Source organism: Rathayibacter sp. AY1B7, from assembly GCF_002932735.1.
Lineage (GTDB): Bacteria > Actinomycetota > Actinomycetes > Actinomycetales > Microbacteriaceae > Rathayibacter.
Window position 1 is genome coordinate 1 of record NZ_PSWK01000024.1, and the last position, 54,982, is coordinate 54,982.

Consider the following 54,982-nt stretch of genomic DNA (forward strand, 5'->3'; position numbering starts at 1 on the left):
TTCCGAACCCGGAAGCTAAGACTCTCAGCGCCGATGGTACTGCAGGGGGGACCCTGTGGGAGAGTAGGACACCGCCGGACACCATTCACGATGGCCACCTAGAAATGGGTGGCCATCGCTGTTTAACCGGTCGGTCTCTGTTCGAGGAGGAACAGGGCCGGCCGGAGCGACGATGACCGTCGTCGCCCGACTCCGGAACGAGGAGCAGCGATGACTCAGCACGACCCGACGCCCTACCCGGAATCGAGGCCGCTCCAGAACGGCTTCGACGCCGTGGAGGAACACGTCCTGTCAGACGAGCTCCTCCGGATCGAGCGGACTCCGCTCAGCGAGAGGGCGGCCGGATACGTCCAGCTGCAGGAGCAGCTGCGCATCCGACTCGAGAACGCGGACCGCGACCGATGACCGACGACTCGCGACTCGACTCGGCTCTCGCCGAACGGGGCATCGCCCGGTCCCGCACCCATGCCGCTCGGATGATCGCCGACGGTCTGGTGACGGTGGACGGCGTCCCTGGACTGAAGCCCTCGATCCGCGTCCGCGACGATCAGGACGTCGCGGTCGCCGGCCTCGACCACTACGTCAGCCGGGCCGCCCACAAGCTGCTCGCCGCCCTGGACACCTTCGCGACGGTGCGAGTCGCCGGCCGGAACGCTCTCGACGTCGGGGCGTCGACGGGCGGGTTCTCGCAGGTCCTGCTCGAGCGCGGCGCCGCCTCGGTGATCGCCCTCGACGTCGGGCACGCGCAGCTCGCTCCCCGGATCCGGTCCGACGATCGCGTCCACGTGGTGGAGGGGTTCAATGCGCGGGATCTCACCGCCGCCCGGCTCGCCGAAGCCGCCAGGACCGCGATCGTGCCGGACCTGGTCGTGTCCGACGTGTCCTTCATCTCCCTGCGGATGGTTCTGCCTCCCGTCGCCGCCTCCGTGGATCCGCTCGCCGACTTCGTGGTGCTGGTGAAGCCGCAGTTCGAGGTCGGCCGCTTGGGATTGCGGGAGGGGATCGTCCGGGATCCGGAGCTGCGTCGCGAGGCCCTCTCGGACGTCCTGTGGTCGGCGTGGGACCTGGGGCTCGGCGTCGTCGGGCTGGCCGAGTCGCCACTCCCGGGGGGCGCTGGGAATCGCGAGTATCTGGCGCACCTCCACCGCGACCGCGGAACGATTCCGACAGAATGGAGGGACGCGGTCACCGCGCTCACCACCGGATGACGCGATCGTGTCCGCCGCTGTCGACCGACCAGAAGGACACACCCTCGATGCAGTCCCCTCGTGGCGAGCGCAACATCCTCGTCGTCGCCCACACCGGACGGACGGACTCCCTCGATGCGGCGGTCCTCGTCGTCGAGCGCCTCCGGAACTCCGGCGCCCACCCCGTCCTCTGCGCCGACGACAAGGGCGACATCGTCGCGGTCGCTCCGGATCTGAGCGACGTCGCCGTGCTCGGGTCCGACGTGCCGCTCGAGTCCATCGAGCTCGTGTTCGTGCTCGGCGGGGACGGGACCATCCTCCGCGCAGCGGAGATCGTCCGGTCCGGGACGGCCCCTCTGCTCGGCGTGAACCTCGGCCACGTCGGGTTCCTCGCGGAGAGCGAGCGGGACGATCTCGACGACGCCGTCGCCCGTGCGCTCGACGGCGACTACGCGGTCGAGGAGCGGATGACCCTGCAGGTGCGCGTCAAGATCGACGAGGCCGTCGTCTACGAGACCTGGGCGCTCAACGAGGCGACCGTCGAGAAGGGCAGCCGCGAGCGGATGCTCGAGGTCATGGTGGGCGTCGACGGACGTCCGCTGTCGAGCTTCGGCTGCGACGGCATCGTCGTGTCCACTCCGACCGGTTCCACCGCTTACGCCTTCTCCGGGGGCGGCCCCGTCGTGTGGCCGACCGTCGAGGCGATGCTCCTCGTTCCGCTCAGTGCCCATGCCCTCTTCGCGCGGCCCCTCGTCGTGGGCCCGTCGTCGAGCCTCGCCGTCGAGGTCAAGGAGAGGACCGACGGCGTCGGCGTCCTCTGGGCCGACGGCCGGCGCGCCTACGAGCTGCCGCCGGGAGCGCGCGTCGTCTACCGGCGCTCGCCCGTGCCCGTGCGCTTCGCACGCCTGCACGACGCCCCCTTCACCGATCGACTCGTGCACAAGTTCGGTCTCCCCATCCGCGGATGGCGGGGGTCGGCGGAGACGGAGTAAGGCCCGATGCTCGAAGAGCTGCAGATCCGCGACCTCGGAGTGATCGCCGAGGCGACGCTCCCGCTCGGACCGGGCTTCACCGCGGTCACCGGCGAGACCGGCGCCGGCAAGACGATGGTGGTCACGGCGCTCGGCCTCGTGCTGGGCGCGCGCTCGGACGCGTCCGCGGTGCGCTCGGGAGCGAAGCAGGCCTGGGTGTCGGGGCGCTGGCTGGTCCCCGAGGAGGGCCCGGTCGCCGAGCGCGTCCACGACGCCGGCGGCGATCTCGACGGCCCGGAGCTGCTCCTCGCGCGGTCCGTCTCGGCGGAGGGACGCGGGCGAGCCGTCGTCGGCGGCCGGAGCGCACCGGTCAGCGTGCTGAGCGAGCTCGCCGATCAGCTGGTCGTCGTGCACGGGCAGTCGGACCAGATCCGCCTCCGCTCCGCCGCGGCGCAGCGCGAGGCGCTCGACCGGTTCGGCGGACCCGGTCTCGCCGACGCCCTCCGCGACTACGCGAGCGCCTTCGAGCGTTGGCGGGCCAACCGGGAGGAGCTCGACTCGCTCACCGAGGCCCGGGAGACGCGCGCCCGCGAAGCCGAACGGCTCCGCTCCGCCCTCGCCGAGATCGAGGTGGTCGCCCCCCAGCGCGGGGAGGACGTCGAGCTCGCGGCGCAGTCCGCCCGGCTCGGGAGCATCGAGCAGCTCCGGCTCGCCGCCGGCGAGGCCCGCGAGGCGATCTCGTCCGAGGAGCTGGACGGGCGGGACGCGCTCGGGCTCCTCGAGACGGCGCGGCGCGTGCTGGAGCGGGCGGCCGAGCACGACGCCGCGCTGCAGCCGACGGTCCAGACGCTCGGCGAGGCGGCGGTGCTCCTCGTCGACGCCGCCGGAGGGCTCTCCTCGTACCTGGCGGAGCTCGACCTCGACGGCGCGCACGACCTGGAGCTGATCGAGAACCGTCGGGCGGAGCTGTCCCTGCTCGCCCGCACCTACGGACCGACGCTGGACGACGTGCTCGACCTGGTGGACTCCTCCGGACTCCGCCTGCTCGAGCTCGACGGCGACGACGAGAGGATCGCGGCTCTCGAGGCCGACACCGCGGCCGACGCGGACCTCGTCGACCGCCTCGCGACCCGGCTGACCGAGCTGCGGACCGCGGCGGCCGCCGAGCTGGGGGAGCGGGTCAGCGACGAGCTCACCGCGCTGGCCATGGCGGATGCGCGCCTGCACGTGAAGGTGACGGCCGCGGGGGAGCCGAGCATCCACGGGCGCGACTCCGTCGAGATGCTGCTCCAGCCGCACACCGGGGCCGCACCCCGGCCCCTCGCCCGCGGAGCCTCGGGAGGCGAGCTCTCGCGGGTGATGCTCGCGATCGAGGTCGTGGTCGCCGCCAACGACCCCGTGCCGACGTTCGTCTTCGACGAGGTCGACGCAGGGGTCGGCGGAGCGGCGGCGATCGAGATCGGCCGACGGCTCGCGCGGCTCGCCGAGACGTCGCAGGTCATCGTGGTGACCCACCTCGCGCAGGTCGCCGCATTCGCCACGAACCACCTCCGCGTCGAGAAGGGCTCGGACGGCGCGGTGACCTCGAGCGCCGTGACGCAGCTCGACTCCGAGGAGCGGGTGTCCGAGATGGCGCGCCTGCTCTCGGGGCTCACCGACTCCGCCAACGCTCTCGCTCATGCGCGGGAGCTCCTCGAATCGAGTCGGCGGGGCTGATCGCGAGCGGCCCTGGACGACATCGATCCGTCCCGGACGGTCCGCCGCCGCCGTTCTGCTGTTACGGTGGAACCCCGTGGTGGACTTTACGAACGCGGGCCTTTCCTCTTCTTCTCCCTCGGATCCCGAGGGCTCCTCCGGGTCCTCGACCCGGAACGCTTCGACGGCCGGGCAGGACGCCCCCTCGAAGATCACGAAGCACATCTTCGTCACCGGCGGTGTCGTCTCCTCGCTCGGCAAGGGACTCACGGCCGCGAGCCTGGGCAACCTGCTGACCGCGCGCGGGCTGCGCGTCGTCATGCAGAAGCTCGACCCGTACCTCAACGTGGACCCGGGGACGATGAACCCGTTCCAGCACGGCGAGGTCTTCGTGACCGACGACGGCGCCGAGACCGATCTCGACATCGGCCACTACGAGCGCTTCCTCGACATCAACCTGAACCAGGCCGCGAACGTCACGACCGGCCAGATCTACTCGCGGGTCATCGCGCGGGAGCGCGCCGGCGAGTACCTCGGCGACACGGTCCAGGTCATCCCGCACATCACGGACGAGATCAAGCGGCGCATGCGCCTCCAGTCGGAGGACGACCCGCAGCCGGACGTCATCATCACCGAGATCGGCGGCACCGTCGGCGACATCGAGAGCCAGCCGTTCATCGAGTCGGCCCGCCAGGTCCGCCACGAGCTCGGCCGCCGCAACGTCTTCTTCGTGCACGTCTCGCTGGTGCCCTTCATGGGCGCCTCCGGCGAGCAGAAGACCAAGCCCACCCAGCACTCCGTCGCGGCGCTGCGCTCGATCGGCATCCAGCCGGACGCGCTGGTGCTGCGGAGCGACCGGCCCGTGTCGGAGTCGAACAAGCGCAAGATCGCGCTGATGTGCGACGTCGACGAGCAGGCCGTGGTCAACGCCAAGGACGTCGCGTCGATCTACGAGATCCCGCAGATGCTCAACGAGCAGGGCCTCGACGCCTACATCATCGACCAGCTGGGCCTCCCGGCCGGCGAGGTCGTCTGGGACGGCTGGTCGCGACTGCTCGAGGCCGTGCACGAGCCCAAGCACGAGGTCACCATCGGCCTGGTCGGGAAGTACATCGACCTGCCCGACGCCTACCTCTCCGTGACGGAGGCTCTGCGGGCCGGCGGCTTCGCGCAGCAGACGAAGGTCGCCATCCGCTGGATCGCCTCCGACGGGCTCGAGGACCCCGAGGCTGCGGCCAAGGCGCTCTCCGAGCTCGACGGCATCTGCGTGCCCGGCGGCTTCGGCATCCGCGGCATCGAGGGCAAGCTCGGCGCGCTGCGCTTCGCGCGGGAGAACGGGATACCGACCCTCGGGCTCTGCCTCGGCCTGCAGTGCATGGTCATCGAGTACGCCCGCAACGAGGCCGGCCTCGAGGGGGCCTCGTCGTCGGAGTTCGACCCGGAGACGGAGTTCCCCGTCATCGCGACGATGGCCGAGCAGGTCGAGATCCTCGCGTCCGGGGACATGGGCGGCACGATGCGCCTGGGCCTCTACACGGCCGAGCTCGCCGAGGGCTCGATCGTCGCCGAGGTGTACGGCGCACCTGAGGCTGCCGAGCGCCACCGTCACCGCTACGAGGTCAACAACCGCTACCGCGACCGGATCGCCGAGGCGGGGCTCTGGTTCTCGGGCCTCTCGCCCGACGGCCACCTCGTGGAGTACGTCGAGCTGCCCCGCGAGAATCACCCCTACTACGTGGGCACGCAGGCGCACCCGGAGCTCCGCTCGCGCCCGAACGCCGCGCACCCGCTCTTCCGCGGCCTCGTGACCGCCGCCCTCGAGCGCCAGGAGGCCTCGCGCCTCTTCCCGGCATCGGAGGCGGGCGCCGATGAGTGAGCCGCTGTCGGACGAGCTCGTCGAGCCGGAGGTCCTGACCAGTGAGCGCGTCTTCGACGGGATGGTCTGGGGCGTCCGCGCCGAGACGTTCCGCTACGGCGGCGGCGAGCTGCGCCGGGAGTTCCTCGATCACACGGGAGCCGTCGCCGTGCTGGCCCTCGACGACGAGGACCGCGTCGCCCTGATCAAGCAGTACCGGCACCCTGTCCGCACCCGCGAGTGGGAGATCCCGGCCGGCCTGCTCGACGTCGAGGGCGAGGATCCCCTGGTCGCCGCTCAGCGGGAGCTGGGCGAGGAGACGGACCTGCAGGCCGAGCGCTGGGACCTGCTCTCGGAGTTCGCCACCTCGCCGGGCGGCAGCGACGAGGTCATCCGGATCTACCTGGCCCGCGGGCTCTCGTCCACCGGCTCCGCCTTCGACCGCGAGGCGGAGGAGGCGGACATGGAGCTGCGGTGGGTGCCGCTGGACGAGGCGGTCGAGGCGGTCCTCGCCCGCCGGGTGCAGAACCCCTCGCTGACGATCGCGGTGCTCGCGGCGCACGCGTTCCGCTCGCGCGACTGGGACGGGCTGGGCGACGCGTCCTCGCCGTGGACGCGCCACCCGCGGGTCCGCCACCCCCGGGGGTGAGCCCCCGCGCCTGCGCCGAGGCGTACCTCCGGCAGGCGAGCGTGGAGCGCGGGCTCTCGGCGCACACGCTCGCGGCCTACCGGCGCGACCTGGAGCTCTACCTCGGCTGGCTCGAGGAGCGCGGGACCGTCGATCTGGCGCAGCTCGGACGGGTCGACGTGGGGGAGTTCTCCTCCTGGCTGGCCGCACGCCCGGAGCGGCCGCTCGCGGCGAGCTCGCGCGCACGGATCCTCTCGAGCGTCCGAGGGCTGCACCGTTTCGCCCTCGAGGAGGGGGTCGTCTCGGACGACGTTGCCCGGGACGTGGTGCCGCCGAAGATCCCGATGACCCTGCCGAAGGCGGTCACGGTCGAGCAGATGGCGGCACTGCTCGACGCGGCGCGCGGCGAGGAGCTCGCGGACCTGCGGGACCGGGCCCTGCTGGAGCTGCTCTACGCGACGGGCGCGCGCATCTCGGAGGCGGTGGACCTGAACGTCGACGACGTGGTCGCCGCGGAGGTGGTGCGGCTGACGGGCAAGGGGTCCAAGCAGCGGATGGTGCCGCTCGGCCGCTTCGCCCGCGAGGCGGTCGACGAGTACCTTGTGCGTGCGCGGCCCGAGCTCTCGCGGAGGGGACGCGCGACGCCGGCGCTCTTCCTGGGGGTCCGCGGGAGCCGCCTGTCGCGGCAGAGCGCCTGGCTGGTCATCCGCGCCGTCGCCGAGAAGGCCGGGCTGGACCGGGAGATCTCGCCGCACACCTTCCGGCACTCGTTCGCGACCCACCTGCTCGCGGGCGGTGCCGACGTCCGCGTGGTGCAGGAGCTCCTCGGGCACGCCTCGGTGGCGACGACGCAGATCTACACGCTGGTGACGGCGGACACGCTCCGGGACGTCTACACGTCCGCGCACCCGCGAGCGCGGCGCTAGAGCCGCGGCCCCGCGCGGCGGGGCGCGGCGGCCGGGGAGCGGGGCGCCGGTACACTCGTCGGAGGCCGCGCGGGAGCGCACGCCGCCACGGAAGCGAGGACGACGCAGGTGACACGCAAGACGGACGACAAGGCCGAGCTCACCGGTCTCGAAGCCCCGACGCTCGGCCCGACCGGCCGCCCCCTGCGCGACTTCCCGCTGCCGGTGGAGCTCACCGGTCACGGCCCCGCTCGGATCATCTCCCTCTGCAACCAGAAGGGCGGCGTCGGCAAGACGACGACGACCATCAACCTGGGCGCGACCCTCGCCGAGTACGGCCGACGCGTACTGGCCATCGACTTCGACCCGCAGGGCGCCCTCTCGGCCGGCCTCGGGGTCACGACCTACGACGCCATCACGATCTACGACCTGCTCCTCGGCACCGTGAAGGACCCGGCCGAGGCGATCCGGAGGACCCGCGTGCCGGGCCTGGACGTCATCCCGGCCAACATCGACCTCTCCGCCGCCGAGGTCCACCTCGTCAACGAGGTCGCGCGCGAGCAGATCCTCGCCCGGGTGCTCCGCAAGGTGAGCGCGGACTACGACGTCATCCTGATCGACTGCCAGCCCTCGCTGGGTCTGCTCACGGTCAACGCGCTCACCGCGAGCCACGGCGTCCTCATCCCGCTCGAGTGCGAGTTCTTCGCGCTGCGCGGCGTCGCCCTGCTGATCGAGACGATCGACAAGGTCCGCGACCGGCTCAACCCGGTGATCGAGCTCGACGGCATCCTGCCCACGATGTACGACTCCCGCACCCTGCACTCGCGGGAGGTGCTCGACCGGGTGGTCGACGCCTTCGGCGACAGCGTGCTCGAGACGGTGATCGGCCGCACGGTGAAGTTCCCGGACGCCAGCGTGTCCGGCGTCCCGATCACCCAGTTCGCGCCCGAGCACAACGCCGCGAAGGCGTACCGCAAGCTCGCCAGGGAGCTGATCTCGCGTGGCGCGGTCGCCTGAGGTCCTCCTCGAGGAGCGCGCCGCTCCCATCGGGTTCCACCTCGCGCTGACCAACTTCGAGGGTCCGTTCGACCTCCTGCTGAGCCTCATCGCGAAGCAGCAGGTCGACATCACCGAGATCGCGCTGAGCGCCGTGACGGACGAGTTCCTCTCGTACCTGCACGGGATCGACTCGCTCGAGGGGCTGGACCGCGCGTCGGAGTTCCTCGTCGTCGCCGCGACGCTCCTCGACCTGAAGATCGCCGGACTCCTGCCCCAGGGCGAGCTCGTGGACGCGGAGGACGCGGCGCTGCTGGAGGCGCGAGACCTGCTGTTCGCCCGGCTCCTGCAGTACCGGGCCTTCAAGCAGGTGTCGTCGTGGTTCGCCGAGCGGATCGCGATCGAGACCGCCCGCCACGTGCGCGACGTGCCTCTGGAGGAGGAGTACCGGTCCGCGAAGCCGGAGCTCGTCTGGACCCTGTCGCCCGCCGACTTCGCCGCCCTCGCGACCGTCGCCCTCGCTCCGCGCGAGCTGCCGACGGTGGGCCTGGACCACCTGCACGCCCCGCAGATCAGCATCCGGGAGCAGGCCGCCCACGTCGTGGCCATGCTGCGCGCCCGCGGGAGGGCCACCTTCGGCGAGCTGATCGCGGACGCCGACGAGAAGGGCGTGATCGTCGCGCGCTTCCTGGCCGTGCTCGAGCTCTACCGGCACGCCGCGATCTCGTTCGACCAGCCGGAGCCGCTCGGCGAGCTCACGCTGCGCTGGGTCGCCGAGCAGTGGAGCGATGCGAGCCTCGCCGCGCTCGGAGCCGACTATGACTCCTGACGCCGGCCCCGGGACCGTCGCGTTCGAGATCGACCGGGCGATCGAGGCGATCCTGATGGTCGCGGACGAGCCGCAGCCGCTCGCCTCCCTCGCGACCGCGCTGTCGAGGCCGATCGCCGTGGTCCGCCAGTCGATCGAGCGCCTGGTCGCCGACTACGACGGCGCCGACGGGGCGATCCGCCGGGGCTTCGAGCTGCGCGAGGTCGGTGCCGGCTGGCGGATCTACGTGCGCCGCGAGTACGACCCGGTGGTCAAGGACTTCGTCCTGACGCAGAACCCGACGCGGCTCTCGCAGGCGGCGCTCGAGACGCTCGCCGTGATCGCCTACAAGCAGCCGGTCTCGCGCGGTCAGGTCGCGCAGATCCGCGCGGTCAACGTCGACTCCGTCGCGCGCACCCTCCTCGGCCGCGGCCTCATCGCGGAGGTCGGCCACGACCCCGAGACGGGCGCGGTCCTCTACGGCACCACCGAGCAGCTGCTCGTGCACCTCGGCCTCACCTCGCTCGACGAGCTGCCGAAGATCTCCCCCCTACTGAGCGACGGAAGAGACGGATTCGATGAGCGCGCCTGACAGCGGCCCCGACGGCGAACGACTGCAGAAGGTCCTCGCGGCAGCGGGGGTCGCCTCCCGACGAGTGGTCGAGGAGATGATCGTGGCGCGGCGGATCCGCGTCAACGGCGAGGTGGCGGACGAGCTCGGCCGCCGCATCGATCCGGCGACCGACCGGATCGAGGTGGACGGGGTCGCGGTGCAGCTGGACACCTCGCGTCGCTACGTGATGCTCAACAAGCCGATCGGCGTCGTCAGCTCGCTGGCGGACGAGAACGGACGCACCGACCTCAGGCTCTACACGAAGAACTTCGAGGAGCGGCTGTTCAACGTCGGGCGCCTCGACGCCGAGACCTCAGGACTGCTGGTGCTGACCAACGACGGCGAGCTCGCCCACGTCCTCGCGCACCCGTCGTTCGGAGTGACGAAGACCTACATCGCGAAGGTGCACGGGCAGGTCCTCCCGCAGACGATCGCGACGCTGACCTCTGGGATCGAGCTCGACGACGGACCGGTGGCCGCCGACAAGGCGCGTCTCCTCGGCCGGCCGGAGGGCCGCTCGAACGCCTCGCTCGTCGAGATCACCCTGCACTCCGGTCGCAACCGGGTCGTCCGCCGGATGATGGCGGCGGTCGGCCACCCGGTGATCGAGCTCGTCCGGCGCCAGTTCGGGCCGCTGCACCTGGGCACCCTGCGCTCGGGCGATCTGCGCGACCTGACCCGGGAGGAGCTGGGCGCGCTGCTCACGATCGCGCGGCAGGGCGGCGAGGCGGTGGCGGCCGCTCCCGCGGTCCCCTCGAAGAAGGCGAGCGCGGGTGCGCGGCGGCCCCGGCCTGACAGCGGCGAGCGCGTCGCCCCGGCGGAGCGCGGCTCGGCCGGGCGATCCTCGGATCGCGGCGGATCGTCCGGACGGTCGTCCGACCGCGGCGGCTCGGCGGGACGGTCGTCCGACCGCGGCGGCTCGGCGGGACGGTCGTCCGACCGCGGCGGCTCCTCCGCTGGCGGCGGGCGGAGCGACGGTCCTCCGCGCCGGTCCGGCGCCGACAAGCAGCGCCGCGCCGATCGCTAGGCTGTCGGGGTGAACGAGCTCCTGCACCCCGTGCCGCCCGCGATGCGGACGACCGGGACGGTGCGGGTGGTCGGCTCCGGACTGCTCGGCGCCTCCATCGGCCTCGGCCTCGCCTCCCGCGGGATCGACGTCGTCCTCGACGACGCCTCGCCCGCGAGCCTCTCCCTCGCCATCGACTACGGGGCCGGCCGCGCCGCCTCCGCCGACGACCGGCCCTCCGTCGTCGTCGTCTGCGTCCCCCCTGACGTCACCGCGAGCGTCGTCGAGCGCGAGCTCGCGGCGCACCCCGGAGCCGTCGTCACCGACGTGGCGAGCGTCAAGACCCAGCCGCTGCGCGAGCTGCGCTCCCGCGGCGTCGACCTCGCCCGCTACATCGGCTCGCACCCGATGGCCGGCCGCGAGCGCGGCGGACCGGTCGCCGCGCGGGGAGACCTCTTCGTCGGCAGACCCTGGGTGATCTGCCGCGACGGCGAGACCGCGCCCGACGCGCTCGCAAGGGTGGAGGGCCTCGCTCTCGACCTCGGCGGCACCATCGTCGAGATGGACCCGGAGGAGCACGACCTCTCGGTCGGCCTCGTCTCGCACGCCCCGCAGGTGATCTCGTCACTGCTCGGCCAGCGCCTCCTCGACGCCCCGAACGCGGCGCTCCGCCTCGCCGGGCAGGGCGTCCGCGACGTCTCGCGCCTGGCGGCCTCGGCCCCCGAGCTCTGGATGCAGATCCTGGCCGCGAACCGCGAGCACGTCGTCGCGGTGCTCGACGCCTTCCGCGACGACGTCGCCGCGGTCGCCGACGCGCTCCGCGACCTCGAGGCGCCCGGCTCGCGCCGCGTGCTCGCCGAGCACCTCGCCGCGGGCAACGCCGGAGTGGCGCGCCTGCCCGGCAAGCACGGCCAGGACCAGCGCTTCTCGACCCTGATCGTCCTCGTCGACGACTCTCCCGGAACCCTCGCGCGGCTCCTGGTGGAGATCGGCGAGGCGGGCGTCAACCTCGAGGACGTGCGCCTCGAGCACGCGCAGGGGCGCCGAGTGGGTCTCGCCGAGATCTCGGTGGTGCCCGAAGCGGTCGCGCCGCTGACCGAAGAACTGACCATACGCGGCTGGAGGATCGCCGGATGAGCACCGAGCAGAACAGGCAGGAGGGCGGCCTGAACAGGATGACGCCCGCCCGCCGGGCACAGCAGAGCATCCCGGAGGACGGGGGCGCGGCTCCCGAGCGCGAGGCGCGCTCCGAGGCCGCCGAGCAGGGCGACTTCGGCGAGGCCGTCGTGGTCGCCATCGACGGCCCGGCCGGCAGCGGCAAGTCCAGCGTGTCGAGGGCTGCCGCCCGCCGCCTCGACTTCGAGTTCCTCGACACGGGAGCGGCCTACCGCGCGCTCGCCTGGCACGGGCTCGACCGCGGCCTCGACTTCGAGGACCAGGACGCGATCGTCGACGCGCTCGACGGCTTCGACTACTCCATCGGCACCGACCCCGAGTCGTACTCGGTGTGGGTCGGTCCGACCGAGGTGACCACCGCCATCCGCGAGCCCCGGGTGACCGCGCGGGTCTCGGCCGTGGCGAAGGTCCCCGAGGTCCGTCGGAGGATCACCCTGCTGTTCCGGAGGATCATCGGCGAGACGCGTCGGGAGGGCATCATCGTCGAGGGCCGCGACATCACGACGGTCGTCGCACCGACCGCTCCGGTCCGGATCCTGCTGACGGCGAGCGAAGAGGCTAGAATGGTCAGGCGTTCGCGCGAGGTCACCACGGAATCCGCCGAGGCGACGGGTCAGGCGCTGCGGTCGAGGGACCGCGCCGACTCGCAGGTGGTCGACTTCATGAACGCCGCAGAAGGAGTCACTCTTCTCGACTCCACTCATCTCGACTTCGAGCAGACCGTCGACGCGGTCGTCGCCGAGGTCCGAACTTCGAGAGCAAGGGCCGGTCATGGCACAGGACACGCACGTCGGTGACGACGAGCTGAACTTCGGAGACGACGACCTCGTCGAGCGCCTCGGCGACCTCGACGAGCAGCTCGCCTCCTCACGCGCGCAGGCGCTCCGGAGCGGACTCGAGGACTACGACCTCGACGAGGAGGACCTCGACCTCCTCGAGTTCGCCGGGGAGGACTCGGACGAGGTCCGCTACCTCCCCGCCCTCCCGGTCGTGGCGATCGTGGGCCGCCCCAACGTCGGCAAGTCCGCGCTGGTGAACCGCATCCTCGGCCGCCGCGAGGCCGTCGTCGAGGACACCCCGGGCGTCACGCGCGACCGCGTGTCCTACAAGGCGGAGTGGATCGACCGGACGTTCACCATCGTCGACACCGGCGGCTGGGAGCCCGACGCCCGCGGCATCGACGCCTCCGTCGCCATGCAGGCCGAGATCGCCATCGACCTCGCCGACGCCGTCATCTTCGTCGTCGACGCGAACGTCGGCGCGACCGCGACCGACGAGCACGTCGTGAAGCTGCTGCGCAAGACGAAGAAGCCGGTCTTCCTCGCCGCCAACAAGGTGGACGACGCCCGCCAGGAGCCGAACGCCGCATCGCTGTGGTCGCTCGGCCTGGGCGAGCCCCGCCCCGTCTCGGCCGTCCACGGCCGCGGCGTCGCCGACCTTCTCGACGCGGTGCTCGAGAAGCTCCCTCTGGAGTCGGCCGTCGCCAAGCGCGAGGTCGGCGGACCGCGCCGCGTCGCGATCCTCGGCCGCCCGAACGTCGGCAAGTCCAGCCTGCTCAACAAGGCGGCGGGGGAGGAGCGGGTCGTCGTCAACGAGCTCGCCGGCACCACGCGCGACCCGGTCGACGAGCAGGTCGAGATCGCCGGCAAGGTCTGGCGCTTCGTCGACACCGCGGGCATCCGCCGCCGCGTGCACCTCCAGCAGGGCGCCGACTTCTACGCGTCGCTGCGCACCTCGACGGCGCTCGAGAAGGCCGAGGTCGCCGTCGTCGTCCTCGACGTCTCGCAGCCGATCTCGGAGCAGGACGTCCGCATCATCGACCTGGTGCTGGAGTCGGGCCGGGCGCTCGTGCTCGCCTTCAACAAGTGGGACCTCCTCGACGACGAGCGCCGCCGCTACCTCGAGCGCGAGATCGAGACCGACCTCGCCCACGTGGCGTGGGCGCCCCGCGTCAACATCTCGGCCCGCACCGGCCGCCACCTCGAGAAGCTCGTGCCGGCGCTCGAGCTCGCCCTCGAGTCGTGGGACACGCGCATCCCGACGGGCAAGTTCAACGCGTTCCTCGCCGAGCTCACCGCGGCGCACCCGCACCCCCTCCGCGGAGGCAAGCAGCCCCGCGTGCTCTTCGGCACGCAGGCTTCGTCGCGCCCGCCGACATTCGTCCTCTTCACGACCGGGTTCCTCGACCCGGGCTACCGCCGCTACATCGCGCGCCGCCTGCGCGAGATCTACGGCTTCCAGGGGTCGCCGGTGAACGTCAACATGCGCGTCCGCGAGAAGCGCGCGCGCTGAGCGCAGCCGCACCGTGTCCGGCCCGTGGGAGCTCCTCCCGCGGGCCGTCCGCGTCTCCGGGAGGAGCAGCGATCGAGTCGCGCGGGCGGATGCTGCTGCCGAGGCGTCACGGCCGAGCGGGACAGCTCTCTCGAGAGGGAGCGAGGAGCCGCGCGGTCCGGCTTGCGGAGTTGCGGCCGCCCTCGAGCCGAGCGGTCGACTCTCTCGGCGAGCGTCTGCGCAGCGGCGCCCGACGAGGCCGGTCAGTCGCCGGTGGCGAAGGGCCACCACGGCGGCAGGAGCCGTCGGTAGGCGGCGAGGTAGCTGCCGGGATCGCGGGGCGCGGGCAGACGGAGCCACTGCTCCATCAGGCCGACGGAGCCCGCCGCGAGGAACGAGGCCGTCGCGTCCTCGAGGAAGCCGAGCGGTGCGTCCGCGGCCGGGACGTCGAGGATCCCCGTGTCGAGCGTCGCGGAGACGGCGGTGCGGAAGTGCCCTGCCAGCATCGCGCGGAGGCCCGAGTCCCCGCCGGGGGCGTCGAAGGCGCGGAGGTAGAGGTCGCGGTGGCCGTCCAGGTGGCCGAGGACGCGGGAGGTGCCCTCGCGGATGCTCGCGTCGGTCGCGGCACCGCTCCGGAGCTGCTGGAGGTAGCCCTCCCGGATCGCGTCGAGCTCGTCCTGCAGGGCGGCGCAGAGCAGCTCCGCGGCGGACGAGGCGTGGGCGTAGAAGGTGGAGCGGTTCACGCCGGCGAGATCGGTGATCTCGGAGACGGTGAGGGTGGCGACGTCGCGGCCGGTCGCGAGTTCGACGATCGCCCGGTGCAGGGCCACCTGTGATCGCTTCTGCCGCGCATCCACTGCTGACGCCTCCCGAGCTGCCGACGGCGCGTCGACCCGTGCCGACGCGTTCCGCCCAGCGAGTCTACGGGGCCCGCTCGTTTTCACTTCCGGCGTCGGCATCCGCTAAGGTAGTCGAGTTGCCCGGGCCTCGGCCCGGTCTGCCACGGGCTGTGGCGCAGCTTGGTAGCGCACTTGACTGGGGGTCAAGGGGTCGCAGGTTCAAATCCTGTCAGCCCGACGGAAAGCCCTGATGAGACCACTGGTCGTCGTCAGGGCTTCCGTCGTTTCCGGGCCTCGTCGTGACGCTGCGGACCGCTCACCGGAGCGCTGCGGCGACCTCGGCGAAAGCCACGCGACGTCGAGCGGAGCGCGCCTCCCGCTCGGCGGGATCCCGTGCCCAGAGCGCCTGTCGCGACGGATGGAAGGTGCGGATCACCGTGAGGCCGCGCTCGCGCTCGATCGCCGGGTGCCGCCTGAGGAGGCGCCGCCAGCCGTGATCGGCGTCGCCGCCCTGCAGGAGGACCACCTCGACGTCGGGGGCGAGCGCGAGCAGATGCAGGACGGTCTCGACGCCGGCGTCGAGCTGCTCGGCGTTCGGGGCCCGGTTGATGTACCAGGGGTAGGCGTTCCACGGCAGCAGGTCGGCGGGGGCGAGGCCCACCTCGTCCATCAGCCCGGCCATGAGCTCCGCCGTCGGGTCGTCGTTCTCGGTGCAGAGGAAGCCGCTTCCGATGCCGTCCTGAGTGGCGGGGCCGGGATCGCGGAGGACGCTGAGGACGCGCGCCTCCACTCCGCCGTGCAGGGGCGCGACGTAGGGCAGCCAGCCGCGTCCGTAGGGGTTCCGCAGCTCGTCGACCCAGCGGTTCACGGGAGCCACGTGCGGTGCGTAGCGCTGCTCCCACTGGGCGCGGCGGAAGGAGAGGTCGGCCATGGAGCGGGGCATGTCCGCACCCTAGAGGGTGACCGGGGCGGCGCGGCACCCTTCCTGGTCGTCGGCCGTGCCGGCGGCGTCCGGACTGAGAGGCCGGAGCGGCATGCACGGCGTCTCCCCGACCGCCCGCAAGGGCGGCGGCAGGCCGGCTCCCTAGCGTCGGTGGACGTGACCCACTCCGCTCCGCTCGCCCGCTGGTGGCGCGAACGCTGGTGGGCGCGGCTCACCCTCCTCGCGATCCTGTGCGGTTCGACGGCCCTCACCGGCTGGAATCTCGCCCGGGGCGGAGACGCCGTCTTCTACGAGGCGGCGGCACGGTCGATGTCGGAGTCGTGGCACGCGCTGGCGTTCGGAGCCTTCGATCCCGCCGCCACGGTGACGCTGGACAAGCTGACGGGATTCGCGGTGCCGCAGGCGCTGAGCATCCGCCTGTTCGGGATGTCGACGTCGTCGATCGCGCTGCCGCAGCTGCTCGAGGGGCTGATCACCGTCGCGGCGTGCTCGGTCGTCGGGCTCCGATGGGGCGGCCGGGGGCTCGGGCTGGTCGCGGCGGCCGCGGCGGCGAGCACGCCGATCTTCGTGTCGATGTTCGGGCACCCGATGGAGGACGGGCTGCTCACGGCGGCACTCGCCGTGGCGCTGGTGTGGTGGCAGCGCGCGGTGCTGACCGGGCGGTGGTGGCCGCTCCTGATGACCGGGCTGTCCATCGGGATCGGCTTCCAGGCGAAGATGATGCAGGCCTGGTTCGTCCTGCCGGCGCTCGTGGCGGCGACTCTCGTCGGGGTGCACGGGTGGCGCCGAGCCCTCGCCTGGGCGGGCGGGCTCCTGGCCGTCGCGGTGGGCGCCTCGGTGGCGTGGATGGTCGCGATGCAGGCGGTGCCGGCAGGGGACCGGCCCTACATCGACGGGTCGACGGGGAACGACGTCTTCGCGATGGTGTTCGGGTTCAACGGGCTCGACCGGCTGATCCCGGGAGCGGTGCCCGGCGCCGTCGTCGCTTCCGCCCACGTGGCGACGATGGGCGGAGCAGCGGGGTCTTCGCCGGCCAAGCTGCTGCTGGCGCAGTACGCGACGCAGGTCGGCTGGCTGTATCCCGCGGCGCTCGCCGGGCTGGTGCTCGGCGCCGTGCGCTGGTGGCCGCGGCGGGGGAGGCGGGGAGGTGCCCGCGGTGCCTTCGCCCTCCTGGTCTGCCTCGCGGTGTGGCTGGTGACAGCGGCGGGCGTGCTCTCGGTGGCGACGGTGCCGCACATGGCGTACGTCGCGGCGATCGGCGTGCAGCTGGCGCTCCTCGCCGCGCTGGGCTGGGCGGAGGGGGTGCGGCTGCTCGCGTCGCCCCGGGTCGGCGCGCGGCTGGTGCTGCCGCTCCTCCTGGTCGGGCAGACGGCGTGGAGCGCGGCGCTCGCCGTGGGCGGGCAGCTGCCGTCGGTGCTGGGCCTGCCGCTCGCGGCGCTCGCCGGAGCAGGGCTCGTCGTGGTCGCGGTGGCGGCCCGGTGGAGTAGGGGCGGTGCGGCGGCGAGCAGAGGCGCGGCCCGGCATCGTTCGATCGCGCTCGCAGCGGCCGTCGTGATCCTGGCAGGGCCGATCGCGTTCAGCCTCCAGGTGCTCGACGCGTCCCTCGACGGGTCGGGCGGGGACGCGCTCGTCGGCCTGCGCTTCCCGCAGAGGGCCGAGACCTCGGCTCCGTTCGCGGTCTCGTCGCCGGACGCGGTCGGCGGGCACGACTCGATGACCGCCGACGAGACCGGCCTGGTCGCCGCCGCTCGTGCCGCCGGCGGCGGGGTGGACGGCGCGCCCCTGTTCCTCACCGACTCCTGGGCGATCTCGGCGCCGATCATCACGGCGACCGGCGCGAGCGTGCTCACCGACGGCGGCTACTCCGGCCAGGCGCGGGTCTTCACCGAGCAGGACGTCACCCGGATGATCGCGGCAGGACGCACGCCTCTGCTGGTGCTGAAGAACTCCGCTCCGCCGACCGAGTCGGTGCGGAAGGCCGCAGTTGCGGACGGGTGCACCGAGCTGCAGGAGTGGGGGCCGGCGGCGACGGAGTCGGGAGAGCACGCCTCCGCGGTCACCGGGTTCTCGTTGTGGCGGTGCGTGGCGATGCCGCACGAATCGGCGGGCGGGGTGTCGGGTGCCGGCCAGTGACGCCGTAGGGCAGTTCTCGCCTGGACGAGATCGGCTCCCGCCGGAACGATCGCCCTCGTCCTTGCGCTCGACGGGTCAGGCCAGGCCGAGGAGGTCGAGCGTCCAGGCGTGAGCGAGGACGTTCTCCTGGTGGGACTCCTCGGGCGTCAGTCCGCTGAGGTGACCGCCCGAGGTCGCACGGAGGACGACGTGCGCGGGATCGTCGCGCTCAGCCACTGCCCGGTAGGCGCTTGCGAATTCCGCGATCGCCGACGCGTCGACTCGGGCATCGCGGAGACCGGCTCGAATCCACGCGCGCGGAAGCGGTCGGCTCCGCCCCACCATTGTGGCGATCGTCGCGAGTGGAGAGAGCCCGCTCGCGAGGATCCAGTCAGGGTCACCGAACTCCTCACGGTCGGACGCCGCCGCGGCTGCGGAGCGATCATCGAGCGCGCCGACGGGATCGAGGAAGGGATGCACGAGGTGGAGGCCACGGAGTTCTGCGGGGCGACGGAGGCAGACCGTCGCAGCGACCAGCGCGCCCGCGCTCGCCGCGGTGAGAAGGAGCCGGTGCGAGTCGATCCCTGGAAGCTCACGAAGCAACGCCAGGCAGGCGAGGAGGTCCTCGATCGGGCGCTCGCGGCCGAGGCCGGTCGCCTGCCGATGCCACTCCGGGCCGTTCTCTCCGCCCCCGCGGACATGGCAGTAGGCGATCGCGGCTCCGCGCGCGAGGAGGTCGTCCGTGAAGGGATCGAACGGCCCCTCGAGGCTGATGCCGTAGGCGCCGTAGACGTGGACGACGACGGGACAGCTGTCGGCGCCGTCAGGAGTCATCAGGGTGAGCGGGACGAGGGTGCCGTCCCGGCTCGGCGCAGTGAGTGACGTGACCTTCATCCGTTCTGTGACCTCGGTGGCGAGTGCCTTACCCGGTACAGGGGTGACGCAGTGGGCGCGGTGAGCAGGGGAGGAGACGAGCATGATCGGGTGGCGGGTGATCGGATCGACGGCGGGAACAAGGGTCCCGGCCGCCGGCGCGAGCCAGAGCGCGTCTGCCCCGCCGCCGGGCAGCCACACCGCTCTCCTGCCGGACGACCGTCCGAGTACGAAGAGCTCACCCTGGGCCTCCTGCAGGTGCTCCGCCTGAAGGGCCTTCGGAACGGGAACCTCGAGAGGACGCGTCGAGCCGGTCATCCGGACGACTCCGTGCCGTCGATACAGGACCGCGAGGCCGCCCCTGCAGGCGGAGACATCCGCGTTCTCCGTGCCGAGGTCGAGGCGACGGCACGTCGGGGGACTGCTCTCCTCTCCGGTCAGCACCCATTACCGGGAGTCGCGCGCCCCTCTCGATGCGAGTACGGCGATCGCCCCGGCGACGCTGCGCAGATCGAGCCTCCGAGCCTGATCGGGCTCTTCGAGCAGCACGTGGGGAGTCGTCAGGCTGCGATGCCACCAGACCGCCTGCCAGGGCCGACCCGCGTCGTTCCGCCTTATCCAGAGGAATCCGTCCGAGAACGATCGGATGCGCGGGGAGACGGGGCGCTCGTCCTGAACGATCTCGACGGCTCCGCTCCTGGTCGCGACGGCGACGCGGATGCGGTGATGCTCATCACCGTCCTGATCGCTCACAAGTGCGAAAGCGGCGGCGCCCGGCGAGAGCACCAGAGACTCCTGCGGTGCGATGACGAGGGTGTGCTGCACGGGGCGCCCGTCGGGATCCCGGAGGAGCACCTGCCGGGGGCCTGTCGGCTCCGCGGCTGCGCTCGACGGCTGCAGAGCTGCGAGATGTCGCAGCCGTCCGGCGATCGCAGAAACCCGAGGCGGCAGTGCGTCGCGACCCGTGATCACGTCAGACACCCTGCTCACGCAACCTCGGTCCAGGGGGACGGCGAAGCCGAGCCTGCGCGGGAATCAGGAGGATCAGCGAGAGCACGATCCACGAGCCGATGAGGCCGAGAACGACGCTCGGGACCGGCCAGATCACTACCCCTTCGCCCAGTGCTGCGCGACTGACGAGCCAGCAGACCGCGCCGGTGGCGGCGACGGGTGCGGCTGCTGTTGTGGAAGCGGCGAGGGACATCGCGAGGCTCTCGGAGACGACGAGCCCGATGATCTGTCGGCGCTGCAGGCCCGCTGCCTGGAGCAGGGCGATCTCGCGCTCGCGGTTCTGCGCAGAGAGAGCGACGACAGTGGCGCTGGTGGCGAGCATCGACACGGCTACGACTGCGACGATCGTCAGAACATCGGTGAGATCGGCGCGGGTCCCGGGCCGGACCGCCGTCGTCATGGCGACGACGGACTCCACCGCGCACAGGAGCACGGCGATCGCCCCCAGCCCTGCCGTGAGCGGCGCGATCGTGGCGGTGCTGACCTGCACCCGGGCTGCTGCCGCGCGGATTCCGAGAGCCGCGACGACGAGACCCGATCGGGCGGAGAGCGCGTGCAGAGCCCGGAAGACGAGCGCGATCACCTCCGGGCAGAGGAGGTAGACGGCCACGAGGACGCTGCCTCCTACGTCGACGGCCAGGTTGAACATCGGCGCCGGTCCGGTCGCTCCGAGTTCTCGAGCAGAGGCGGATGCCGTGACAAGGCCGGAGGCGATGAGGAGGAGGGCGATGCCGCAGCCGATCCGCACCGCGCGCATCGCCGTACCCGGTCGACCGCTCCCGACTTCACGCAGCGCGGCGCTCGGCGGCGTGCGGGCGGCGCGGCGCGCGGGCAGGACTCCGCCCGCCAGAGCGGTGAGCGTGCCGAGCGCCAGCGTGACCACCGGAGCCCAGGGCGCGAGCGAGAAGCTCGGAAGATCGACCTCGGACGAGACGGCACCGTTGAATGCGGGAACCGCCCAGAACGCCAGCAGTGTCGAGAGGAGCGCTCCGATGCCGGCGCCGAGGAGACTCACGATGCCGAGCACGAGGAGAGTGACGACGAACACCTGGGCTCGGGAGGCGCCCAGCAGGAGCCAGAGCGCGTGCGTGCGTCCTGTGGCCAGAACGCTCGCTCGGCCGACGATCGTCAGGGCGACCCAGCCGACGAGCGCCACGACAGTGTAGATCGTGATCGAGAGGATCCGGAACTCCCCGAGCGCGACGCCGGCCTCCGTGACAGCGGCGGTGAATGCGGGGTCGCCGGTCCAGGCGAACTGCTGAACGCACAACCCGATCAGCGTCGCCATCAGGGCGACCACAGCGATCGCGGGAGACCATCGGCGCCACTCGTCGGCGAACAGGCGTACGACGTAACGGGACACGAGTCAGGCCCCGGCCTCTTCGAGGATGCTCAGCAGCTCATGGCTGGTGCAGCGTCCGGTCGTCCGCACGGTCCGACCATCGTGCATCACCACGACCGTGTCCGCGAGGGCTGCGGCGTCGAGATCGTGCGTGACCATCACGATCATCTGGCCCTCGTCCGCCATCGTCCGCAGAGTCGACAGGACGACCCGCGAGCTCTGCGAGTCGAGGGCGCCGGTCGGCTCGTCGGCGAAGACGATGCCGGGCCGCCGTGCAAGGGCGCGGCAGAGAGCGGTCCTCTGCTGCTCACCTCCCGAGAGCGTTCGCGCCGGCGCACGGCGCCGGTCGCGCAGGCCGAACGATTCCACGAGTCCACCGATCAGGTCGTGCGGCACGGGTGATCGGTCGAGCCTGAAGGGGAGCGCGATGTTCTCCTCGACATCGAGGAAGGGCACGAGGTTGTACTGCTGGAACACGAACCCGATCTGGGCGCGGAGCATGCGAGCGCGATCGGCCGCTGACAGCCTGTTCACGTCCCGGCCGTTGACCTCGACGACGCCGGACGTCGGCCGGTCCAGTCCGCTGAGGCACATCAGGAGAGAGGACTTGCCGGAGCCGGAGCGGCCGACGACAGCGGTGAGCCCGCCCCCTTCCAGATCGATGTCGCAGCCCCGCAGGACGGTCGTCCGCTGCCGGCCTACGGTGATGACCTGCTCGACGGCTCGAGCCTGGAGGGTGGGGATCATGAGCGTTTCTCCTCGACGAAGGTGGGGACGTCTTACTCGTGAGACGCCCGCGATCCACGTCATGCTGGATCGCGGGCGCCCGGTAGCGACTATCAGCAGTTGCCCCACGTGATCGAGCTGGGCCAGCCCGGGCACGGCGAGATGACGCTGAAGGTGCTGACGCGCGCGGCGTCGTGCGCGTCGGCCTCACCTTCGAGGGTCTGGAAATCGAGGATCCGGTTCTTGTGATCACCTCCTCTCCTCGTCTCGGGCCGACTCGGTCAGAGTCCGAACGGCAGGGCGGAGCGTCCGGTCTCGAGCTCGTCGAGCGCTGCGAGCACTCCGAGCGAGCCGGTCAGGTAGTCCGACGAGAGTCGGAGGTTCTGGTTGCCGCGGAAGAAGACGCCGGTGTCGTCGAGCACGGCGTGCAGGCGCAGCGACCGGACGTGCGAGCGGAGGACCTCCTCGAGTTCCGCGCTCGGGCGGTGCAGTACGCGGCGGCGGAGGTAGACGAGGAATCCGGACAGACCGTGGGCGAGTGAGGCCTGCGCGCACTGCTGGTAGGACGCGGCGGCGTCGATGGACGCGAGGGGATCGGCGAAGAGCTCCTCGCCCGTGACCCGCCGCAGCTCCAGGATCGCCAGGCCGGGCCCGGTCGAGCCGATCCCCAGGTAAGGAAGAGTCCTCCATCCCTCATCGAACTCGAGAGTGTTGTTCCGGGTGATCGCACAGCGCGCCAGATCGGCGTCGACGGCTCGTATCGCGAGCGTGATGTACAAGTCGTCGCCAGTGGCTTCGTGGAGTCGGGCGAACAGGATCGCGGCCGCAGACCATCCGTGCAGGAGGCCGACGGAGGCTCCTCGGACGTCCTCATCGAGCAGCGTGGTGAGATGGTGGGCCGCCTCCGACGGGTCCCCTCCGTCTGCGAGCTCGGCGAGCCCTGCACCGGCCCACCCCGACCACAGCGTCGGACCTGAAGGGGCGGCCGAGGGCCTGCGGTCGAGGACCTCGAGTGTGCGCGCGAGTCCTGCCTGGCGAGCCGCGTAGCGAATTCCCTCGCGTCCGCAGAGACCACGCGACCGCACCTGGGCCACGCGAGCGGCGAGCCAGTGATCGGCGGCCTCGAGGTCGACATCTCCGGATCGTCCTAAGACAGCGACGACTCCAGCCGCGCCGTAGGGGAATCCGGCACGGTGGTCCGCGCTGTCGCGGGCGAGGACAGGGATGTCTCCGGGAACGACCGGCGAGTCGTCCGTCCACTGAAGCACCGATGCGACACCGCGGGCGATCTGGCCGCGCAGCTGGTCGTCCGAGAGGGCGGCGAGTCGACCGACGTCTTCGTCGATCGACCTCTGACCGGAGGCGGGGAGTACGTCGAGGGTGGAGGTCCTGATCGACCGCAGCACGGCGGGCGGAACCGCGAGATCGTCTGCGGCTGCTCGGAGGAGCTGCTCGATCTTCGCGACGTTGCCCTGGTCGGCGATCGTCGCTTGGGGGAAGAGGAGATCGAGTTCGAGGATGCCGAGCGACCACTCGTCCGCTTCCGTCCCCTTCAGGCCTTCCAGGGGCTCGTAGCCAGGCGCTCCCTGGCGACAACGCCACTCCGGATCCATTCGATGCGCGAACTCGAAGTCGAGGAAGCACGGGTGCGTGCCGTTCCGCATGATGACGTTCTTCGGGTGGATGTCGCCGAGCAGCCATCCTGCGCGGTGCACGGAGGCGAGAGCGGCGTCGAGGCGAGCGACGGTCGTGGTCAGCCAGGAGGTGTATGCAGGGTCACCGACGCGCCACGGTGCTGGTCGGAGCAGCGGAGTCCTCGTCATCCATTCGCGCTTCAGATCGTTCCCCTCGATGTGCTCCATGACCAGGTATCGGTGCTCCCAGGCCGTGAAGGATCCGTAGAAGACGGGTACGCAGTCCAGGGACTGCAGATCGACGAGCACCTCCTCCTCATGAGCCAGGCGAGTCACGGCGTCGACTCCGTCGGCGTCCAACCCGGCGTGCGGGCGCGCCTCCTTGAGGACCACGATCGTCCCGATCGGCACGAATTCGTCGGTCGTCGCTTCAGCGAGATAGACACCACCACCGTTCGAGAAGTGCAGCGCTGAGAGCATCGTGAAGCCGAAGGCGACCTCTTCCTCGTTCTCCGCCCCGACAGTGACGGACTCCGGTAGTGAAGCCCACGGGGGAGGTGTGAATGTCGGCCGCCGGACGTCCTCCACCTCGTTCCCGTCCGGGTCGAGCACCGTCGAGACGAAGCCGCTCTCCGTCTCGGACGGGACGAAGGCGCCGTAACGGAAGTGCACAGGCCCGGACTTCCACCGCCGGTCGGACAGTACGTACGGGCCTCTGAACCCGCGAAGACGGACGTCGAGGTCCTCCAGCGCTCGGGCGAACTCGTCGTCCGAACCGGGATACACGGTGATGAACTTCCCAGCTCCCGCTCGATCGGCGTACTTGCCGTTCTGCATCAGAAGGTGAGAGGTGGTCGAGAGATGCTTGAAAGGCAGTCGGGAGGCGAAGCAGTAGCGTGCAGCAGCGGCGAGGACCTTCTCCGCGTCATCGAGTGTCGACGAGAGGTGGAGCTTCCATCCCTGACGAGGGAGGAGGCAACCGTCCGGCATCCAGTTCCGCCACGGCCGCGACTCCCTCACCTGCCAGTCCTCCGGAGCGAAGGACGCGACGTCGAAGGCGTCGCCATCGATGTCGTCCCCCTCCTCGGCGACCGCGTAGAACGGGTTGCCCGGGCGGCAGTACCGGAGATATTCGAGGTCGAGCGGCATCGCTTCCCTTTCCTGTCCGACTTGTCTCGCGGTGCGGGATGCGGCTCCCGGCGCTGACTTCGAGGCTAGGAAGGTCCGCAGTCGACCACCTCCCGCCGAAGTCACGGATGAGGATGACCGGAGTCACGGTGAGGGCGTGACTGCGGTCACGGGTCGGCATCCCGGAGTCGGAGCTACAGTTGTCGACATGGGCTCAACTCCGGAGACGGCGGCGGAGATCTCCGCGCCGTCAGCGGCAGGACACGAGCGGGTCGCGGTCGCGCCGTCCCCGTCGAGCACCGTGGACAGGACCGTCATCGCACTTCAGGCGATCGCCCTGTGCTGCCTCGTCCTGGCAGGGATCCTGGGCGTCGTGGACTCCGCGCAGAGAGGCACGGGTGCAGCGGTCGCGGTCACATGGCTCGCGCTGGTGCCTGTGATCGCCGGGCTCTGGGCCGTCCGGCCCCGACTGATCCGAGCGGGACACGGGGTCGCCGTGACGACGGTGTCCATCGTCGCGGCGACGCCGGTCGTCGTCTTCGGCCGGCTCGATTTCACGATCCCGGTCCTCCTCCTCGTCGTGGCGTTCGCGGTGGTCGACGTCTCGCTCCGCGCAGGGGCGCACGCGATGATCTGGATCGCCTCCGTCGGACTGGCCCTCCATGTCGGGGGCGCCGTCGGCTCTGGGAGGGCGCTGCTCTCCGGAGTGCTCGACGGTCTGCTCAACGTGGTGCCCGTGGCCGTGCTGATGTGCTTCGGGATCGCCCTGGGACTCTCTCTTCGCGGCTTCGAGAGCGAGCGATCCGCCGACCAGCGTGTGATCAGGCGGTTGCATCGCGCCTCCGAGACGGAGAAGGAGCTGCTGCTGTCGGACGAGCGCGCCCGGAGCGCACGCGAGCTCCACGACGGCCTCGGGTACAAGCTGACCCTCGTCTCGATGAGTCTCGAGCTCGCTGATCGCCTGCGCTCCGCCGATGCCGAGCAGGCGTGGGCCGAGGTCCGCACCGCCCGATCCACGTCGAGCGAGGCTCTCGCGGACATGCGGATGTGGGTACGAGCGCTCAGTCCCTTCCGGGACGCGGGCGCCCGCGGCCTGGCTGCGCTGGAGTTGATCGCGGAGTCCTTCCGCGGCACGGGCGTGACCGTGGATGTGGTCGGCGACGAGGCGTCGGACCGTGTGCTCACCAGCGACGATGAGACCGCGCTCGTCGTCTACCGAGGCGTGCAGGAAGGGCTGACGAACGCTCTGCGGCACGGCGCTGCCCGCAGAGTCCGCATCGATATCGAGACGGACGACGTCCGGCTCGAGCTCTCGCTGCTCAGCGACATCGGCGCGGGAAGGAGCAACGGGATCAGCGACGGCGAGCCTGTGCTGGGGTTCGGGCTGCGCGGCCTCGACGATCGCGCGACGGCTCGCGGAGGTCGGTTGACGGCGCGGCGCATCGGCGACCGGTTCCTCCTGCGCCTCTCGATCCCTCTCGGAGGCGCCGACGGGGAACGGGAGAGCCGCGCCTCGTGACGGAGACGACACCGAGGCGAGTGCTGCTGGTGGAGGACCAGCAGATGATCCGCCGTGGGCTGGTCATGCTCCTCTCGACGGTCGAGGGTGTCGTGGTCTCGGCCCAGGCCGAGAACGGACAGGCTGCTCTGCACATTCTGCGCACGACGGAGGTGGACGTCGTCGTCACCGACGCGCGGATGCCGGTCATGGGCGGCGTGGAGCTCGCCGCCGAGTGTGCGCAGCTCCATCCGCGTCTGCCCGTCCTCCTTCTGACGACCTTCGACGACGACGCGCTCGTGCAGGCGGCCCTCTCGGCCGGCGCTTCCGGATTCCTCCTGAAGGACACCTCGGTGGAGGGTCTCGTCGTGGCCCTCGACGCGGTGATCGCCGGCGGGATGGTGATCGATCCGCGCGTCGCCCGGCCGGCCGTCCAGCCGGGTCGCACCGGCGAGAGCCCGCTGACGCTGCTCACGCGGAGCGAGCGGGTGGTCGCCGAGCTGGTGGCCGAAGGGCGGACCAACAGGGAGATCGCGGCCGCCCTCGTGCTCGCCGAGGGCACCGTGAAGAACCACGTCTCGGCGCTGCTGCGCAAGCTCGGCCTCCGCGACCGCACCGCCCTCGCGCTCACGCTCTACAAAGGCTTCCGCCCCGACGGCGCCTGAAGGCGCTGGTCGGATTGCGGCCCAGGCGCGGCCGTCCTCGGGCGCCCGGCCCGCCGCCTATCCTTGAGGGCGATGTCGAACTCCCGCGCCGAGGCCGCCTACCTGCGCTCCCTCGGCGCCTTCCGGACGCCGACCCTCGATCTCCTCCACGGCCGCTACGCGCCGTTCGTCGTCGCCGCCCTGTCGCTCGTGTTCACCGTCGACCGGCAGGCCGTGGCGGTCGCCGACGCGCACGCCGAGGTGGGGGAGCTGCTCGAGGAGCTGCGCTCGGCCGGGTACGACGAGGGCGAGCGCGCGCTGCCGAGCGGCACGGCGCGCGAGGTGTGCCGCCACTGGGTCCGCGTCGGCTGGCTCGTGCCGCAGATCGAGGGCGAGGCCGAGGTCTACCGGCTGAGCGCCCACGCCGTGAGCGCCCTCGAGATCACCGGGCGCACCGGAGGTGGACGCACGCGCGTCTCGAACTCGCGGGTGCGCACCCTGCTGGAGGCGGTCGAGCGGCTGGCCGCGGACGTCGATCCCGACCCGGAGGCCCGCCTCTCGCGGCTCCGCGAGGAGCGGGCGCGCCTGGACGCCGAGATCGCCGCACTCGAGGAGGGCGCCGGTCTCGAGCCGGCCGACGACGAGCAGCTCCTGGAGGAGGCCGAGAACGTGGTGCACCTCGCCCGCGAGCTGCCGGCCGACTTCGCGCGGGTGGCGGAGTCGATCAAGGCGATGCAGCGCGACGTGGTCGCGGACCTGCGCCGCGACGTCCGCCCGACCGGCGAGGTGCTGCGGGAGTACCTCGAGCGAGGTCAGCACGTGATGCAGGCCACCAGCGAGGGCCGTGCGTTCGCCGGAGCCCTCCGCCTCCTGGGCGACCCCGAGCGGATCGACGCGCTCGCCGATCAGCTGCACACCGTGCTCGTGCAGCCGTTCTCCCGCCTGATGGACCCCGCCCAGCGCGCGGAGCTGGCCGCGATCGGCCGCCGGGTGGAGCTGGGCGTGCAGGAGGTCCTGACCGCGCAGCGCCGCGCGTCCCACGTCATCACGGGCCAGGTCCGCACCCACGACCCGGCTCGCGACCGCCAGGTGGACGAGCTGCTGCGCGACGTGATGGCGGGGCTCCAGGAGTGGACGGGCGGGATCTCGCCGGACGCGCCGGTCGCGCCGCTGCGGCACCTGCCCGTCGCCGGGATCGGCCACCTGCGCCAGACCCTGGGAGACGTGCGTCCGGCCGGCGGGCCGGCGCCCCTGGCCGGAGACGACGGCGACGCCGAGTTCGTCGGCGACGACAGCCGGGCCTGGGGCGGTCCCCGCTACGCGGAGCTGGAGGCCTACGTGGCGGAGCTCGGCGACGAGTTCGATCTGGCGGACGCGTTCAGCGCGGCTCCGGAGGACACGCGACGGCCCGTCGACCTGCTCGGGCTGCTCGAGATCGCGCACCGGACGGGCCTCGTCGACCGCGAGGGCTACTCCGTCGTGAGCACGCGCCGACCCGACGGGACCGTGCGCCGCTTCGCCTTCGGATCCGTGACCGCCCGCACCGAGGAGGAGACCGACGATGAGTGACACCCTGGCGACCGACGGGACCGCCGCCGATCCGTTCATCGCGCCCGTGTCGATGGAGGAGGACCCCGACGAGCTCTTCCCCGGCGACCGCGGCGTCCTCGACACCGAGGTGCGCCGGGTGCTCGTGCACGTGCTGCAGCGACGCTTCCTCCTGGCCGACCGCCACCGCGAGCAGTGGGCCGTGCTCCAGGAGCACCGGCAGCTGATCGAGTCGCGGCTGAACGACCTCTTCGTGCGGCTCGTCGTCGACCACGAGCGCGGGGTCGCCTACAAGCAGCAGGTGCGCTCCGACGAGGTCGAGATGCCGGTGCTGCTGCGCGACCTCCCCTACACCCGCGCCGAGACGCTGGTGCTGGTGCACCTGCGCACGGTCCATCAGCGGGAGTCGGCGGCCGGCGAGGCGTCGGCGCGCGTGGACGTCGAGGAGGTCGAGCAGACGGTGCTCAGCTACTTCGCCGACGCCGAGCGCGACACCGCCCGCCGGCAGCGCATGGTCCGCAAGGCGCTGGAGCGGCTCGGCCGCGACGGCATCGTCGACGAGGAGTCCGCAGGGCGGTACCGGATCAGCCCGATCGTGGAGATCGTGCTGAGCGCGCCGAAGCTGCGGGAGCTGAGCGACTGGCTGCGCGGGCGGGCGGGCGAGGCCGCTTCCTCGGTGGTCGCAGAAGCGGCGCCCGCCGAGGAGCCCGGCTCGGACGATCCGGAGCAGGCGGACGACGACGCGCTCGAGGACGACGGCCTCGACGAGGACGCGGACCCGCCCACGGACGGCGTCCTGCCCGGAGCCGATGTCGCGGACGACGAGCCGCTGGACGACGAGCCGACCGACGACGAAACCCCCGACCCGGAGGACGACCCCCGATGACGATGCTCGACACCCTCTTCGGCCTGATCCCCGCCGCCTCCCGCGGTCAGCAGTGGCTCGCCGAGGACCTGCAGCTGGTCAACTGGGGCGGCTACGACGGCGCGCACCGGGTCCGCTTCTCGCCGGGGGCCACGCTGCTCTGCGGCGGCTCCGGATCCGGCAAGTCCACGCTGATGGACGCCTACATCGCCCTGATGATGCCGCACACCACGCCGTTCAACGGCGCCTCGAACGGCGGAGTGACGGGCCGTCCGCGCGGCGAGGACCAGCGCAACATCCTCTCCTACGCGCGCGGCAAGCTCGACGAGTCGCGCACGGACGAGGGCACGACCATGCGCGTCCTGCGCGGCGACGGAGTCGACACCTGGACCGCCGTCGCGATGACCTGGGTCGACCACGACGGCTCGCGCTTCAGCGCGGTCCGCGCCTGGTACGTCCCGGCCGGCTCCCGGGTGCTCGAGGAGACCGTGCGGATCCGCGCGAGCGCCGAGGGCCCGGTCGACCTCGCCGCGCTCGACCGGGCGGCGGCGCACCGCTTCTCCGACGCGTCGCTGCGCGCGGCGGGCCTGGATCCGCTCGGCACCGACCGCGAGTTCTCGGCGCGTCTGCACGCGGTGCTCGGCATCGGAGCGGCGGGAGCCGGATCGAAGGCGATGAGCCTGCTCGCCCGCATCCAGGCCGGTCAGCAGATCACGACCGTCGACGACCTCTACAAGCGGCTCGTGCTCGAGGAGCCCGAGACCCTGGCCTCCGCCGACGCGGTCGTCGCCCACTTCGACGAGCTCGAGAGCACCCGGCAGCGGATGCTCACCGCGCGCCAGCAGGTCGCGGCACTCGAGCCGTTGCGGGGCCTGCGCCTGCGCATCGCCGCGTCCGCGGAGCGCGTGCGCCTCATCGACGCGCTCGGGGAGTTCGACGCCCCGGTGTCGCCGGCGGCCCTGTGGCGCGCTGAGCAGCGCCTCGGCCTGCTGCGCGACGTCGAGGTCGAGCTGCGCGAGCGCACCCGCGCCGTCGACGCCGTGCTCCGCGAGAAGCGGGCGCTCGCCGAGGCGGCGGAGTCGGAGCGGGACGGGCTCGCCGAGGTGCTGCGGGCCTCCGGCGGCGACCGCCTCGAGACGGCCCAGCGCGAGCTCCGCGAGGTGGAGCGGCGGCTGGGAGCGGCGCGCGAGAACCGCGCGCGGCTCGAGGACGACCTGCGCGCTCTCGGCGAGCCGGAGACCACCCGCGAGCGGTTCGAGGCGGTGCTCGCCCGGGCGGCGAGCGCGCCCGACGCCAAGCGCAGCACCCGTGCGGCCTGGTCGGACGCGGTCGCCGAGCGGAAGGCCGCGGCGCGCGAGCTCGCCGAGCTCGAGGCGGAGCAGCGCTCGGCCTCGGACCGTCGGGACAGCATCCCCCGGCCTCTGCACGAGGCGCGCGAGCGGATCGCGGAGGCAGCCGGCCTCACCGCCGACGACCTGCCCTTCGTCGGCGAGCTGGTCGAGGTGCGTGCCGAGTTCGAGCCCTGGCGCGAGGCGTTCACGCTCGCCCTCGGCGGCTTCGCGACGACGCTGATGATCGACTCCGCCCACCTCGACCGCTTCCGCCGCGCCATCGACTCCCTCCGGCTCCCGGTCCGGCTCCGCTACGAGGGCGTGGAGACCGGGCTCGAGGAGGTGCGGGGCCTCGACCCGCAGACGCTGCCCGGGCGCCTCGACTACCGCGCCACCGCCTTCACCGGCTGGCTGCAGGACCGGCTCGAGGACCGCTTCGGCTACGTGTGCGTCGACAGCGCTGCGGAGCTCGGACGCCACCGGCTCGCCCTGACCCTCACCGGTCAGCTCTCGCAGGGGCAGCGCGGTGCGCACGGCGGCCACGGCGCCGCGAACGTCCTCGGCTTCTCCAACTCCCGTCGACTCCGCGAGCTGAACGCCCTGGTCGAGGCGGCCCGGGCCCGAAGCGCGGCGGCGGTCTCGGCGGCGTCGGCGGCGGAGGAATCCCTCGATGCACTCGACGACCGGATGACGCGCCACGCCCGCCTCGCGCTGGTGAGCTGGGAGACGGTCGACGTCGAGTCGCTGCTCGCCGAGCAGGAGCGCTGGGAGGCGGTCGGCGCCGAGGCTGCGGAGGCGAACCCCGAGCTCGCCGGGCTGCAGGAGCAGATCGACGGGCTGCGCGGCCGCCTCGATCGCCTCCGCCAGGAGATCGCCCGCGCCGGTGTGGAGCGCGAGCGGATCGAGGCGGAGTGGGCCGTCGTGGTCGACGACGTCGACGCGAGCCAGGCGGTTCTCGATGCGGCGGAGCGCGCAGGACGCGAGCTCGACGACGACCAGCGCGCCTTCCTGGACGCCCGGTTCACGCTGACCGAGGCCGCGGCGTCCGGCAGCGCCTCGGACGTCCTGGTCCGCTTCGACGCAGCGCTCGCCACGGCAGCGCAGCGACTGGCGGAGGACCGCCGCTCCGCGGCCGAGTCGCACGAGCAGCAGCGCGAGAGCGCCGGCCGGATCATGGCCGGCTTCCTCGACCGCTGGCCGAACCCCAACCTGCTCGCGGACCCCGAGGCGTCCGCGGGCGACTTCGAGCGGCTGCTCGACGCCCTCGAGACCAGCGGCCTGCACCGGCTCGAGACCGAGTGGCGCGACAGCCTGCTCACGCTCTCCGGCAACGACCTCACGAGCTTCGACTCCACGCTCGGCCGCTCGCTGCGGGAGATCCGCGAGCGGATCGAGCCGATCAACGTGATCATGCAGGATCTGCCGTTCTACGACGACGGCCACCGCCTGCAGATCACGACGCGCGAGAACCAGTCGGAGGTGCGCCGTCGCTTCCGCCGGGAGCTCCGCGAGGTGCGCGCGCAGATCCAGGCCGTGTCCGCGGAGGAGGAGCGCGAGCAGGTCTACCGGCGGATGTCCCGGCTCATCCAGCGGCTGCGGCGCACCGCGCCCGACTTCGGCGACCTCGTCGACGTCCGCAACCACGTCCGGGTCAGCGCCGAGCGCGTGGACGCCGTCACCCGAGCGCATGTGGCGCTGTACGACCACATCGGCGAGAAGTCCGGCGGGGAGTCGCAGGAGCTGATCGCCTTCATCGTCGGAGCGGCGCTGCGCTACCAGCTCGGCGACGCGGGAGCCGACCGCCCCCGGTACGCCCCGGTCTTCATGGACGAGGCGCTGATCAAGGCCGACGCCCACTTCACCAAGCGGGCGATCGGTGCGTGGCGCGGTCTCGGCTTCCAGCTCGTGATCGGCGCCCCGAACGACAAGTACAGCGCGATCGAGCCGCACGTCGAGGTGGAGTACGACATCCTCAAGGACACGCGCGGACGCTCCTGGGCCAGGCCGAAGGTGGGCCTGGCCCCCTAGGGCTTCGTGCCGATCTTCGCGTGGCTGCGCGAGTAGGCGAAGTAGATCGCGAAGCCCACGGCCAGCCAGATCAGGAAGCGCAGCCAGGTCTCGATCGAGAGGTTGAGCATCAGGTAGGTGCAGATCAGGGCCGAGAGCAGCGGGAGCCACGGGTTCAGCGGGACCCGGAAGCCGCGCTTCAGGTCGGGCCGCTTGCGGCGCAGCACCACGACGCCGACCGAGACCAGCACGAACGCCGAGAGCGTTCCGATGTTGACCATCTCCTCGAGCACGCCGATCGGAGTGAGGCCGGCGAGCAGCGCGACGACGATCGTCACGACCACGGAGGTGAACCACGGCGTGCGCAGGCGTGGGTGGACGGTGGCCAGGCGCCGGGGGAGGAGCCCGTCGCGCGCCATCGCGAAGATGATGCGCGTCGCTCCGATCAGCAGCGTCAGCACGACGGTGGTCAGGCCCGCGACGGCGCCGGCCGAAATGACCGTCGCCATCCAGGTCTGCCCGTGGTAGGCGAACGCGTTGGCGAGCGCGGCCGACGGGTCGAGCTCGCGGTAGGGGACCATGCCGGTCACGACGAGGGCGACGGCGCAGTACAGGACCGTGCAGATGATCAGCGAGGCGATGATGCCGATGGGCAGGTCGCGCTGGGGGCGGCGGGTCTCCTCCGCGGTCGTCGCGACGACGTCGAACCCGATGTAGGCGAAGAACACCAGGGAGGCGCCGGCGATGATGCCGCCGACCCCGAACGTGGCCGGCTCGATGCCCGAGAGGAACTGGAGCAGCGGCTGGGTCAGACCGGACGCGGACTGCGAGGGCTCGGCGGCGGGGACGAACGGCGTGTAGTTGGCGGTGTTGATGAACTGCAGGCCCGCGATGATGACGAACAGGACGATGAACAGCTTGATCGCGACGAGCACCAGGTTGACGCGCAGCGATTCCTTGATCCCGAAGGTCATCAGCGCGCCGAGCACGAGGACGAGCAGGATCGCCGGCACGTCGACCGCGCCGCCGTAGGTGAGCGCCGGCGGGAGGGTCACTCCCAGCTGCTGCAGCAGCGACCCGAGGTACGCGCTCCACCCCTGCGCGACCACGCTCGCTCCGAGGAACAGCTCGAGGATCAGGTCCCAGCCGATGATCCAGGCGAAGAGCTCGCCGAGGGAGGCGTAGGAGAAGGTGTAGGCGGAGCCCGACACCGGGACCGTGGAGGCGAACTCGGCGTAGCACATGGCCGCGAGGGCGCAGGCGAAGGCGGCGACGACGAAGCTCAGGACGATCGCCGGTCCGGCGATGTCATGGGCGGCGCGGCCGGTGAGGGTGAAGATGCCGGCGCCGATGACGACTCCGACGCCGAAGACCGTGAGATCGAGCGCGGTCAGCGACTTCTTGAGCTTGTACTCGGGCTCATCGGTGTCGGCGATCGACTGCTCGACGGACTTGGTGCGGAGGAGGCTCACGGTGGTTCTCTCTGTGGGCTGCGGTATGGAGGCGCGAGGGCCACTGGGGAGGATAGCGGGGCGGGCCCCTCTGCCGCGCCGGGCGTCGCGCGAGTACGCTTCCCGGCCATGAGCAGGATCTTCTCCGTGGCGTTCGCCGACGTGCACCCCCTCTACGTGGCGAAGGCGGAGCGCAAGGGCCGGACGAGGGAGGAGGTCGACGAGGCGGTTCGCTGGCTCACCGGCTTCTCGGACGAGGAGCTGGCCCGGCACCTCGAGAGCAGGACGACCTTCGAGGAGTTCTTCGCGGCGGCGCGCCTGCCTCCGCAGGCCTCGGCGATCACGGGGGTGATCTGCGGCGTGCGGGTCGAGACGATCGAGGATCCGCTGATGCAGCGCATCCGGTACCTCGACAAGCTGATCGACGAGATCGCGAAGGGACGGCCGATGGCGAAGGTGCTGCGGGCTCCCGCGGCCGGCTGAGCCGCCGGCCCCGGACGCTCCTCCACAGGCGCCGGTCCGCCCCGGTTCTCCCCGGTCCGAGCCTGCGGGATCCTGCACCGCCGGCGACGCGAGCAGGGTGTCGGACATGACATCCACACAGCGAACCCCTGCTCCTCCGTCCCGCCGCCGCGATCCCGAAGTCCTGCGGGCGAGCGCGATCCAGGACCTCCTGGCGGCCGTCCCCTCCATCATCGGCATCCGTCCGGAGGAGTCCGTCGTGGTGGTGCCGTTTCTCGGCACGCGCGCCGGGGGAGGCTTCCGGATCCCGCTCCCGGAGACGCTGCGCGGGATGGAGGCGGAGGCGCTGGCGGGCGGCTGCGCGGCCATGATGGAGACGATGCCGCGGGCCACCGGTGTGCTGGTGGTGGTCTGCACCCGTGCGGGCTACGCCGAGGAGCGGGGGATCCCGCATCTCGACCTCGGCCACGCGGTGCTCCGGCGCCTGGAGCGCACGCGCCTGGACATCATCGCCGTGGCCTGCATCGCCGCCGACGGATGGGGGCGCTACACGGACGCCGAGGAGTGCCGCAGGCCACGTCCGCTCCTCGAGATCGAGCGGAGCGAGACCGGCGTCCTCGCCCGAGCGGTGGCCGACGAGCCACTGGACATCGACGCGCTCTCCGTGCTGCCGCCGGTCGCCGAGGAGGATCGCGCGCTCGTCGCGGAGGTGCTCCGCCGGCCGCCCCTGGTCGGCGACACGGAACGGCTCGTCGAGCGCTGGCTCAGCGGACCGCGGGACGTCCGCCGCGAAGGACTGATCGTGCGGACCCTGCAGTCGCCGCCCCTCCGCGACCGGGTGACCGTGCAGATCGCGCGGAGCCCGCAGACAGGAGTGGGAGTGCCGCCCGGCGCGGTGGGCGACGCCCGCGCCGGAACGGACGACGACCACGACCTCGAGCTGTCGGCCCTGCTGCTCGGCAGCGGGCGTGCTCCGGAGCGCGGCCGTCTGGCGCGGGCGACCGGGCTCCTCGCCCGCGCCGCCGCGCTGGCGCCGGAGGAGGCGCGCTCCTCCGTGCTCACCGTTCTCGCGTGGTGCTGGTGGGCGAGGGGAGTCTCGAGCCTCGCGGGGCTCCACCTCGACGAGGCGCTGCGGCTCGACCCCGACGACTCGATGGCCAGTCTCTACGCCTCGCTGTTCGCGGCCCGCCCCCTGCCGGACTGGGTGCTCGCGGCCGCTGCCGAGGCCCTCGACGCCGCGAGCGCCTGAGGTCGGGAGCCGGCCGGTGCGCTCGCCCCGGAGACGATGCTCTTGCGCGGGGGAGGGGACGGCCCTAATGTACAACCACATGGTTGTACGAACGGACGCCGACATCGACCTGCTCTTCCGGGCGCTGGCCGACAGCACCCGCCGCGACATCGTCGCCCGGGTGCTGGTCGGCGAGCAGTCCGTCTCCGCACTCGCGGCGCGCTACCAGATGTCGTTCGCGGCGGTGCAGAAGCACGTGGCCGTCCTCGAGCGGGCGGCACTCGTCCGCAAGCGGAGGAGCGGGCGGGAGCAGCTGGTGCAGGGTGAGGTCGCCGCAGTGCGGCGGGCGTCGCGCCTGCTCGACGCCTACGAGCAGCTGTGGGCGGGGAGGATCGACCGCATGTCGGACCTCCTCGACGAGGAGTGACACCCGCGAGCCGACCGGCGCGCGGGATCTGCTGGAGGGAGAGGCGCGATGAGCGTGCTGCAGTCCGTGAAGGACATCGAGGAACTGACCCTGACCGTGACCGCCGAGTTCGACGCGCGGATCGAGCGCGTCTGGCTCCTCTGGACGGATCCGCGCCGCCTCGAGCGCTGGTGGGGGCCGCCGACCTGGCCGGCAACCTTCGAGCGGCACGAGCCGGTCGAGGGCGGACGGAGCGCCTACGTCATGACGGGACCGGACGGCGAGCAGGCGCGCGGCTGGTGGCGCGTGACCCGGGTGGAGGAGCCGACGCGGTTCGAGTTCGAGGACGGCTTCGCCGACGAGCGGGGCGATCCGGTGGACGCGCTGGGGATCACCCGGGCCACGGTCACCCTCGACGAGATCGAGCCGGGGCGCACGCGGATGGTCCTCAGCAGCCGTTTCGAGTCGGTCGAGCAGCTCGAGCAGATGGTCCAGATGGGCATGGAGGAGGGACTCCGCCAGGCGATGGGGCAGATCGACGCGATCCTGCTCGAGGACTGAGTCGGCGCCGTCGCCCCGGAGGCCTCGGCGCTCGCCGCGCCGAGCCTCCGTGTGGAGGAGCCGCCCGCGCTACTGCTCGGGGTCGGTGAGGGCGGCGGCGTAGGCGCGGACGGAGCGCTGGTACCGGGGGAGCCCCGGAGCCAGCGCCTCCAGCGCGATCCGCAGGGCCTCGTCGACGCGCCCGGCGCTGTGCAGGGCGAGCGCGAGGAACACCTCCCGAGCGGAGCCCACCGCGGGGTGCGCAGCGGCGCCGGCGAGGAGGTCGATCGCCTCGTCGGTGCGGCCGAGGTTCCGGAGCGTCGAGGCGTACTGGATCGTCAACCGCGCCCGCCGCTCGTCATCCAGGCCGGCGGCGAGGGCGCGCTCGTACTCGACCGCCGCCTCCGCCTCGTGTCCCGCGCTGTCGAGGGCGCCGCCCAGCTCGAAAGCGGCGACTCCGTCGTGTCCCGGGTAGCGGGCTGCGAGGACGCGCATCCGCTCGACGACGCCGTCCGGGTCGTCCTGAGCGTCGAGGCGCTCGACCGCCGCGACCCAGAGGGCGAGCGCGTCGGTCTCGGGGCGGTCGGGGTCGGAGGCGCGTGTCTCGGTCACGCCTCCGACGCTACCGCGCCTGCACAGCGCGGCGGAGCGGGGCTACGAGGCGGTCGAGTCGGCGCCGTCGTCGTCCGACCCGTCGTCGTCGGAGCCGGAGGTGATCGCTCCGATCGGCGCGGCGCGTCGCCCGGCCTCGATCAGGGCGGTCGACGCAGCCGCTCCGCCGATCAGGGCGAACAGCGCCCAGCCGGCTCCCCACTTGCGCTTGCAGATCAGGGCGTCGAACGAGAGCGCGCCGGGGCCGTCCGCGACGATCGCGGCCGTCGCCGCGACGAGGACGGCGTTGTACTCCCACCCGCCGCCCGCGTTCCACAGGCCGTTGCTCCAGTGCACCTTGCGCACGGCGGTGACCATCGTGGCGATGAGTCCGGCGGCGGCGAGCGGAGTCGCGGCGCCGAGGGCGAGAGCGGCGCCTCCGGCCGTCTCGGTCACCGCTGCGGCGACGGCGTTGCGCCGGGCCGGGTGCATCTCCAGGCTCGACATCATCTGCTCGGTGCCGTCGAGGCCGGGGCCGTCGAACGAGCCCCGCAGCTTCTGCAGACCGTGTCCGACGAAGAGCCCGCCGACGGCGAGACGGAGAACGAGTGAGCCGACCTTCATGGTGACCTCCGGGGTGGGGTGGGGACGTGTAGTGCGAGGGTCCCGGCTGCGCCGCGCCCGGTCAAGGGGTCGCGCCCGGTGAGCGAGCCGCGCGGGAGGCGTGCGCGCTCGGGGAGGGCTCAGAGCAGCGTGTAGGCGGAGGCGTCCATCATCACGGTGCCGTCGGTGCACACCTGGAGCTCGGCGGGGGCGCGGACAGCGCCGTCCGGGGCGTCGAGGACCTCGGCGACGAGGTACGCGGAGGTCCCGACCGTGCAGCCGTAGGCGCCGGGGGAGTGCCAGGCGACCCGGACGTCCGCCCGGGCGCCCGGGACGAGGATCACGGGAGCGTCGGGGTTCGGGCCGGACGCGTCGGCGACCGCGCTGATCCGGTTCCCGTCGGCGTCGGTCGCGTAGATGCCGGGGATGCCCGCGAGAGCGCAGTCGGAGGAGGAGGTGCTGGTGAGCACGAGGTCGAAGGCGCTGTTCCCGGCACCCGACGCGTCGGGGTCGGGGCGGTACTCCATCGTCAGGTCGGAGCCTGTGCAGCGCGCCGCCGCCGGATCCGCGGCGGGAGAACCGGTCGACGAGGGCTCGGGGGTCGCCGTGACCGTCACGGTCACGGTGGGAGTCGGCGTCGGAGCGGGAGTCGGCGAAGACGTCGGGGTCGCGGTCGCGGTCGGCGTCGGGAGCGGCGTCCGCGCGGACGGGGCTCCGCCGCTGCCCGCGCAGCCGGAGAGGACGAGGACGAGTGCTGCTGCTGCCAGCGCGGAGGCGCCGGTCCGGTGCGAGAACGTGCTCATGTCCGCAGTCTGCCACCGCCCGGACCGACCGGCTCCGCGGATCCGCGAGCATGCTCGGAGGTCCCGGTCAGGGAGGCGGAGGACGGATGCGGCGGGCGTCCGGAGGTGCCCCTCCCCGCGCCCGCCGCACCGGTGTCGGCGCTAGATGCGGACGACCATCTTTCCGGTGTTGCCGCCGCGCATCATCGAGAGGAACGCGTCCACGGCGTGGTCGATGCCGTCGACGACGGTCTCGTCGTAGGCGATCTCTCCGTCGGCGAACCAGCCGGCCATCAGCCGGTTGAACTCCGGCGCGTGGTCGAGGTAGCCGGACAGCGTGAAGCCGCGCAGCGTGAGACCGCGGGTGATGATGTTCGCCATGTTGTCGGGGCCGGGCGTCTTCTCGGTGCTGTTGTAGCCGGCGATCGCTCCGCAGAGCGCCGCGCGGCCGCCGTCGCGGAAGGCGTCGAGGGCCGCCTCGAGGTGGTCGCCGCCGACGTTGTCGAAGTACACGTCGATCCCGTCGGGCGCGGCCTCGGCCAGCTGCTCGCGGACCGGGCCGGAGTGGTAGTCGAAGGCGGCGTCGTAGCCGTACTTCTCGGTCAGCAGGGCGACCTTCTCGGCCGAACCCGCGGATCCGACGACCCGCTCGGCTCCGAGGAGGCGCGCGATCTGGCCGGCGGCCGAGCCGACGGCTCCCGCGGCGCCCGAGACGAAGACGGTGTCGCCCTCCTTCATGCCCGCGATGGCGGTGAGCCCGACGTAGGCGGTGAGTCCGGTCATCCCGAGGATGCCGAGGCGGAGCGAGAGCGGCACTCCGGGGATCTCGGGGACGACGCGGAACTGCGACGACTCGGCCTGCACGACGTCGCGCCAGCCGAGCTGGTGCAGGACCGCGCTGCCGACGGGGAACGCGGGGTCGTCGGAGACGGTCACCCGGCCGACGGCACCGCCGGTCATGGTCTCGCCGAGGGCGAAGGGCGGGGTGTAGCTCTTCACGTCGTTCATGCGGCCGCGCATGTAGGGGTCGACCGAGAGGAAGGCGTTCTCGACGCGGATCTCGCCCGCGGCCGGATCGCCGTACTCGACGGTCGCGGTCCGGAAGTCCTCGGCGACGGGCCAGCCGTCGGGGCGGCGGACGAGCTGGATCTGGGTGCTGGTGACGGTGCTCATAGGACCTTTCGTGGTGGTGGATCGGAGGGGATCAGAGTGAGAGGCCGACGGCCAGCGCGATCACCGCGAGCAGACCCGGGGTCATCTGGGTCAGCGCGGCGCGGCGCTTGGTCGGAGCGGAGAGGAGCAGGACGAGTGCTGCGGCGACCATCGATCCGGCGCCGGCGAACACGAGGGCCGCGCCGACGGCGGTGGCGCCGATCGCGACGGCGACGATGCCCGCCACGGTGACGACGGCGAGGAAGAGGTTGTAGAAGCCCTGGTTGTAGGCCATCTCCTTCGTCGCCTCCGCCTCGCCGGCGGTCGTGCCGAACGTCGATCGGGCGCGCGAGGTCGTCCAGAGGACCGACTCGAGCACGAAGATGTAGACGTGCAGCGCCGCGGCGAGAGCGGCGAGCACCAGTCCGAGAACGATCACGGCGGGCCTCCAGGCGATGGTCGTGATGCGGAGGGCTCCGCACCGATTGTGTAACGACCAGTCCACAATATACTGGAGCGAGCGGTCCGCGCCAGTGCGGCGCCGCAGCTGTCACCCCTCAGGAGGAGCACCGTGGGTCGCACGCAGGGCTTCGACACCGAGCAGGTCGTCCGCGCCGCCCGCGCCGTCTTCTGGGAGATCGGCTTCGAGGAGGCGTCGCTCCCGGACCTGGAGTCCGCGACCGGACTGCGCCGCTCCAGCCTCTACCACGCCTTCGGCAGCAAGCGCGGGCTCTTCGACGCTGCCGTGCAGAGCTACCTCGACGAGGTGGTGCGGCCCCGGCTCGCCCCGCTCGTCGATCCGGGAGGGGCGTCGCCGACGGCGCTCGAGGAGTACTTCGCCGGGCTGCGGGCGGCGCTCGCCGACTCCCGCACGCTCTCGGCGAGGAGCGGCTGCCTGCTGCTCAACGCCGCTGGCGCGCCGATCGCGCGCGACGACGCCGTGCGCGAGGTGATCGCCGACTACCGGGCCGAGCTGCTGGGCGCACTGCGCACCGGAGCGCTGGCCCGCTGGCCCGACGCGCAGGCGTGGGCGTCGGCTCAGGCGGACGTCCTCGTGTCGCTCCTGGTGGCCGCGCTCGTGCTGGCCCGCGTCGATCCGGCGCAGTCGCTCGCCACCGTGGACGCCGCGCTCGCGCTCGTCCGATCCTCCGCGCCCTGACGGCCGTCGCGACGAACGCCGGAGCACCGCTCTCGCGCCGGGCCCGCCCTCGCACCCGGCGCGCCGGGTCGGCCCGCACAGCACGACGCCCCCGTGCGCCTCGCGTCCCGGTGGGACGGATGCGCGCGGGGGCGTCGGACGGGCGGGGTCAGTCGGTTCCGGCGTCGAACGCCGCACCCTCCGAGGCCAGGTCTGTGGCGCGTCCGAGCGCATCGGCCGCTGCGGACCCGCCGCCCTCGGTGATCGCGTCGGCCTCGCCGATCTCGAGCTCGCCGACGAGCTCGGCGGTCGGACCGCCGACGAGGCCGGCGGCCGCGTACTGCTCGAGCCGCGAGCGGGAGTCGGCGATGTCGAGGTTGCGCATCGTGAGCTGCCCGATGCGGTCCTCGGGGCCGAAGGCGGCGTCGCCGACCCGCTCCATCGAGAGCTTGTCGGGGTGGTAGCTCAGCGCGGGGCCGGTCGTGTCGAGGATCGTGTAGTCGTCGCCGCGGCGCAGTCGCAGGGTGACCTCCCCGGAGACGGCCGAGCCGACCCAGCGCTGGATGGACTCGCGCAGCATCAGCGACTGCGGGTCGAGCCAGCGGCCCTCGTACATCAGGCGGCCGAGACGGCGGCCCTCCGAGTGGTACTGGGCGACGGTGTCCTCGTTGTGGATCGCGTTCAGCAGGCGCTCGTAGGCGATGTGCAGCAGCGCCATGCCGGGGGCCTCGTAGATGCCGCGGCTCTTGGCCTCGATGATCCGGTTCTCGATCTGGTCCGAGACGCCGAGCCCGTGGCGTCCGCCGATCGCGTTCGCCTCGAGCACGAGCGCGACGGCGTCCGAGAACTCGACGCCGTTCAGCGCGACGGGACGGCCGGCCTCGAAGCGCACCGAGACGACCTCGGAGGCGATCTCGACCTCGTCGCGCCACGACGCGACCCCCATGATCGGCTCGACGAGCTCGAGGCCGCTGGAGAGCTCCTCGAGGCGCTTGGCCTCGTGGGTGGCGCCCCAGATGTTGGCGTCGGTCGAGTAGGCCTTCTCGGTGGCGTCGCGGTAGGGGAAGCCGCGGGCGACCAGCCACTCCGACATCTCGGTGCGGCCGCCGAGCTCGTTGACGAACTGCACGTCGAGCCAGGGCTTGTAGATGCGCAGGCGGGGGTTGGCGAGCAGGCCGTAGCGGTAGAACCGCTCGATGTCGTTGCCCTTGTAGGTCGAGCCGTCGCCCCAGATGTCGACGCCGTCCTCACGCATGGCGCGGACGAGGAGGGTTCCGGTCACGGCGCGGCCGAGGGGGGTGGTGTTGAAGTAGGTCTTGCCGCCGGAGCGGATGTGGAAGGCGCCGCACTGCAGGGCGACGAGCCCCTCCTCGACCAGCGCGCTCTTCGCGTCGACGAGGCGCGAGATCTCGGCGCCGTACTGGGCCGCGCGGGACGGGACGCTCTCGATGTCGGGCTCGTCGTACTGGCCGATGTCGGCCGTGTACGTGCAGGGCACCGCGCCCTTCTCGCGCATCCAGGCGACGGCGACGGATGTGTCGAGGCCTCCCGAGAATGCGATTCCGACACGCTCGCCCACGGGCAGACTGCTCAACACTTTCGACATGCCTCCGATTTTAGGAGGAACGGGGACCTCCTCCGTGCCGCGGGAGGTCCGAGCCGCCTCCCGGGGCGCCCGCGCAGGGTGCGCTCCGGCCGTGGGAGCACGTCCTCCGTCGATCCGCGTCGATCGCCGCCGCCCCCGACCGGGGCGCGCGAGCCGGCCGGAGGCTCCGTGGTCCGGAGGCGGCGCCCGCGCAGCCGGCGCGGATCGCCCGCTCCGGCTGAGTGGTTCCGCGCGGCCCGGATGGACGGCCGTGGCGAGCGCGTGCCAGGCTCCGCTCGACCACGGCTTCCGCCGCCGCCGCCTCCGAAAGGGCTCTCCGTGCCACGACCTCCTCATCGCCTCGCGGCGATGGCCCTCGCCTGCCTGCTCGCCGCGGGCGGTTCCGCCGCTCTGGCGCCGTCCGCCCTCGCGACGCAGGCCGTCGCCGAGACTCCGACCGCCTTCGTCCCGGGGGAGACTCCGCCCGCCGAGGCGCGCGGATCGCAGACCTACACGAACGCCCTCCTCGGCGGCGACTCGCTCGACGCGGGGGAGCGCATCTTCTCGAACGGAGACTCCGCGAGCTTCGAGATGCAGGCGGACGGCAACGCCGTGATCTACGACGCCGGGCGCCGCCCCGTCTGGAGCACCAGGACCCAGGGCACCGGTGCGACCACGGTGCGGATGCAGGAGGACGGCAACCTCGTCGTCGTGACCGGTTTCGGCACGCCCGTCTGGGCGTCCGGGACCGCGGGGGAGACCGGCGCGCTCGCCCTCATCCAGGACGACGGGCAGCTCGTGCTCGTCCGCCCGAACGGGGACACGGCCTGGTCCTCGGCCGATGAGCAGGAGCCCGAGCCGGAGCCGATCGCCGACGTCCTCGACAGCGGGCGCGAGCTCTCTCCGGGACAGCAGCTGACCGCCTCCGACGGCCGCTCGCGCGCCGCGATGCAGAGCGACGGCAATCTCGTCGTCTACGTGGACGGATCGCCGCGCTGGAGCTCCGTCACCTCCGGAGCGGGCAACCGCCTCGCGATGCAGACCGACGGGAACGCGGTGGTCTCGGCCCCCGGGTCCGGCGTGCGCTGGCAGGCGGGAACGCCCGGGAACCCGGGCGCGCGGATGCGGATGCAGAACGACGGCAACCTGGTGATCACCGCCGCCTCCGGACGGCCGCTCTGGGCGAGCTCGACCTCGCGCGCGCCTGAGATCCGCGACGTCCTCTCCTCCGGCTCGCGGCTCAGCCGGGGACAGCAGCTCACCTCGCCGGACGGCCGGTCGCGCGCCTCCCTGCAGGGCGACGGCAATCTCGCGGTCTACTCGCGGGGGGACGTCCGCTGGGGCGCCGGCACCCAGGGCGAGGGCGAGACGCTCTCGATGCAGTCGGACGGCAACGCCGTGGTCACCTCCGCCTCGGGCCGACCCCTGTGGGCCTCGGGTACGGCGGGCAACCCGGGATCCCGCCTGCAGATGCAGAACGACGGCAACCTGGTCGTCTACTCCGCCTCGGGCCGCGCGCTGTGGGCGAGCGACACTCCTCCGGCGCCGCCCGCGCCCGCCGTCCGGGACACCCTCTCCTCCGGGAACCGGCTGACCGCCGGTCAGCTGCTGCGCTCCTCCGACGGAGGAAGCGAGGCGGTCATGCAGGGCGACGGCAACCTCGTCGTCTACTCGCGCGGCTCGGCCCGCTGGGCGGCCGGCACGTCCGGAGGCGGCAACCGGCTCGAGATGCAGTCCGACGGCAACGCCGTGGTCTACGCGGGCTCCGGCGGAGCGCGCTGGCAGTCCGGCACGGCGGGCAGCCCGGGCTCCCGGATGGTCATGCAGAACGACGGCAATCTGGTGATCTACTCGCCGCAGGGCCGCGCACTCTGGGCGAGCACGCAGGCCGCGGCACCGGCGCCGGCACCGGCGCCCGGCCCGGGACGACCTGCTTATCCCGGCGACGCTGTGAACTGCGACGACTTCCCGGACCAGGCCTCAGCTCAGCGGTACTTCGACCTGTACTACCCGTACTACGGCGATGTCGCAGGGCTCGACAGGGACGACGACGGGTTCGCCTGCGAGTCCAACTGAAGGCAGCGAAGGTCCGCCCCTGCCGGAGGGGCGGGCCTTCGGCCGTCCTCCGACGACGAGAGCCTCACCCTCCGCTCTCAGGCCCGAGCGGTCCCCTGCAGGCCTCCGGGCCACGCTCGCGGGTATCGAGTGGCGAAGACGACCTGCCTGCGCGAGAGGCTCTCCGGCAGACGACCATCGACAAGGCGCCTTGCGCACTGATGCTCCGCTGCCGCCCGAGCTCCCGCGCCGCCGGGCGACCCGGCATGCTGGGGCAGGACTCCGCCGACGACGCGGATCGGAAGGACGCCATGACCCCGACGACCCCCTCCAGCCGCGAGAGCCTGCTGGTCACCCCTGACGAGCTCGCCGAGCTCATGGCCTCCACCGAGCCGCCGCTCGTCCTCGACGTGCGCTGGCGCCTCGACCGGCCCGACGGCCGCCCGGAGTACCTCGCGGGTCACCTGCCCGGCGCGGTGCACGTCGACCTCGATCACGAGCTGGCCGCCCACGGCGAGCCGGAGGAGGGGCGCCACCCGCTGCCTCCGATCGAGGTGCTGCAGGAGGCGGCGCGCGGCTGGGGGCTCCGCCGGGGCCGGTCCGTCGTCGTGTACGACGACGCGCGTAGCGTCCCGGCCGCGCGGGCCTGGTGGCTGCTGCGGGCGACGGGAGTGGAGGACGTCCGCCTGCTCGACGGGTCGCTCGCCGGCTGGATCCGCTCGGGGCGGGAGCTCGAGACGGGCGACGTCCCGCGCGAGCGGGGCGACGTCGAGCTGGCCTACGGTCGGCTCCCGGTGCTGGACATCCACGAGGCGGCGGCGCTGCCCTCGGCGGGCGTCCTGCTCGACGCCCGCGCCCCTGAGCGGTACCGCGGCGAGGTCGAGCCGATCGACCCGCGGGCGGGCCACATCCCCGGCGCTCGGAACGCTCCCGCGTCCGCGGCGCTCGACTCCGAGGGGCGGTTCCGGCCCGCCTCCGACCTGCGCGCCGGATTCGAGGCGCTCGGCGTGCGGGAGCACGCCCCCGTCGGCGTGTACTGCGGCAGCGGCGTCTCGGCCGCGGTCGACGTCGTCGCGCTCACGCTCGCGGGCTTCGCGCCGGCGCTCTACCCGGGCTCCTGGTCGCAGTGGTCGAGCACGCCGGGCCGGACGGTGGCGACCGGCCCGGAGGCCTGAACCGCCTGCTCCGGAGCGCCCGCGGAGCTCAGCTGAGGCGGGAGTGCTCGCCGAGGTGGTGCCAGGTGCGGTTGTGGTAGACGAGCGGCGCCGTGGTCTCGGAGTCCTCGGGCACGTGGGCCTCGAGGGCGTGCACGGCGACGATCGTGGACGATCCCGCCTCCATGCGGTTGATCACCGTGCCGCGGATCCAGGCGGCGGCGCCCGGGAAGAACGGCTCGCCCGTGGGCAGCCGCGACCAGAGCGACGTGTCGGCGAAGCGGTCGATGCCGCTGGTCGAGCCCAGGCGCGCCAGGTCGAGCTGCTCCGCCCCGAGCAGGTGCACGACCAGCGTCTCGGACGCCTGGATGGCCGGAGAGCTGGACGAGGCGGACGAGAGCGAGAAGACGAACAGCGGCGGCTCGGCGCTCACCGAGAAGACGGAGGTCGCGGTCAGGGCGACCGGGCCGGTGCCCGGGTCCGCGGTGATCAGCGCGACTCCGGCGGCGTGGTTGCGGAACGCGAGCTTGAAGTCCTCCGGGGAGAGTCCGGCGAAGGCGCGGTGCTCCGGCTCGCGGTCCGGGGTGGTGGCGAGGTTCTCGCGGCTCATCGGAGACTCCTGATCGATCGAGGGTGCGGCACGGGGTGGTGGCCCGCCGTCGCGCCGCAGCACGGCTCCTCCAGGCTGGCGCACCGACCGGGGGAGGGCCGCCCTATTGCGGAGTATGACGCCGCCACCTCGGGGAACGCCGATCCGCCGCTCCCTGTTCCCGATCACGCCGCATCGGGTGCCCGTCCTCGGCGCCGGAGCCCGCGCACCCGTCGCTCGCCCTCAGCGCAACCCGTCGCCGCGGCCGCGGTCTGCGCGCAGACTCGAGGGCATGGCCCACCGTCAGCGCACGTCCACCGCGCACCCCGAGAGCAAGACCTGCGCCTCCTGCGGTCGCGAGATCGAGTGGCGCGCGAAGTGGGCACGGGACTGGGAGGACGTCCGCTACTGCTCGGTCGCCTGCCGCCGTCGCGGAGTCGGACCGGAGGAGGCGCGCCTCGAGGAGGAGATCCGCACCGTCCTGCTCGCGCGAGCGGCGTCGTCGACGGCGTGCCCGTCCGAGGTCGCGCGCCGGGTCGGCGGCGAGGAGTGGCGGCCGCTGATGGAGCCCGTCCGCCGGGCCGCGCGCCGCCTGGTCGACCGGGGCGAGATCGACATCGTGCAGGGCGGACAGGTCGTCGACCCCTCGCGGGCGAAGGGCCCGATCCGGCTGCGGCGACGCCCCGGAGGACCCCTGTCGCCGGGCGGCGCCGCGGGCTAGCCTCAGCAGATGCCCAGCAGCGACGCCGTCGTCCTCACCGTCCCCGGACTGCACGGCGACCGGGAGGTGCGGATCTCGAGCCCTGAGCGAGTCCTCTTCCCGGAGCCGGGCATCACCAAGCGCGAGGTCGCGGAGTACCTGATCGCCGTCGGCGAGCCGTTCGTCGCGGCGAACGGCGGCCGCCCCGTCTCGCTGCAGCGCTTCTCCTCCGGGATCGAGGGCGAGCAGTTCTTCTCGAAGAACCCGCCCAAGGGCGCGCCCGAGTACGTCCGGTCCGTCCCGGTGACGTACCCGAGCGGGCGGGTGCATCCGCAGCTCGTGATCGACGAGCCCGCGGCCGCCGTCTGGGCGGCGCAGATGAACACCGTCGTCTTCCACCCGTGGGCGTCCCGCGCCGATGCGCCCGACCTGCCCGACCAGCTCCGGATCGACCTCGACCCGCAGCCCGGCACCGACGTCGCCGACGCGGTCGTCGCCGCGCACGCGCTGCGGGAGGTCCTGCGGGAGGCCGGCCTCGACCCGTTCGTGAAGACGTCCGGCAACCGCGGCCTGCACGTCTTCGCGCCGATCGTCGCCGAGCACGAGTTCCTCGACGTCCGCCACGCGGTGATCGCCGCGGCGCGCGAGCTGGAGCGGCGGATGCCCGAGCAGGTCACGACGGCGTGGTGGAAGGAGGAGCGCGGCGAGCGGATCTTCGTCGACTTCAACCAGGCCAACCGCGACCGCACGATCGCCGGTGCCTACAGCCCGCGGCCGCTCGCGCACGCTCCCGTCTCCACTCCGCTGGACTGGGACGAGCTCGACGGCGTCGACCCGCGGGCCTTCACGATCCGCACGGTCCCGGCGCGCCTCGCCGAGCGCGGTGATCCGTGGGCCCGGATGCACGACGCCCCCGGTCACCTCGACGCCCTGCTCGGCTGGTGGGAGCGCGATGTCGCCGCCGGCCTCGGCGAGCTGCCGTTCCCGCCCGACTTCCCCAAGATGCCGGGCGAGCCGCCCCGCGTGCAGCCCAGCCGCGCGAAGAAGGCCTAGCCGAGGACGTCGCCGAGGTCGTACGCGGTCGGCTGCTCCAGCTGCTCCATGGTGCAGGAGGCGGCGTCGCGGTCCGGGCGCCAGCGCTCGAACTGAACGGTGTGCCGGAAGCGGTCGCCCTCGCGCTGGTCGTAGCGGACCTCGAGCACGAGCTCGGGACGCAGACGCACGAAGGAGGTGTCGCGGCCGCTCGAGAACCGGCTCCGCTCGCCCTCGCCGCGCACCGGTGCTCCCTCCGCGTCGCGCTCGACCGCGGGTGCGAGCTCCTCCAGGAGCTGCACGCGACGCTCGTCGCTGAAGGCCGAGGCCCCGCCGACCTGGCGGACCTCGCCGTCGTCGCCGTGCAGGCCGAGCAGGATCGAGCCCACGCCCGGCTTGGAGGCGTGCTCGCGGTACCCGATCGCGATCACGTCGGCCGTGCGGTGGTGCTTGACCTTGAGCACGGCGCGCTTCCCGGGGGAGTAGGGCGCGGCCAGGGGCTTCGCCACGACGCCGTCCAGTCCTGCGCCCTCGAAGCGCTCCAGCCAGTCGCGCGCCAGGGCCTCGTCGTCGGTGGCGCGGCCGAGGTGCAGCGGATGCGGGACGCCGGCCATCACCGCGGCGAGCGCCTCCCGCCGCGCCGAGTACGGCTCCTCGAGCATGCTGCGCCCGTCCACGGCGAGCAGGTCGAAGGCGACGAGCATCGCCGGGGTGGTCTCCGCCAGCATCCTCACGCGGCTCGCGGCCGGATGGATGCGCTGCGAGAGCAGGTCCCAGTCGAGCCGCTGCGCTCCCGGCTCGCCGGTCGCCAGGACGATCTCGCCGTCGAGCACGCAGCCGTCGGGGAGCAGCCGGAGGAAGGCCTCGACGAGCTCGGGGAAGTACCGGGTCAGCGGCTTGGAGCCGCGGCTCCCGATCTCGCAGTCCCCGCCGGAGACCGAGACGATCGCGCGGAACCCGTCCCACTTCGGCTCGTAGGAGTATCCGCCCGCGACGGCGGTCTGCTCCGGCACCGCCGGAACGGCCTTGGCGAGCATCGGGGCGAGGGGGAGAGCGAACGGGAGGTCCATGCCCTGATCATCCCGGCCGCGGTCTCGGACCGCACCCCCTTCCGGAAGGCTGTGGACCGGCACGTTCCGGGCCCGCCGCGGAGGTTCGAGGCGTAGCGTTCCCGGCATGAGCATTGACTGGAAGCGCTGGACGCCCGTCGCCGTCGTCCCCGCGGTCGTCGTCGCCGCGGCCGTCGCCCTCCCCTTCTCGGCGAGCGCCGCGGGAGACCTCCCCGAGAAGTCCGCCGCCGACCTCCTCGCCTTCGTCGCCGAGAGCGACACCTCGGCGTTCTCCGGCGAGATCCGGCAGACCTCGGACCTCGGCCTGCCCGACCTCTCGGCGCTCGGCGGCTCGGCCGGCTCGGCGTCCGCCGACCCCGCCGACTCCCTCGTCGAGCTCGCCACGGGCTCGCACCAGGCCCGCGTGTACGTCGACGCCGAGAAGGGCGCGCGCCTCCAGGTGCTCGACCGGCTGGCCGAGCGCGACGTCGTCGCCTCGACGACCGACGGAGTCTGGATCTACGACTCGAGCGCGAACACCGCCACCCACCTCGTGCCTCCCGCGGGCGGAGCCCCCGAGGCCTCGCCGGGCGATCAGGTCGTGACGCCGTCGTCCGCCGCCGAGCAGCTGCTCGCCGCGATCGACCCGACGACCACGGTCGCGGTCGGCTCGGACGTCAGCGTCGCCGGGCGCGACGCGTACGAGCTCGTGCTCACGCCCCGCGACGGCGGCACCCTCGTGGGCTCCGTGACCGTCTCGGTCGACGGCGAGACGGGCCTCCCGCTCGGGGTAGCCGTGACCGCCCGCGGGGGCACCGCGCCCGCGTTCAGCGTCGCGTACACGAGCATCGACTTCTCGACGCCCGACGCGTCCCTCTTCTCCTTCACGCCCCCGGCCGGCGCCGAGGTGACGGAGCAGGCCGCTCCGGTCGACGACGAGGCGGACGCCTCCGACGCGCCCGCCGCGGGCACGGCCGAGCACTCCGACGTCGTCACCACGGGCTCCGGCTGGACGAGCGTCGTCGAGCTGCCCGCCGGTGACGCCGACGCGCTCTCCTCGCTCGACGCGGTCACCACGCCGGTCGACGGCGGCCGGATCCTCTCCTCCGCCCTGCTGACCGTCCTCGTCACCGACGACGGACGCGTCCTCGCCGGCGCGGTCCCGGCCGAGGCGCTCCGCGACGCGGCCTCCGCTCGGTGACGGCGGGCGAGCTCGCCGTCGAGACGCGAGGCCTCACCAAGCGCTTCGGGCGCCAGGAGGCGGTCTCCGGTCTCGACCTCGCCGTTCCCCGCGGCGCCGTCTTCGGCTTCCTCGGCCCGAACGGCTCGGGCAAGACAACGACGATCCGGATGCTGCTTGCCCTCGCCGCGCCGACCGTGGGCAGCATCACCGTCCTCGGGCAGGCGATGCCCCGGCGCGCGGCCGAGGTCCTGCCCCGGGTGGGGGCGCTGGTCGAGGGGCCGGGCTTCTACCCGTTCCTCTCCGGAGCGGCCAACCTCCGGCGCTTCGACGCCGCGGAGGCGGGCACCTCGTCCCGCACCCGCGACACCCGCGCGAAGGAGGCCCTCGCCCGCGTCGGCCTCTCGGCCGCGGCGCGCAAGAAGGTCGGCTCCTACTCCCTGGGGATGAAGCAGCGGCTCGGCATCGCGGTCGCCCTGCTCTCGCCGCGCGACCTGATCGTGCTGGACGAGCCCACGAACGGCCTCGACCCGCAGGGCACCCGCGAGGTCCGCGCTCTGGTGCGCGGACTGAACCAGGACGGCACGACCGTCCTCGTCTCCAGCCACCTCCTCGTCGAGATCGAGCAGCTCTGCACCCACGCCGCCGTCATGCGCACCGGGCGCCTCGTCGCCCAGGGCGGGCTCGACGAGCTGCGCGGGGACGCCGCCTCGGTCGAGCTGCTGACGCCCGACCGCGAGCGCGCGATCGTGGCCCTGCACACCCGGGGTCTGGAGCCGCGCACCGCGCCGGGCCCGCACCCCGCCGATCCGCCGCTGGTCGTCGCCGCTCTGCCGCCCGGGCTCGCGGCCGAGACGCTGGTGGCCGACCTCGTGCGGGCCGACGTCCGCGTCCGCGGGTTCGCCGTCCGCCGCCCCTCGCTCGAGGAGCGCTTCGTCGAGCTGACCGGGGAGGGCTTCGATGTCGAGCGTTGACGCGACCGTCCGCCGCGCGGGGATCGGGTCCCTGCTCGCCTCCGAGCTCGCCCTGCTCTTCCGCCGGCGCCGCACCTGGGCGCTGCTCGCGGCCCTGGCCGCCATCCCGATCCTGCTCGCCGTCGCGGTGCGGCTCTCGGGCGGCGACGGAGGCGGGCCCTCCTTCGTGGGCGCGATCGCCGGCAACGGCCTCTTCACCGGCTTCGCGGCCATCACGGTCGCCGTCCCGCTGTTCCTCCCGCTCACGGTCGGGGTCGTCGCCGGCGACGCGATCGCGGGCGAGGCCTCGCTCGGGACGCTGCGCTACCTGCTGGTCAGCCCCGTCGGCCGCGTGCGGCTGCTCGCGGTGAAGTTCGCCGCCTCCCTCGCCTTCTGCCTCGCCGCAGCACTCACTGTCATGGTGGTCGGGATCCTGATCGGCCTGGCGCTCTTCCCGGCGGGACCGGTGACGCTGCTCTCCGGCAGCACCGTCCCGCTCGGCGACGCGATCGGCCGGGCCCTGGCGATCGCCGTGTACGCGGCGCTCTCGCTGGTCGGGCTCTCGGCGATCGGCCTCTTCATCTCGACGCTGACCGATGTGCCGGTCGGCGCCATGGCGGCCACCGTCGTCGTCTCCATCGCGGCGCAGATCGTCGGCTCGCTCTCGCAGCTGGACGCCCTCCACCCGTTCCTGCTGACCGACCGGTGGTTCGACTTCGCCGACCTCCTGCGCGACCCGATCGCGTGGAGCTCCTTCGGCGAGAACGCGCTGCTCCAGCTCGCCTACGTCGCCGTGTTCGGGTCGCTCGCGATCGGCCGCTTCACCACTCGCGACATCCTCTCCTGATCCTGGGACGACGGAGGCCGCCCTCCCGCACTGCGGTGGGGGCGGCCTCCGATGTCGACGGGGTCAGCCCTGCGGAGCGATCCCGAAGCTGACGGAGCCGCCCTCGTCCACCTGCGCGTCGAGGACCTTGTCGCCGAGAGCGACGGAGGCGGCGACGTCGAGGAACACGCGCGCTCCGTCCTGCTCCACGACGGCGTCCGTCGTCTCGGGGGCCGCGGCGACCGCGACAGCGAAGTTGCGGGCGTCGAGATCGGTGCCGCTGATGCGCAGGCCTCCCTCGACGGGGGTCTCGGTCTGCCCGGTGATGGTCTTGACGACGGTGCTGGCGTTGTCGGTGAGCGTGAGCATCGGGTCGTTCCTTCCGTCCGTGGTCGATGAGGGGGCCACGTTGCCGGGATCCGGCGGCACCCTCAAGGCGGCGGAGCGGATGTGGAGGGGATGCACACCTGGACGGTCCGGGGAGTCGCGGCGCTCGCCGGAGCCTCGGCGGGCCGGGGGCGTCGCATCGCCTGCCACACTGGCCGGATGCATCCCGCCGACTCCTGCCCCTGCGGAAGCCGCCGCCACTACGCCGACTGCTGCCGCCCCGCCCACCTCGGCGAGGAGCCTTCGCCGACGGCGGAGCGCCTGATGCGCAGCCGCTACAGCGCGAACGTCCTCGGCAGCGCTCCCTACCTGCTCGCGAGCTGGCACCCCTCGACCCGGCCGCGCCGCATCGACCTCGATCCCGACGTCCAGTGGCGCCGGCTCCAGATCGTCGACACCTCGTTCGGCGGGGAGGGCGACGAGGAGGGCCTGGTCGAGTTCCGCGCCTCCTACCGCTCGCCCGCCGGCCCCGGCCTCGTGCACGAGCGCAGCCGCTTCCTGCGCGAGGACGGTCGCTGGCTCTACGTCGACGGCGAGATGCTCGGCGACGAGGCCTGATCCGTCCGGGCCGTCCTACTCTGGAGGCATGGCCAAGGACTTCCGCCGGGCGGACGACGCGTCGCGCTACGAGCTCCACCTCGACGGCGCCCTGGTGGGCGTCCTCGACTACCGCGAGGCGCCCGGCAGCGTCTCCCTCGTCCGCTCCTTCACGACCCCGCCCTTCCGAGGCCGCGGGCTCGCCGGGGAGCTGGTCTCCTTCGCCGTCGCCGACATCGAGGCCGCCGGCGGGCGGAGCGTCGTGCCGATGTGCTGGTACGTCGGGCAGTGGTTCGAGCAGCACCCCGAGAAGGCGCACCTCCTCGCTCCCTCCTGAGCCGCTCGCTCACTCGCGGACCGCGGGCTCCACTCCTGCCAGGTCCGGGCCGAGGCCGATGTCGACCAGCCGCAGACGGCCCGCGTAGGAGTCGCCCGGAGGCAGCAGCAGACCGGCCTTGATCGCGCCGAAGGCGACCGTCACATCGGCGCGCAGCACGGTGGGATCGGGGACCGACCCGTCGTCGGGATGGATGCCGCTCGGCAGGTCGACCGCGACGACCACCGGGCGCTCGGCCCGCCGCTCCAGCGCGTCGAGCACCGCCTCGACGACGACGCGCGGACGCCCCCGCAGCGCGGGCTCCGTCGCTCCGATGCCGAGGATCCCGTCGACCAGGACGTCCGCCCGCGCCACCGCCGCCGCGAGGCCGGGCGCGTCGTCGGCCGGCACCTGCCCGCAGCCCTCGTCGAGCGCCACGGCGAGGCCCCGGCGGTGCACCCGCTCGGCCGTGAGGACGAGGACGACGTCGGTTCCGGAGGAGGAGAGCTCGGCGGCCGCGTAGAGCGCGTCACCGCCGTTGTCGCCCGGACCGACCAGGACGAGCACCGAGCCCGGACGGGAGCGGTCGGAGCGCCCGGCGAGCACGAGGCGCAGCTCGCGGGCGAGGCCGTCGGCGGCGCGCTGCATCAGCGGCTCCCGCCGGGCCAGGTGCGGAGCCTCCGCGGCCCGCACCTGCGCGGACGTGTATCCCTCGACCATGCGCTCCACTGTGCGCGCGGCGCAGCGGGGGTGCAACCCCGTCAGCTCTCCTGCACCGCCCGGTCCGACTCCTCGACGATCGCCCGCATCGCGGCCTCCGCAGCGTCCGCGTCGCCCGAGGCGACGGCGGCGGCCACCGCCCGGTGCAGCCGCACCGCGGTGGAGTCGGCCTCGCGCGGCATGAGCGCGTTGCGGGTGCGGCCGGCGAGGACCTCGGCGACCAGATCGCCCAGCTGCGCGAGCATCCGGTTGCCGGACGCGGCCAGGAGGGAGCGGTGGAAGGCGGTGTCGGCGGCGAGGTAGGCGGACTGGTCGGCTGCGCGGGAGTGGGTGGAGAGGGCGTCGCCCGCCTCCGTGAGCGCCCGCCGCTGCTCCTCGGTCGCGTTCGCCGCTGCGAGCCTTGCGGCGAGCGGCTCCACCCCGAGTCGGAGCTCGCTGAGCTGGTGCAGCTGGCGCCGCCGGTCCGGGCCGTCCAGTCCCCATGCGACGACCCGCGTGTCCAGGGCGTTCCAGCACTCCGGAGGCTGGACCCGCGTCCCCGCGCGGCGGCGGGACGTCACGAGCCCGAGCGTCTCGAGGACGCGCACCGCCTCCCGCATCACCGAGCGGGAGACCCCGCGCCGCTCCGCACGCTCGTCGGCGCTGAAGGTGGTGCCCGGCGCGAGCTCGCCGCGCACGATCTGCGAACCGAGCTCGTCCAGCACCGAGTGGTGCAGCGAGGGCGTCGGCGCGGGCATGCGGTCATCCTGCCATCGCCGGAGTCGCGCCCCGGCCGATCTTCGGGCATGATCGGGACACACGCAGGTTATGTCGGACAAAAGCCGGCCGCTGGCCGTCGGCTCGACCAAGGACGCTCATGACACCGACCCTCCTCCCCGCCCTCCGCGCAGCCGACCAGTCCGCCTACCTCGCCGCCGACACCGCCTTCCACCGC

The 54,982-nt window shown here is 72.8% G+C and carries 52 protein-coding genes, 1 tRNA gene, 1 rRNA gene and 1 pseudogene; 36 read left to right on the forward strand and 19 right to left on the reverse strand.

The annotated features are described in order from the left end of the window. From rrf to der, 15 genes and pseudogenes are all read left to right on the forward strand, one after another. Positions 1-80 (forward strand): 5S ribosomal RNA (gene rrf, locus C5C95_RS12845); the annotation flags it as partial. A 130-nt stretch (positions 81-210) separates the two neighbouring features. Beyond that, complete coding sequence (locus tag C5C95_RS12850; protein WP_104324582.1) at positions 211-405, forward strand: hypothetical protein; 195 nt, start codon at positions 211-213, stop codon at positions 403-405. Next, positions 402-1,208 carry a TlyA family RNA methyltransferase gene (locus tag C5C95_RS12855; RefSeq protein ID WP_104324583.1) on the forward strand — a complete coding sequence of 269 codons (807 nt, stop codon included), beginning with the start codon at positions 402-404 and terminating at the stop codon, positions 1,206-1,208. The genes C5C95_RS12850 and C5C95_RS12855 overlap by 4 nt, the downstream gene beginning before the upstream one ends. Before the next feature lie 47 nt (positions 1,209-1,255). Further along, positions 1,256-2,179: an NAD kinase gene (locus C5C95_RS12860; protein ID WP_104324584.1), complete on the forward strand. Its 924-nt coding sequence runs from the start codon at positions 1,256-1,258 to the stop codon at positions 2,177-2,179. Between the two features lie 6 nt (positions 2,180-2,185). After that, positions 2,186-3,874 (forward strand): DNA repair protein RecN, encoded by a 1,689-nt coding sequence (gene recN, locus C5C95_RS12865; RefSeq protein WP_104222499.1) that lies wholly within the window; start codon positions 2,186-2,188, stop codon positions 3,872-3,874. Positions 3,875-4,064: 190 nt separating this feature from the next. Continuing rightward, positions 4,065-5,729, forward strand: a complete 1,665-nt coding sequence (locus C5C95_RS12870; RefSeq protein WP_104324607.1) for a CTP synthase — start codon at positions 4,065-4,067, stop codon at positions 5,727-5,729. Next, a complete protein-coding gene (locus C5C95_RS12875) occupies positions 5,722-6,357 on the forward strand; it encodes an NUDIX hydrolase (RefSeq protein WP_104233392.1) in 636 nt (211 codons plus the stop codon). The genes C5C95_RS12870 and C5C95_RS12875 overlap by 8 nt, the downstream gene beginning before the upstream one ends. After that, entirely contained in the window at positions 6,354-7,262 is a 909-nt protein-coding gene (gene xerD / locus C5C95_RS12880; protein ID WP_104297472.1) for a site-specific tyrosine recombinase XerD, read from the forward strand. Before C5C95_RS12875 ends, xerD begins: the two co-directional genes overlap by 4 nt. 108 nt (positions 7,263-7,370) lie before the next feature. Continuing rightward, on the forward strand, positions 7,371-8,258 hold the full coding sequence (locus C5C95_RS12885) for a ParA family protein (RefSeq protein ID WP_104222502.1): 888 nt from the start codon (positions 7,371-7,373) through the stop codon (positions 8,256-8,258). Next, the gene (locus tag C5C95_RS12890; protein ID WP_104324585.1) at positions 8,242-9,066 is read left to right on the forward strand and encodes a ScpA family protein; all 825 of its coding nucleotides are present in this window, start codon (positions 8,242-8,244) and stop codon (positions 9,064-9,066) included. The genes C5C95_RS12885 and C5C95_RS12890 overlap by 17 nt, the downstream gene beginning before the upstream one ends. Next, positions 9,056-9,637, forward strand: a complete 582-nt coding sequence (gene scpB, locus C5C95_RS12895) for an SMC-Scp complex subunit ScpB (protein WP_104238575.1) — start codon at positions 9,056-9,058, stop codon at positions 9,635-9,637. Before C5C95_RS12890 ends, scpB begins: the two co-directional genes overlap by 11 nt. Then, positions 9,624-10,394, forward strand: a pseudogene (locus tag C5C95_RS12900) (pseudouridine synthase); the annotation flags it as partial. The gene scpB and the pseudogene C5C95_RS12900, both read left to right, overlap by 14 nt. A 333-nt stretch (positions 10,395-10,727) precedes the next feature. Continuing rightward, positions 10,728-11,801, forward strand: coding sequence for a prephenate dehydrogenase (locus tag C5C95_RS12905; RefSeq protein WP_104222605.1), 1,074 nt, complete (start codon positions 10,728-10,730; stop codon positions 11,799-11,801). Next, positions 11,798-12,637: a (d)CMP kinase gene (cmk, locus tag C5C95_RS12910; RefSeq protein WP_258059253.1), complete on the forward strand. Its 840-nt coding sequence runs from the start codon at positions 11,798-11,800 to the stop codon at positions 12,635-12,637. Before C5C95_RS12905 ends, cmk begins: the two co-directional genes overlap by 4 nt. Beyond that, complete coding sequence (gene der, locus C5C95_RS12915; RefSeq protein WP_104324587.1) at positions 12,612-14,132, forward strand: ribosome biogenesis GTPase Der; 1,521 nt, start codon at positions 12,612-12,614, stop codon at positions 14,130-14,132. The genes cmk and der overlap by 26 nt, the downstream gene beginning before the upstream one ends. 242 nt (positions 14,133-14,374) lie before the next feature. Here the strand turns inward: der and C5C95_RS12920 are convergent, their stop codons facing one another. Further along, positions 14,375-14,941, reverse strand: coding sequence for a TetR/AcrR family transcriptional regulator (locus C5C95_RS12920; RefSeq protein ID WP_104225419.1), 567 nt, complete (start codon positions 14,939-14,941; stop codon positions 14,375-14,377). Between the two features lie 173 nt (positions 14,942-15,114). Here C5C95_RS12920 and C5C95_RS12925 point away from each other — a divergent pair. Then, a tRNA-Pro gene (locus tag C5C95_RS12925) sits at positions 15,115-15,188 on the forward strand. Positions 15,189-15,266: 78 nt separating this feature from the next. Here C5C95_RS12925 and C5C95_RS17870 read toward each other — a convergent pair. Next, positions 15,267-15,893 carry a uracil-DNA glycosylase gene (locus C5C95_RS17870; protein ID WP_104273319.1) on the reverse strand — a complete coding sequence of 209 codons (627 nt, stop codon included), beginning with the start codon at positions 15,891-15,893 and terminating at the stop codon, positions 15,267-15,269. Between the two features lie 156 nt (positions 15,894-16,049). On the opposite strand from C5C95_RS17870, the gene C5C95_RS12935 reads away from it, so the two are divergent. Then, positions 16,050-18,026 (forward strand): glycosyltransferase family 39 protein, encoded by a 1,977-nt coding sequence (locus tag C5C95_RS12935; protein WP_104324608.1) that lies wholly within the window; start codon positions 16,050-16,052, stop codon positions 18,024-18,026. Positions 18,027-18,101: 75 nt separating this feature from the next. On the opposite strand, the gene C5C95_RS18015 is transcribed toward C5C95_RS12935, so the two are convergent. The 5 genes from C5C95_RS18015 to lanKC all read right to left on the reverse strand — a co-directional run bounded on the left by C5C95_RS18015 (position 18,102) and on the right by lanKC (position 24,740). Further along, the gene (locus tag C5C95_RS18015) at positions 18,102-19,196 is read right to left on the reverse strand and encodes a prolyl oligopeptidase family serine peptidase (protein WP_146083484.1); all 1,095 of its coding nucleotides are present in this window, start codon (positions 19,194-19,196) and stop codon (positions 18,102-18,104) included. A 129-nt stretch (positions 19,197-19,325) separates the two neighbouring features. Beyond that, positions 19,326-19,703, reverse strand: coding sequence for a hypothetical protein (locus C5C95_RS12945; RefSeq protein WP_146087085.1), 378 nt, complete (start codon positions 19,701-19,703; stop codon positions 19,326-19,328). 148 nt (positions 19,704-19,851) lie between these two features. Continuing rightward, positions 19,852-21,252, reverse strand: a complete 1,401-nt coding sequence (locus C5C95_RS12950; protein ID WP_104324590.1) for an FtsX-like permease family protein — start codon at positions 21,250-21,252, stop codon at positions 19,852-19,854. Positions 21,253-21,255: 3 nt separating this feature from the next. Then, entirely contained in the window at positions 21,256-21,978 is a 723-nt protein-coding gene (locus tag C5C95_RS12955; RefSeq protein WP_104225415.1) for an ABC transporter ATP-binding protein, read from the reverse strand. 260 nt (positions 21,979-22,238) lie between these two features. Then, a complete protein-coding gene (gene lanKC, locus C5C95_RS12960; RefSeq protein WP_104324591.1) occupies positions 22,239-24,740 on the reverse strand; it encodes a class III lanthionine synthetase LanKC in 2,502 nt (833 codons plus the stop codon). A gap of 187 nt (positions 24,741-24,927) precedes the next feature. Between lanKC and C5C95_RS12965 the strand changes: the two genes are divergently transcribed. From C5C95_RS12965 to C5C95_RS12985, 5 genes are all read left to right on the forward strand, one after another. Then, positions 24,928-26,238 carry a sensor histidine kinase gene (locus C5C95_RS12965; RefSeq protein ID WP_104324592.1) on the forward strand — a complete coding sequence of 437 codons (1,311 nt, stop codon included), beginning with the start codon at positions 24,928-24,930 and terminating at the stop codon, positions 26,236-26,238. After that, positions 26,235-26,882, forward strand: coding sequence for a response regulator transcription factor (locus tag C5C95_RS12970; protein ID WP_258059250.1), 648 nt, complete (start codon positions 26,235-26,237; stop codon positions 26,880-26,882). The genes C5C95_RS12965 and C5C95_RS12970 overlap by 4 nt, the downstream gene beginning before the upstream one ends. Positions 26,883-26,954: 72 nt before the next feature. Further along, positions 26,955-28,430, forward strand: coding sequence for a DUF3375 domain-containing protein (locus C5C95_RS12975; RefSeq protein ID WP_104324593.1), 1,476 nt, complete (start codon positions 26,955-26,957; stop codon positions 28,428-28,430). Then, complete coding sequence (locus tag C5C95_RS12980; protein ID WP_104324594.1) at positions 28,423-29,295, forward strand: DUF4194 domain-containing protein; 873 nt, start codon at positions 28,423-28,425, stop codon at positions 29,293-29,295. The genes C5C95_RS12975 and C5C95_RS12980 overlap by 8 nt, the downstream gene beginning before the upstream one ends. Continuing rightward, on the forward strand, positions 29,292-32,633 hold the full coding sequence (locus C5C95_RS12985) for an ATP-binding protein (RefSeq protein ID WP_104324595.1): 3,342 nt from the start codon (positions 29,292-29,294) through the stop codon (positions 32,631-32,633). The genes C5C95_RS12980 and C5C95_RS12985 overlap by 4 nt, the downstream gene beginning before the upstream one ends. Here C5C95_RS12985 and C5C95_RS12990 read toward each other — a convergent pair. Continuing rightward, positions 32,630-34,084 carry an amino acid permease gene (locus C5C95_RS12990; RefSeq protein ID WP_104324596.1) on the reverse strand — a complete coding sequence of 485 codons (1,455 nt, stop codon included), beginning with the start codon at positions 34,082-34,084 and terminating at the stop codon, positions 32,630-32,632. The genes C5C95_RS12985 and C5C95_RS12990 overlap by 4 nt on opposite strands. A gap of 108 nt (positions 34,085-34,192) precedes the next feature. On the opposite strand from C5C95_RS12990, the gene C5C95_RS12995 reads away from it, so the two are divergent. The 4 genes from C5C95_RS12995 (at position 34,193) to C5C95_RS13010 (ending at position 36,720) form a co-directional block, all read left to right on the forward strand. Further along, on the forward strand, positions 34,193-34,546 hold the full coding sequence (locus tag C5C95_RS12995) for a DUF2200 domain-containing protein (protein WP_104225408.1): 354 nt from the start codon (positions 34,193-34,195) through the stop codon (positions 34,544-34,546). A 106-nt stretch (positions 34,547-34,652) separates the two neighbouring features. Beyond that, positions 34,653-35,774: a DUF4192 family protein gene (locus tag C5C95_RS13000; RefSeq protein WP_104324597.1), complete on the forward strand. Its 1,122-nt coding sequence runs from the start codon at positions 34,653-34,655 to the stop codon at positions 35,772-35,774. Between the two features lie 79 nt (positions 35,775-35,853). Then, entirely contained in the window at positions 35,854-36,180 is a 327-nt protein-coding gene (locus tag C5C95_RS13005; protein ID WP_104319013.1) for a helix-turn-helix domain-containing protein, read from the forward strand. 48 nt (positions 36,181-36,228) lie between these two features. After that, positions 36,229-36,720, forward strand: a complete 492-nt coding sequence (locus tag C5C95_RS13010) for an SRPBCC domain-containing protein (RefSeq protein WP_104292441.1) — start codon at positions 36,229-36,231, stop codon at positions 36,718-36,720. Positions 36,721-36,789: 69 nt separating this feature from the next. Here the strand turns inward: C5C95_RS13010 and C5C95_RS13015 are convergent, their stop codons facing one another. From C5C95_RS13015 to C5C95_RS13040, 5 genes are all read right to left on the reverse strand, one after another. Continuing rightward, the gene (locus C5C95_RS13015; RefSeq protein WP_258072668.1) at positions 36,790-37,311 is read right to left on the reverse strand and encodes a tetratricopeptide repeat protein; all 522 of its coding nucleotides are present in this window, start codon (positions 37,309-37,311) and stop codon (positions 36,790-36,792) included. Between the two features lie 42 nt (positions 37,312-37,353). Beyond that, entirely contained in the window at positions 37,354-37,914 is a 561-nt protein-coding gene (locus C5C95_RS13020; protein WP_104324598.1) for a DoxX family protein, read from the reverse strand. Between the two features lie 119 nt (positions 37,915-38,033). Next, on the reverse strand, positions 38,034-38,696 hold the full coding sequence (locus tag C5C95_RS17520) for a DUF4232 domain-containing protein (RefSeq protein ID WP_181125676.1): 663 nt from the start codon (positions 38,694-38,696) through the stop codon (positions 38,034-38,036). Positions 38,697-38,837: 141 nt separating this feature from the next. Beyond that, positions 38,838-39,848: an NADP-dependent oxidoreductase gene (locus C5C95_RS13035; RefSeq protein WP_104267418.1), complete on the reverse strand. Its 1,011-nt coding sequence runs from the start codon at positions 39,846-39,848 to the stop codon at positions 38,838-38,840. A 31-nt stretch (positions 39,849-39,879) separates the two neighbouring features. Continuing rightward, entirely contained in the window at positions 39,880-40,266 is a 387-nt protein-coding gene (locus C5C95_RS13040; protein ID WP_104222543.1) for a DUF1304 domain-containing protein, read from the reverse strand. Positions 40,267-40,398: 132 nt separating this feature from the next. On the opposite strand from C5C95_RS13040, the gene C5C95_RS13045 reads away from it, so the two are divergent. Continuing rightward, entirely contained in the window at positions 40,399-40,986 is a 588-nt protein-coding gene (locus C5C95_RS13045; RefSeq protein ID WP_104324600.1) for a TetR/AcrR family transcriptional regulator, read from the forward strand. 148 nt (positions 40,987-41,134) lie between these two features. On the opposite strand, the gene argG is transcribed toward C5C95_RS13045, so the two are convergent. After that, the gene (gene argG / locus C5C95_RS13050) at positions 41,135-42,571 is read right to left on the reverse strand and encodes an argininosuccinate synthase (protein ID WP_104222545.1); all 1,437 of its coding nucleotides are present in this window, start codon (positions 42,569-42,571) and stop codon (positions 41,135-41,137) included. Between the two features lie 348 nt (positions 42,572-42,919). On the opposite strand from argG, the gene C5C95_RS13055 reads away from it, so the two are divergent. Together C5C95_RS13055 and C5C95_RS13060 are read left to right on the forward strand one after the other, a co-directional pair. Beyond that, positions 42,920-44,626 (forward strand): excalibur calcium-binding domain-containing protein, encoded by a 1,707-nt coding sequence (locus C5C95_RS13055; RefSeq protein WP_181125678.1) that lies wholly within the window; start codon positions 42,920-42,922, stop codon positions 44,624-44,626. Between the two features lie 290 nt (positions 44,627-44,916). After that, positions 44,917-45,780 carry a sulfurtransferase gene (locus tag C5C95_RS13060; RefSeq protein WP_104324609.1) on the forward strand — a complete coding sequence of 288 codons (864 nt, stop codon included), beginning with the start codon at positions 44,917-44,919 and terminating at the stop codon, positions 45,778-45,780. Between the two features lie 28 nt (positions 45,781-45,808). Here the strand turns inward: C5C95_RS13060 and C5C95_RS13065 are convergent, their stop codons facing one another. After that, a complete protein-coding gene (locus C5C95_RS13065) occupies positions 45,809-46,369 on the reverse strand; it encodes a flavin reductase family protein (RefSeq protein ID WP_104222547.1) in 561 nt (186 codons plus the stop codon). 271 nt (positions 46,370-46,640) lie between these two features. Here C5C95_RS13065 and C5C95_RS13070 point away from each other — a divergent pair, with 271 nt between their 5' ends. Together C5C95_RS13070 and ligD are read left to right on the forward strand one after the other, a co-directional pair. Continuing rightward, positions 46,641-47,069, forward strand: coding sequence for a DUF2256 and DUF3253 domain-containing protein (locus tag C5C95_RS13070; RefSeq protein ID WP_104324602.1), 429 nt, complete (start codon positions 46,641-46,643; stop codon positions 47,067-47,069). A 9-nt stretch (positions 47,070-47,078) separates the two neighbouring features. Continuing rightward, a complete protein-coding gene (gene ligD / locus C5C95_RS13075) occupies positions 47,079-48,101 on the forward strand; it encodes a non-homologous end-joining DNA ligase (RefSeq protein ID WP_181125680.1) in 1,023 nt (340 codons plus the stop codon). On the opposite strand, the gene C5C95_RS13080 is transcribed toward ligD, so the two are convergent. Continuing rightward, positions 48,098-49,150: an ATP-dependent DNA ligase gene (locus C5C95_RS13080; RefSeq protein ID WP_104324603.1), complete on the reverse strand. Its 1,053-nt coding sequence runs from the start codon at positions 49,148-49,150 to the stop codon at positions 48,098-48,100. The two genes, ligD and C5C95_RS13080, sit on opposite strands and share 4 nt — an antisense overlap. Before the next feature lie 106 nt (positions 49,151-49,256). Between C5C95_RS13080 and C5C95_RS13085 the strand changes: the two genes are divergently transcribed. Genes C5C95_RS13085 through C5C95_RS13095 form a run of 3 tightly spaced genes read left to right on the forward strand, consistent with a single transcriptional unit; the run spans position 49,257 to position 52,109 of the window. Further along, the gene (locus C5C95_RS13085; RefSeq protein ID WP_104324604.1) at positions 49,257-50,330 is read left to right on the forward strand and encodes a DUF2092 domain-containing protein; all 1,074 of its coding nucleotides are present in this window, start codon (positions 49,257-49,259) and stop codon (positions 50,328-50,330) included. Then, complete coding sequence (locus C5C95_RS13090; protein ID WP_104324605.1) at positions 50,327-51,283, forward strand: ABC transporter ATP-binding protein; 957 nt, start codon at positions 50,327-50,329, stop codon at positions 51,281-51,283. Before C5C95_RS13085 ends, C5C95_RS13090 begins: the two co-directional genes overlap by 4 nt. Beyond that, on the forward strand, positions 51,270-52,109 hold the full coding sequence (locus C5C95_RS13095) for an ABC transporter permease (protein WP_104324606.1): 840 nt from the start codon (positions 51,270-51,272) through the stop codon (positions 52,107-52,109). The genes C5C95_RS13090 and C5C95_RS13095 overlap by 14 nt, the downstream gene beginning before the upstream one ends. 63 nt (positions 52,110-52,172) lie before the next feature. Here C5C95_RS13095 and C5C95_RS13100 read toward each other — a convergent pair whose 3' ends face one another. After that, the gene (locus tag C5C95_RS13100) at positions 52,173-52,457 is read right to left on the reverse strand and encodes a hypothetical protein (RefSeq protein WP_104225397.1); all 285 of its coding nucleotides are present in this window, start codon (positions 52,455-52,457) and stop codon (positions 52,173-52,175) included. A gap of 177 nt (positions 52,458-52,634) precedes the next feature. Here C5C95_RS13100 and C5C95_RS13105 point away from each other — a divergent pair, with 177 nt between their 5' ends. Both C5C95_RS13105 and C5C95_RS13110 read left to right on the forward strand, forming a co-directional pair. Next, positions 52,635-53,033, forward strand: a complete 399-nt coding sequence (locus C5C95_RS13105) for a YchJ family protein (protein ID WP_104225449.1) — start codon at positions 52,635-52,637, stop codon at positions 53,031-53,033. Positions 53,034-53,061: 28 nt separating this feature from the next. Then, positions 53,062-53,349: a GNAT family N-acetyltransferase gene (locus C5C95_RS13110; RefSeq protein ID WP_104225396.1), complete on the forward strand. Its 288-nt coding sequence runs from the start codon at positions 53,062-53,064 to the stop codon at positions 53,347-53,349. Between the two features lie 9 nt (positions 53,350-53,358). On the opposite strand, the gene C5C95_RS13115 is transcribed toward C5C95_RS13110, so the two are convergent. Next, on the reverse strand, positions 53,359-54,048 hold the full coding sequence (locus tag C5C95_RS13115) for an NAD(P)H-hydrate epimerase (RefSeq protein WP_104273302.1): 690 nt from the start codon (positions 54,046-54,048) through the stop codon (positions 53,359-53,361). Between the two features lie 41 nt (positions 54,049-54,089). Then, complete coding sequence (locus C5C95_RS13120) at positions 54,090-54,785, reverse strand: FadR/GntR family transcriptional regulator (protein ID WP_104225394.1); 696 nt, start codon at positions 54,783-54,785, stop codon at positions 54,090-54,092. Positions 54,786-54,982 lie beyond the last annotated feature (197 nt).

What these genes read in the sequence shown, in the direction of transcription:
- C5C95_RS13010 (WP_104292441.1), top strand. Translation starts at nt 36,229, where the DNA reads ATGAGCGTGCTGCAGTCCGTGAAGGACATCGAGGAACTGACCCTGACC.
- cmk (WP_258059253.1), top strand. Translation starts at nt 11,798, where the DNA reads ATGAGCACCGAGCAGAACAGGCAGGAGGGCGGCCTGAACAGGATGACG.
- C5C95_RS13035 (WP_104267418.1), bottom strand. Translation starts at nt 39,848, where the DNA reads ATGAGCACCGTCACCAGCACCCAGATCCAGCTCGTCCGCCGCCCCGAC.
- C5C95_RS18015 (WP_146083484.1), bottom strand. Translation starts at nt 19,196, where the DNA reads ATGACCGGCTCGACGCGTCCTCTCGAGGTTCCCGTTCCGAAGGCCCTT.
- C5C95_RS12955 (WP_104225415.1), bottom strand. Translation starts at nt 21,978, where the DNA reads ATGATCCCCACCCTCCAGGCTCGAGCCGTCGAGCAGGTCATCACCGTA.
- C5C95_RS12875 (WP_104233392.1), top strand. Translation starts at nt 5,722, where the DNA reads ATGAGTGAGCCGCTGTCGGACGAGCTCGTCGAGCCGGAGGTCCTGACC.
- C5C95_RS12850 (WP_104324582.1), top strand. Translation starts at nt 211, where the DNA reads ATGACTCAGCACGACCCGACGCCCTACCCGGAATCGAGGCCGCTCCAG.
- argG (WP_104222545.1), bottom strand. Translation starts at nt 42,571, where the DNA reads ATGTCGAAAGTGTTGAGCAGTCTGCCCGTGGGCGAGCGTGTCGGAATC.
- C5C95_RS13115 (WP_104273302.1), bottom strand. Translation starts at nt 54,048, where the DNA reads ATGGTCGAGGGATACACGTCCGCGCAGGTGCGGGCCGCGGAGGCTCCG.
- C5C95_RS12980 (WP_104324594.1), top strand. Translation starts at nt 28,423, where the DNA reads ATGAGTGACACCCTGGCGACCGACGGGACCGCCGCCGATCCGTTCATC.
- C5C95_RS12975 (WP_104324593.1), top strand. Translation starts at nt 26,955, where the DNA reads ATGTCGAACTCCCGCGCCGAGGCCGCCTACCTGCGCTCCCTCGGCGCC.
- C5C95_RS13060 (WP_104324609.1), top strand. Translation starts at nt 44,917, where the DNA reads ATGACCCCGACGACCCCCTCCAGCCGCGAGAGCCTGCTGGTCACCCCT.
- C5C95_RS13000 (WP_104324597.1), top strand. Translation starts at nt 34,653, where the DNA reads ATGACATCCACACAGCGAACCCCTGCTCCTCCGTCCCGCCGCCGCGAT.
- scpB (WP_104238575.1), top strand. Translation starts at nt 9,056, where the DNA reads ATGACTCCTGACGCCGGCCCCGGGACCGTCGCGTTCGAGATCGACCGG.
- recN (WP_104222499.1), top strand. Translation starts at nt 2,186, where the DNA reads ATGCTCGAAGAGCTGCAGATCCGCGACCTCGGAGTGATCGCCGAGGCG.
- der (WP_104324587.1), top strand. Translation starts at nt 12,612, where the DNA reads ATGGCACAGGACACGCACGTCGGTGACGACGAGCTGAACTTCGGAGAC.
- C5C95_RS12860 (WP_104324584.1), top strand. Translation starts at nt 1,256, where the DNA reads ATGCAGTCCCCTCGTGGCGAGCGCAACATCCTCGTCGTCGCCCACACC.
- ligD (WP_181125680.1), top strand. Translation starts at nt 47,079, where the DNA reads ATGCCCAGCAGCGACGCCGTCGTCCTCACCGTCCCCGGACTGCACGGC.
- C5C95_RS12965 (WP_104324592.1), top strand. Translation starts at nt 24,928, where the DNA reads ATGGGCTCAACTCCGGAGACGGCGGCGGAGATCTCCGCGCCGTCAGCG.
- C5C95_RS13095 (WP_104324606.1), top strand. Translation starts at nt 51,270, where the DNA reads ATGTCGAGCGTTGACGCGACCGTCCGCCGCGCGGGGATCGGGTCCCTG.
- C5C95_RS12855 (WP_104324583.1), top strand. Translation starts at nt 402, where the DNA reads ATGACCGACGACTCGCGACTCGACTCGGCTCTCGCCGAACGGGGCATC.
- C5C95_RS17520 (WP_181125676.1), bottom strand. Translation starts at nt 38,696, where the DNA reads ATGAGCACGTTCTCGCACCGGACCGGCGCCTCCGCGCTGGCAGCAGCA.
- C5C95_RS13070 (WP_104324602.1), top strand. Translation starts at nt 46,641, where the DNA reads ATGGCCCACCGTCAGCGCACGTCCACCGCGCACCCCGAGAGCAAGACC.
- C5C95_RS12905 (WP_104222605.1), top strand. Translation starts at nt 10,728, where the DNA reads ATGCGGACGACCGGGACGGTGCGGGTGGTCGGCTCCGGACTGCTCGGC.
- C5C95_RS13005 (WP_104319013.1), top strand. Translation starts at nt 35,854, where the DNA reads ATGGTTGTACGAACGGACGCCGACATCGACCTGCTCTTCCGGGCGCTG.
- C5C95_RS17870 (WP_104273319.1), bottom strand. Translation starts at nt 15,893, where the DNA reads ATGCCCCGCTCCATGGCCGACCTCTCCTTCCGCCGCGCCCAGTGGGAG.
- C5C95_RS13085 (WP_104324604.1), top strand. Translation starts at nt 49,257, where the DNA reads ATGAGCATTGACTGGAAGCGCTGGACGCCCGTCGCCGTCGTCCCCGCG.
- C5C95_RS13020 (WP_104324598.1), bottom strand. Translation starts at nt 37,914, where the DNA reads ATGAAGGTCGGCTCACTCGTTCTCCGTCTCGCCGTCGGCGGGCTCTTC.
- C5C95_RS13080 (WP_104324603.1), bottom strand. Translation starts at nt 49,150, where the DNA reads ATGGACCTCCCGTTCGCTCTCCCCCTCGCCCCGATGCTCGCCAAGGCC.
- C5C95_RS13120 (WP_104225394.1), bottom strand. Translation starts at nt 54,785, where the DNA reads ATGCCCGCGCCGACGCCCTCGCTGCACCACTCGGTGCTGGACGAGCTC.
- C5C95_RS12985 (WP_104324595.1), top strand. Translation starts at nt 29,292, where the DNA reads ATGACGATGCTCGACACCCTCTTCGGCCTGATCCCCGCCGCCTCCCGC.
- C5C95_RS13055 (WP_181125678.1), top strand. Translation starts at nt 42,920, where the DNA reads ATGGCCCTCGCCTGCCTGCTCGCCGCGGGCGGTTCCGCCGCTCTGGCG.
- C5C95_RS13110 (WP_104225396.1), top strand. Translation starts at nt 53,062, where the DNA reads ATGGCCAAGGACTTCCGCCGGGCGGACGACGCGTCGCGCTACGAGCTC.
- C5C95_RS13105 (WP_104225449.1), top strand. Translation starts at nt 52,635, where the DNA reads ATGCATCCCGCCGACTCCTGCCCCTGCGGAAGCCGCCGCCACTACGCC.
- C5C95_RS13065 (WP_104222547.1), bottom strand. Translation starts at nt 46,369, where the DNA reads ATGAGCCGCGAGAACCTCGCCACCACCCCGGACCGCGAGCCGGAGCAC.
- C5C95_RS13100 (WP_104225397.1), bottom strand. Translation starts at nt 52,457, where the DNA reads ATGCTCACGCTCACCGACAACGCCAGCACCGTCGTCAAGACCATCACC.
- C5C95_RS12995 (WP_104225408.1), top strand. Translation starts at nt 34,193, where the DNA reads ATGAGCAGGATCTTCTCCGTGGCGTTCGCCGACGTGCACCCCCTCTAC.
- lanKC (WP_104324591.1), bottom strand. Translation starts at nt 24,740, where the DNA reads ATGCCGCTCGACCTCGAATATCTCCGGTACTGCCGCCCGGGCAACCCG.